This window comes from Nocardioides anomalus (assembly GCF_011046535.1).
Classification (GTDB): Bacteria; Actinomycetota; Actinomycetes; order Propionibacteriales; family Nocardioidaceae; genus Nocardioides; species Nocardioides anomalus.
In genome coordinates this window covers 559,115-614,461 of the sequence record NZ_CP049257.1, presented here as the reverse complement: position 1 = coordinate 614,461, position 55,347 = coordinate 559,115, and the positions used below count along the sequence as shown (strand labels likewise).

At 73.5% G+C, this 55,347-nt stretch carries 60 protein-coding genes, 1 other RNA gene and 1 pseudogene (2 of these 62 only partly in view); 25 read left to right on the top strand and 37 right to left on the bottom strand.

Annotated features, from left to right (window positions below):
- The 3 genes in view from G5V58_RS03210 to G5V58_RS03200 are tightly spaced (at most 45 nt apart) and all read left to right on the top strand, a layout consistent with a single transcriptional unit that may run on beyond the window.
- Positions 1-192, top strand: the end of a protein-coding gene (locus G5V58_RS03210; protein WP_165228711.1) for an enoyl-CoA hydratase-related protein. Its footprint begins 594 nt before the window's first position; 192 of the gene's 786 nt are visible here — the last part of the coding sequence; its start codon lies beyond the left edge, outside the window; it ends in the stop codon at positions 190-192.
- Between the two features lies 1 nt (position 193).
- Positions 194-1,303 carry an aromatic ring-hydroxylating oxygenase subunit alpha gene (locus G5V58_RS03205; RefSeq protein ID WP_165228709.1) on the top strand — a complete coding sequence of 370 codons (1,110 nt, stop codon included), beginning with the start codon at positions 194-196 and terminating at the stop codon, positions 1,301-1,303.
- Positions 1,304-1,348: 45 nt separating this feature from the next.
- A complete protein-coding gene (locus G5V58_RS03200; RefSeq protein ID WP_165228707.1) occupies positions 1,349-1,678 on the top strand; it encodes a hypothetical protein in 330 nt (109 codons plus the stop codon).
- Here G5V58_RS03200 and G5V58_RS03195 read toward each other — a convergent pair.
- Together G5V58_RS03195 and G5V58_RS03190 are read right to left on the bottom strand one after the other, a co-directional pair.
- Positions 1,650-2,393, bottom strand: a complete 744-nt coding sequence (locus tag G5V58_RS03195) for a DUF4184 family protein (RefSeq protein WP_165228705.1) — start codon at positions 2,391-2,393, stop codon at positions 1,650-1,652. The genes G5V58_RS03200 and G5V58_RS03195 overlap by 29 nt on opposite strands.
- A 28-nt stretch (positions 2,394-2,421) precedes the next feature.
- Positions 2,422-3,702, bottom strand: coding sequence for an alpha/beta fold hydrolase (locus G5V58_RS03190; RefSeq protein WP_165228703.1), 1,281 nt, complete (start codon positions 3,700-3,702; stop codon positions 2,422-2,424).
- Between the two features lie 49 nt (positions 3,703-3,751).
- Here G5V58_RS03190 and G5V58_RS03185 point away from each other — a divergent pair, with 49 nt between their 5' ends.
- Positions 3,752-4,369, top strand: coding sequence for an NAD(P)H-dependent oxidoreductase (locus G5V58_RS03185; protein ID WP_165228701.1), 618 nt, complete (start codon positions 3,752-3,754; stop codon positions 4,367-4,369).
- Positions 4,370-4,501: 132 nt separating this feature from the next.
- Here G5V58_RS03185 and ssrA read toward each other — a convergent pair.
- From ssrA to G5V58_RS25760, 11 genes and pseudogenes are all read right to left on the bottom strand, one after another.
- Positions 4,502-4,871: a transfer-messenger RNA gene (gene ssrA, locus G5V58_RS03180) on the bottom strand.
- 82 nt (positions 4,872-4,953) lie between these two features.
- Positions 4,954-5,427, bottom strand: coding sequence for a hypothetical protein (locus G5V58_RS03175; protein WP_165228699.1), 474 nt, complete (start codon positions 5,425-5,427; stop codon positions 4,954-4,956).
- Between the two features lie 48 nt (positions 5,428-5,475).
- On the bottom strand, positions 5,476-5,805 hold the full coding sequence (locus G5V58_RS25565; protein ID WP_196240552.1) for a hypothetical protein: 330 nt from the start codon (positions 5,803-5,805) through the stop codon (positions 5,476-5,478).
- Between the two features lie 42 nt (positions 5,806-5,847).
- A complete protein-coding gene (locus G5V58_RS03165) occupies positions 5,848-6,477 on the bottom strand; it encodes a maleylpyruvate isomerase family mycothiol-dependent enzyme (RefSeq protein WP_165228697.1) in 630 nt (209 codons plus the stop codon).
- Between the two features lie 14 nt (positions 6,478-6,491).
- Positions 6,492-7,307: an amidohydrolase family protein gene (locus G5V58_RS03160; protein ID WP_230487032.1), complete on the bottom strand. Its 816-nt coding sequence runs from the start codon at positions 7,305-7,307 to the stop codon at positions 6,492-6,494.
- A gap of 83 nt (positions 7,308-7,390) precedes the next feature.
- Positions 7,391-7,867 (bottom strand): SsrA-binding protein SmpB, encoded by a 477-nt coding sequence (gene smpB / locus G5V58_RS03155; protein WP_165228695.1) that lies wholly within the window; start codon positions 7,865-7,867, stop codon positions 7,391-7,393.
- A 149-nt stretch (positions 7,868-8,016) separates the two neighbouring features.
- Positions 8,017-9,285 (bottom strand): M23 family metallopeptidase, encoded by a 1,269-nt coding sequence (locus G5V58_RS03150; protein WP_165228693.1) that lies wholly within the window; start codon positions 9,283-9,285, stop codon positions 8,017-8,019.
- Between the two features lie 93 nt (positions 9,286-9,378).
- Positions 9,379-10,290, bottom strand: coding sequence for a permease-like cell division protein FtsX (gene ftsX / locus G5V58_RS03145; protein ID WP_165228691.1), 912 nt, complete (start codon positions 10,288-10,290; stop codon positions 9,379-9,381).
- Positions 10,290-10,979 carry a cell division ATP-binding protein FtsE gene (gene ftsE / locus G5V58_RS03140; protein WP_165228689.1) on the bottom strand — a complete coding sequence of 230 codons (690 nt, stop codon included), beginning with the start codon at positions 10,977-10,979 and terminating at the stop codon, positions 10,290-10,292. The genes ftsX and ftsE overlap by 1 nt, the downstream gene beginning before the upstream one ends.
- Positions 10,980-11,021: 42 nt before the next feature.
- Positions 11,022-11,348, bottom strand: coding sequence for a hypothetical protein (locus G5V58_RS25765; protein WP_230487031.1), 327 nt, complete (start codon positions 11,346-11,348; stop codon positions 11,022-11,024).
- A 709-nt stretch (positions 11,349-12,057) separates the two neighbouring features.
- Positions 12,058-12,678 (bottom strand): annotated as a pseudogene (locus tag G5V58_RS25760) (alpha-amylase family glycosyl hydrolase); the annotation flags it as partial.
- A 337-nt stretch (positions 12,679-13,015) separates the two neighbouring features.
- Between G5V58_RS25760 and G5V58_RS03130 the strand changes: the two are divergent.
- Together G5V58_RS03130 and G5V58_RS03125 are read left to right on the top strand one after the other, a co-directional pair.
- On the top strand, positions 13,016-13,666 hold the full coding sequence (locus G5V58_RS03130; protein ID WP_165228687.1) for a hypothetical protein: 651 nt from the start codon (positions 13,016-13,018) through the stop codon (positions 13,664-13,666).
- A 25-nt stretch (positions 13,667-13,691) separates the two neighbouring features.
- A complete protein-coding gene (locus G5V58_RS03125; protein ID WP_165228685.1) occupies positions 13,692-15,431 on the top strand; it encodes a fibronectin type III domain-containing protein in 1,740 nt (579 codons plus the stop codon).
- Positions 15,432-15,435: 4 nt separating this feature from the next.
- Here the strand turns inward: G5V58_RS03125 and prfB are convergent, their stop codons facing one another.
- From prfB to G5V58_RS03100, 5 genes are all read right to left on the bottom strand, one after another.
- Entirely contained in the window at positions 15,436-16,554 is a 1,119-nt protein-coding gene (gene prfB, locus G5V58_RS03120; protein ID WP_165228683.1) for a peptide chain release factor 2, read from the bottom strand.
- 62 nt (positions 16,555-16,616) lie between these two features.
- On the bottom strand, positions 16,617-17,411 hold the full coding sequence (locus tag G5V58_RS03115) for an NPCBM/NEW2 domain-containing protein (protein WP_165228681.1): 795 nt from the start codon (positions 17,409-17,411) through the stop codon (positions 16,617-16,619).
- Positions 17,412-17,487: 76 nt separating this feature from the next.
- Positions 17,488-17,940, bottom strand: a complete 453-nt coding sequence (locus G5V58_RS03110; RefSeq protein ID WP_165228679.1) for a CAP domain-containing protein — start codon at positions 17,938-17,940, stop codon at positions 17,488-17,490.
- Between the two features lie 20 nt (positions 17,941-17,960).
- Complete coding sequence (locus tag G5V58_RS03105) at positions 17,961-18,398, bottom strand: pilus assembly protein TadG-related protein (protein ID WP_230487030.1); 438 nt, start codon at positions 18,396-18,398, stop codon at positions 17,961-17,963.
- Positions 18,382-18,747, bottom strand: coding sequence for a hypothetical protein (locus tag G5V58_RS03100; RefSeq protein ID WP_230487029.1), 366 nt, complete (start codon positions 18,745-18,747; stop codon positions 18,382-18,384). Before G5V58_RS03100 ends, G5V58_RS03105 begins: the two co-directional genes overlap by 17 nt.
- Positions 18,748-18,859: 112 nt before the next feature.
- Between G5V58_RS03100 and G5V58_RS03095 the strand changes: the two genes are divergently transcribed.
- Together G5V58_RS03095 and G5V58_RS03090 are read left to right on the top strand one after the other, a co-directional pair.
- On the top strand, positions 18,860-19,174 hold the full coding sequence (locus G5V58_RS03095) for an ArsR/SmtB family transcription factor (protein ID WP_165228677.1): 315 nt from the start codon (positions 18,860-18,862) through the stop codon (positions 19,172-19,174).
- The gene (locus G5V58_RS03090; RefSeq protein ID WP_165228675.1) at positions 19,174-19,575 is read left to right on the top strand and encodes an SRPBCC family protein; all 402 of its coding nucleotides are present in this window, start codon (positions 19,174-19,176) and stop codon (positions 19,573-19,575) included. Before G5V58_RS03095 ends, G5V58_RS03090 begins: the two co-directional genes overlap by 1 nt.
- A gap of 5 nt (positions 19,576-19,580) precedes the next feature.
- Here G5V58_RS03090 and G5V58_RS03085 read toward each other — a convergent pair whose 3' ends face one another.
- Genes G5V58_RS03085 through G5V58_RS03065 form a run of 5 tightly spaced genes read right to left on the bottom strand, consistent with a single transcriptional unit; the run spans position 19,581 to position 23,205 of the window.
- On the bottom strand, positions 19,581-19,955 hold the full coding sequence (locus G5V58_RS03085) for a TadE/TadG family type IV pilus assembly protein (protein WP_165228673.1): 375 nt from the start codon (positions 19,953-19,955) through the stop codon (positions 19,581-19,583).
- On the bottom strand, positions 19,952-20,137 hold the full coding sequence (locus G5V58_RS03080; protein WP_165228671.1) for a hypothetical protein: 186 nt from the start codon (positions 20,135-20,137) through the stop codon (positions 19,952-19,954). The genes G5V58_RS03085 and G5V58_RS03080 overlap by 4 nt, the downstream gene beginning before the upstream one ends.
- A 25-nt stretch (positions 20,138-20,162) precedes the next feature.
- On the bottom strand, positions 20,163-21,086 hold the full coding sequence (locus G5V58_RS03075) for a type II secretion system F family protein (RefSeq protein ID WP_165228669.1): 924 nt from the start codon (positions 21,084-21,086) through the stop codon (positions 20,163-20,165).
- Positions 21,083-21,940: a type II secretion system F family protein gene (locus G5V58_RS03070; RefSeq protein WP_165228667.1), complete on the bottom strand. Its 858-nt coding sequence runs from the start codon at positions 21,938-21,940 to the stop codon at positions 21,083-21,085. The genes G5V58_RS03075 and G5V58_RS03070 overlap by 4 nt, the downstream gene beginning before the upstream one ends.
- A complete protein-coding gene (locus G5V58_RS03065; RefSeq protein ID WP_165228665.1) occupies positions 21,940-23,205 on the bottom strand; it encodes a CpaF family protein in 1,266 nt (421 codons plus the stop codon). Before G5V58_RS03065 ends, G5V58_RS03070 begins: the two co-directional genes overlap by 1 nt.
- Before the next feature lie 628 nt (positions 23,206-23,833).
- Between G5V58_RS03065 and G5V58_RS03060 the strand changes: the two genes are divergently transcribed.
- From G5V58_RS03060 to G5V58_RS03040, 5 genes are all read left to right on the top strand, one after another.
- Positions 23,834-24,868 (top strand): LLM class F420-dependent oxidoreductase, encoded by a 1,035-nt coding sequence (locus G5V58_RS03060; RefSeq protein ID WP_165228663.1) that lies wholly within the window; start codon positions 23,834-23,836, stop codon positions 24,866-24,868.
- Between the two features lie 10 nt (positions 24,869-24,878).
- Positions 24,879-25,766, top strand: a complete 888-nt coding sequence (locus G5V58_RS03055) for an oxygenase MpaB family protein (RefSeq protein ID WP_165228661.1) — start codon at positions 24,879-24,881, stop codon at positions 25,764-25,766.
- Positions 25,759-26,907: an acyl-CoA dehydrogenase family protein gene (locus tag G5V58_RS03050; protein WP_165228659.1), complete on the top strand. Its 1,149-nt coding sequence runs from the start codon at positions 25,759-25,761 to the stop codon at positions 26,905-26,907. Before G5V58_RS03055 ends, G5V58_RS03050 begins: the two co-directional genes overlap by 8 nt.
- A gap of 179 nt (positions 26,908-27,086) precedes the next feature.
- On the top strand, positions 27,087-29,231 hold the full coding sequence (locus tag G5V58_RS03045; RefSeq protein WP_165228657.1) for an MMPL family transporter: 2,145 nt from the start codon (positions 27,087-27,089) through the stop codon (positions 29,229-29,231).
- Positions 29,232-29,252: 21 nt separating this feature from the next.
- The gene (locus tag G5V58_RS03040) at positions 29,253-31,760 is read left to right on the top strand and encodes a bifunctional FO biosynthesis protein CofGH (protein ID WP_165228655.1); all 2,508 of its coding nucleotides are present in this window, start codon (positions 29,253-29,255) and stop codon (positions 31,758-31,760) included.
- Here the strand turns inward: G5V58_RS03040 and G5V58_RS03035 are convergent.
- A complete protein-coding gene (locus tag G5V58_RS03035; protein WP_165228653.1) occupies positions 31,745-32,752 on the bottom strand; it encodes an aldose epimerase family protein in 1,008 nt (335 codons plus the stop codon). The genes G5V58_RS03040 and G5V58_RS03035 overlap by 16 nt on opposite strands.
- A gap of 150 nt (positions 32,753-32,902) precedes the next feature.
- Here G5V58_RS03035 and G5V58_RS03030 point away from each other — a divergent pair, with 150 nt between their 5' ends.
- The 4 genes from G5V58_RS03030 to G5V58_RS03015 all read left to right on the top strand — a co-directional run bounded on the left by G5V58_RS03030 (position 32,903) and on the right by G5V58_RS03015 (position 37,477).
- The gene (locus G5V58_RS03030) at positions 32,903-34,006 is read left to right on the top strand and encodes a sugar ABC transporter substrate-binding protein (protein WP_165228651.1); all 1,104 of its coding nucleotides are present in this window, start codon (positions 32,903-32,905) and stop codon (positions 34,004-34,006) included.
- A 123-nt stretch (positions 34,007-34,129) separates the two neighbouring features.
- The gene (locus tag G5V58_RS03025; protein WP_165228649.1) at positions 34,130-34,906 is read left to right on the top strand and encodes an ATP-binding cassette domain-containing protein; all 777 of its coding nucleotides are present in this window, start codon (positions 34,130-34,132) and stop codon (positions 34,904-34,906) included.
- 11 nt (positions 34,907-34,917) lie between these two features.
- Positions 34,918-36,249, top strand: coding sequence for a sugar ABC transporter permease (locus G5V58_RS03020; RefSeq protein WP_165228647.1), 1,332 nt, complete (start codon positions 34,918-34,920; stop codon positions 36,247-36,249).
- Between the two features lie 7 nt (positions 36,250-36,256).
- On the top strand, positions 36,257-37,477 hold the full coding sequence (locus G5V58_RS03015) for an ROK family protein (protein WP_165228645.1): 1,221 nt from the start codon (positions 36,257-36,259) through the stop codon (positions 37,475-37,477).
- A gap of 9 nt (positions 37,478-37,486) precedes the next feature.
- Here the strand turns inward: G5V58_RS03015 and G5V58_RS03010 are convergent, their stop codons facing one another.
- From G5V58_RS03010 to xylB, 3 genes are read right to left on the bottom strand one after another with little or no spacing between them, the layout of a single operon-like run.
- Positions 37,487-38,656, bottom strand: a complete 1,170-nt coding sequence (locus G5V58_RS03010; protein ID WP_165228643.1) for an ROK family protein — start codon at positions 38,654-38,656, stop codon at positions 37,487-37,489.
- A gap of 16 nt (positions 38,657-38,672) precedes the next feature.
- On the bottom strand, positions 38,673-39,833 hold the full coding sequence (gene xylA, locus G5V58_RS03005; RefSeq protein ID WP_165238563.1) for a xylose isomerase: 1,161 nt from the start codon (positions 39,831-39,833) through the stop codon (positions 38,673-38,675).
- Between the two features lie 7 nt (positions 39,834-39,840).
- Entirely contained in the window at positions 39,841-41,226 is a 1,386-nt protein-coding gene (gene xylB / locus G5V58_RS03000) for a xylulokinase (protein WP_165228641.1), read from the bottom strand.
- Positions 41,227-41,303: 77 nt separating this feature from the next.
- On the opposite strand from xylB, the gene G5V58_RS02995 reads away from it, so the two are divergent.
- Together G5V58_RS02995 and G5V58_RS02990 are read left to right on the top strand one after the other, a co-directional pair.
- A complete protein-coding gene (locus G5V58_RS02995) occupies positions 41,304-41,753 on the top strand; it encodes a DUF5709 domain-containing protein (RefSeq protein ID WP_165228639.1) in 450 nt (149 codons plus the stop codon).
- 73 nt (positions 41,754-41,826) lie between these two features.
- Positions 41,827-41,967 (top strand): GPGG-motif small membrane protein, encoded by a 141-nt coding sequence (locus tag G5V58_RS02990; RefSeq protein ID WP_165228637.1) that lies wholly within the window; start codon positions 41,827-41,829, stop codon positions 41,965-41,967.
- A gap of 33 nt (positions 41,968-42,000) precedes the next feature.
- On the opposite strand, the gene G5V58_RS02985 is transcribed toward G5V58_RS02990, so the two are convergent.
- Positions 42,001-42,666 (bottom strand): UdgX family uracil-DNA binding protein, encoded by a 666-nt coding sequence (locus tag G5V58_RS02985; RefSeq protein WP_165228635.1) that lies wholly within the window; start codon positions 42,664-42,666, stop codon positions 42,001-42,003.
- 74 nt (positions 42,667-42,740) lie between these two features.
- Between G5V58_RS02985 and G5V58_RS02980 the strand changes: the two genes are divergently transcribed.
- The gene (locus G5V58_RS02980) at positions 42,741-43,610 is read left to right on the top strand and encodes a TIGR03619 family F420-dependent LLM class oxidoreductase (RefSeq protein ID WP_165228633.1); all 870 of its coding nucleotides are present in this window, start codon (positions 42,741-42,743) and stop codon (positions 43,608-43,610) included.
- 10 nt (positions 43,611-43,620) lie between these two features.
- Here the strand turns inward: G5V58_RS02980 and G5V58_RS02975 are convergent, their stop codons facing one another.
- Positions 43,621-44,568: a calcium-binding protein gene (locus G5V58_RS02975; protein ID WP_165228631.1), complete on the bottom strand. Its 948-nt coding sequence runs from the start codon at positions 44,566-44,568 to the stop codon at positions 43,621-43,623.
- Between the two features lie 60 nt (positions 44,569-44,628).
- Positions 44,629-45,393 (bottom strand): calcium-binding protein, encoded by a 765-nt coding sequence (locus G5V58_RS02970; RefSeq protein WP_230487028.1) that lies wholly within the window; start codon positions 45,391-45,393, stop codon positions 44,629-44,631.
- Positions 45,394-45,427: 34 nt separating this feature from the next.
- Here G5V58_RS02970 and G5V58_RS02965 point away from each other — a divergent pair, with 34 nt between their 5' ends.
- From G5V58_RS02965 to G5V58_RS02955, 3 genes are read left to right on the top strand one after another with little or no spacing between them, the layout of a single operon-like run.
- Positions 45,428-46,015 (top strand): GNAT family N-acetyltransferase, encoded by a 588-nt coding sequence (locus G5V58_RS02965; protein ID WP_165228629.1) that lies wholly within the window; start codon positions 45,428-45,430, stop codon positions 46,013-46,015.
- A 57-nt stretch (positions 46,016-46,072) separates the two neighbouring features.
- Entirely contained in the window at positions 46,073-46,495 is a 423-nt protein-coding gene (locus G5V58_RS02960) for a Rieske (2Fe-2S) protein (RefSeq protein WP_165228627.1), read from the top strand.
- A 59-nt stretch (positions 46,496-46,554) separates the two neighbouring features.
- Positions 46,555-47,502, top strand: a complete 948-nt coding sequence (locus G5V58_RS02955; RefSeq protein ID WP_165228625.1) for an alpha/beta fold hydrolase — start codon at positions 46,555-46,557, stop codon at positions 47,500-47,502.
- Positions 47,503-47,518: 16 nt separating this feature from the next.
- On the opposite strand, the gene G5V58_RS26320 is transcribed toward G5V58_RS02955, so the two are convergent.
- Together G5V58_RS26320 and G5V58_RS02945 are read right to left on the bottom strand one after the other, a co-directional pair.
- Complete coding sequence (locus G5V58_RS26320; RefSeq protein ID WP_268991257.1) at positions 47,519-47,938, bottom strand: tetratricopeptide repeat protein; 420 nt, start codon at positions 47,936-47,938, stop codon at positions 47,519-47,521.
- 6 nt (positions 47,939-47,944) lie between these two features.
- The gene (locus tag G5V58_RS02945) at positions 47,945-48,580 is read right to left on the bottom strand and encodes a helix-turn-helix transcriptional regulator (protein ID WP_165228622.1); all 636 of its coding nucleotides are present in this window, start codon (positions 48,578-48,580) and stop codon (positions 47,945-47,947) included.
- A gap of 171 nt (positions 48,581-48,751) precedes the next feature.
- Between G5V58_RS02945 and G5V58_RS02940 the strand changes: the two genes are divergently transcribed.
- Both G5V58_RS02940 and G5V58_RS02935 read left to right on the top strand, forming a co-directional pair.
- The gene (locus G5V58_RS02940) at positions 48,752-49,582 is read left to right on the top strand and encodes a DICT sensory domain-containing protein (protein ID WP_165228620.1); all 831 of its coding nucleotides are present in this window, start codon (positions 48,752-48,754) and stop codon (positions 49,580-49,582) included.
- 20 nt (positions 49,583-49,602) lie between these two features.
- Complete coding sequence (locus G5V58_RS02935; protein WP_165228618.1) at positions 49,603-49,965, top strand: hypothetical protein; 363 nt, start codon at positions 49,603-49,605, stop codon at positions 49,963-49,965.
- Between the two features lie 19 nt (positions 49,966-49,984).
- On the opposite strand, the gene G5V58_RS02930 is transcribed toward G5V58_RS02935, so the two are convergent.
- From G5V58_RS02930 to G5V58_RS02910, 5 genes are all read right to left on the bottom strand, one after another.
- Complete coding sequence (locus G5V58_RS02930; RefSeq protein ID WP_165228616.1) at positions 49,985-50,647, bottom strand: ATP-binding cassette domain-containing protein; 663 nt, start codon at positions 50,645-50,647, stop codon at positions 49,985-49,987.
- Positions 50,644-51,519: an ABC transporter ATP-binding protein gene (locus tag G5V58_RS02925; RefSeq protein WP_165228614.1), complete on the bottom strand. Its 876-nt coding sequence runs from the start codon at positions 51,517-51,519 to the stop codon at positions 50,644-50,646. The genes G5V58_RS02930 and G5V58_RS02925 overlap by 4 nt, the downstream gene beginning before the upstream one ends.
- Entirely contained in the window at positions 51,519-54,563 is a 3,045-nt protein-coding gene (locus tag G5V58_RS02920; protein ID WP_165228612.1) for an FtsX-like permease family protein, read from the bottom strand. Before G5V58_RS02920 ends, G5V58_RS02925 begins: the two co-directional genes overlap by 1 nt.
- 74 nt (positions 54,564-54,637) lie before the next feature.
- Positions 54,638-55,147 carry a GNAT family N-acetyltransferase gene (locus G5V58_RS02915; protein ID WP_165228610.1) on the bottom strand — a complete coding sequence of 170 codons (510 nt, stop codon included), beginning with the start codon at positions 55,145-55,147 and terminating at the stop codon, positions 54,638-54,640.
- Positions 55,144-55,347: the final stretch of an SRPBCC family protein gene (locus G5V58_RS02910; RefSeq protein ID WP_165228608.1), read on the bottom strand. 258 nt of this gene lie beyond the right edge of the window; 204 of the gene's 462 nt are visible here — the last part of the coding sequence; its start codon lies beyond the right edge, outside the window; it ends in the stop codon at positions 55,144-55,146. Before G5V58_RS02910 ends, G5V58_RS02915 begins: the two co-directional genes overlap by 4 nt.

Here is a 55,347-nt window from a genome sequence, read left to right as displayed (position 1 = left end):
GGTCCCCCGCTCGTGTTCGCCGCCATCAAGGAGGTCGCCCGCGTCGCCGAGGCGCTGACCTTCCAGGACGCCATGGACCTGGTCACCACCAGCCGCCTCGAGACGGTGGAGACGCTCTACGACTCCGAGGACGGCGTCGAGGGGTTCAAGGCGTTCGCCGAGAAGCGCACGCCCGTCTGGAAGGGACGCTGAGATGACCACCACCCGCGAGCCGGTCCGCCGGACGCTGCCCGGGCCGGCGTACCACTCCGAGGAGAGCTACCGGCTCGACCAGGAGAAGGTCTTCTTCCGCACCTGGACCTACGTCGGGCGCGCCGAGCGCATCCCGGAGCCGGGGAGTTGGCTGCGCGTCGAGCTCGGCGGCGAGAGCCTGCTCGTCGTGCGCGGCAAGGACGGCGTCATCCGCGGGTTCTACAACGTGTGCCGGCACCGCGGCTCGCGGCTCTGCGACGACGAGCAGGGCTTCGCCCGGACCCACCTGCGCTGCCCGTACCACGCCTGGGGCTACGCCCTCGACGGCACGCTCGTGACCACGCCGATGATCGACAAGGACGAGATCGACCGGCCCTCCACCTCGCTGTGGCCGGTGCACGTCGACGTGTGGGAGGGCTTCGTCTTCGTCAACCTCTCGCGCGAGGAGCCGCGGCCGCTGCTCGAGCACCTGGCCGACCAGCAGGACGACCCGCTCGCCCTGGCCAAGTACGGCCTGGCCGACCTGCGCATCGGCCACATCAGCACCACCGACGTGCAGGCCAACTGGAAGATCGTCATCGAGAACTACAACGAGTGCCTGCACTGCCCGACCGTCCACCCCGAGCTCGTCGCCGTCATCCCGGCGTACCGCAAGGGCTGGATCATGGAGGACGGTCGCGACGACGGCGGCGTCTCCCTCGCCGACGGCCGCACCGCCATCGTCGACGACCCGCGCCTGCGCCTGCCCCTGCTCCCCGGCTTCCGCGACTCCGGCGAGGAGCCGGCGTACTTCGGCGCGCAGGTCTACCCCTCGATGTTCCTCGACGTCGACGGCGCCAGCTGCCTGGCCACCGCCGTCTTCCCCACGGGTCCGCAGAGCTGCCGGCTGGTCACCGAGTACCTCTTCTCGCCCGAGGCCCTGGCCGACCCCGCCTTCGACCCCTCGCCGGTCGTGCAGTTCAACGAGCGCGTCACCGCCCAGGACAACGAGGCCTGCGAGCGGGTCCAGCGCGGCGTGACCTCGCGGGCCTTCGACCACGGCGTCTTCCCGGCCAAGGACGCGTGGGTCTTCGGCTTCGACGAGCGCTACCGGCGCGACCTCGAGGGCTGAGAAACCCGCTTGCCGGCCGCGCCCGGTCCGACGAGGCTCCTCGTCGTGCGCGACTGGCCCCCGCCCTACGACCAGCTGCTCGTCACCGCCGAGCGCGTCGCCCGCGAGCGCCCGGACGAGGTCGACCCCGACCTGGCGCGCGAGGTCTTCGAGGAGGCGGCCACGCTCCTCCACGACGGGCTCGTGCTGGACCACCTCGACGAGCACGACGCGGCGGCCGTCGTCGCAGGGCTCTGCGAGGACCTGGTCCGACCCGACCCCGGCGCGGTGATCCGCGCCCGCGCGGACGCCCTCAGGGCCGATCCGGCCGGCCTGCACGAGCCGGAGGTCGCGGCGGCGACGTACCTCACCGTCGTGGCGCTCTTCCGGCTCTGAGCTCTCCGGCCTGCCACACCGCGCACAGGACGGCGAGCGCGAGACCCGCCACGAGCACGGCGTTCACCACGCTGTGCAAGGCCAGGGCGTGCAGCCGCGGCCACGGCCGCGACGCGGCGGTCCGCACGCCGGTGTCCAGCACGAGCGCGGACGTCGCGAGCAGCGCCGGGGTCGCCCACCTCGGCCGCGGCCGGCGGGGCGTGCGGCGCGGGAGCGCCCTCAGGTGCCGCACCGCCGCGACGCCGACCACGACGAGGCCGAGCAGGCCCGAGGCGTACTGCGCCCACCGGAAGCCCGGCAGGCCGGCGTGCGCGAGCTGCAGCCACCCGACCCGGTCCACGCCCCACCGCCCGGCGTGGGTGAAGCTGTCCCAGAAGACGTGGGTCGACGCGCCCACGACGGCCGCCGGCACCACCAGCAGCCAGGAGCGGAGCCCCAGGCGCCGGTGCGGCGCCAGCCGCGACCGGACCGCCGCGGGCGCCAGGTCGACCAGCGGGTCCCGCACCAGCGCGAACCAGGCGGCGACCACGAGCACGCTCACCGCGGCGTCGACCGTGAGCACGCCGACCGGCGTGTGGGCCAGCGCGTAGGCACGGTGCCAGCGCGCGAACACCCAGACGTCGGGCACCATCGACCCGACCACCATCGCGGTCATCGGCAGCCCGAGGAACCGCAGCGGCAGCACCGCCGCGGGGTGGCTCATCGTCAGCGGCACCCCCGCAGCGTAGGCCGACGCCCCCCGCTCAGACCCGTCCCGCGCGCAGGTCGAAGAGCCGGCCGAGCACCCGCTCGGGCGCGACGCGCAGCCCGTCGTGCTCGTACTCGTTGGTGACCCATGCGCGCACGTTCGCGACCCGCTCCGCGGTCTCGAGCTGCAGCCCGGCGTCGACGTACATGTCGTCGGCGTAGACCGCGGCCAACACCGGCACCTCGTTGGCCGCGAGCCGCGCCTCGTCGTACAGCGGCTCCCACTCGTCGTACGCCGCGAGCAGCTCGGCCGCGCCGCGGAACGGCCGGAGCGCGGCGATGCCCTCGAACATCCAGGGGAAGAACATCTCGCCGGTGAGCACGAGTGGCGTCGCGTGCTCGCCGAGCTCGGGGCGCTCCGCCATGCTCCGCGCGGCCGCCCACGCGCTGGGCCCGGAGCCGGGCTGGCCGTAGGTGTACTCCTGCAGGGCGTACAGCGGCCCCTCGACGCCGCCGGTGGCCGCGAGCACGCCGTGCCGGAAGACGTCGGACAGCTCGGCGCCCTGGAAGGCCTCCTCGAGCAGCCAGTGCACCTTCTCGTAGCCGTCGGACATCCCGAACGCCTGGCCCAGCAGCCGCAGCCGCCGCACGGTCAGCCGGTCACCGTCCGGCAGCCGCACGTCGTGGGCCTCGAGGTGGTCCGCGATCCGCCGGACGAGCTCGACGTCGCCGGGGTGCCGCGCGTAGTAGGCCGCGTTCTTGGCCACCACCCGCGGCCAGGTCCGCGCGTACACCTCGTCCGCGGTCGCCCGCAGACCCGGCAGGCCGCCGGTCACGTAGCAGGCGGCCAGCCCCTCGGGCGCGATCGAGAGGTACGGCAGCGTCACGAACCCGCCGTAGGACTGCCCGAGCGTCTCCCACCGCGCCCCGCCCGCCACCCGCTCGCGCAGCACCTCGGCGTCGCGCACGATGCTGTCGGCCCGCATCAGGCGGACGTACGCCGCGATCTCGGCGTCCGACCAGCCCGCGACCAGGTGCCGGGTGAGCGGCGTGCTCCGCCCGGTGCCGCGCTGGTCCAGCAGGAGCACCCGGTGCGTGCGCGTCGCCACCCGCAGCCACGCATCGCCGGCGCCGCCGCCCGGCCGCGGCGACTTCCCGCCCGGCCCGCCCTGGAGGAACAGCAGCCACGGCAGCTCCTCCCGCTCGCGCCCGGCCGCCACCACCTCGCGCGCGAACACCTCGATGCGCCGGCCGTCGTCGGGACGGGCGTGGTCGAGCGGGACCTCGACGGTGTGGTCGGTCAGCACGTACCCCGGGATCCGCGTCGTCGTGGCCATGCGCCGAGTCTGCTCCTCTGCGGTCGGCGCGGCTCGGTAGCGTCTGCGGGTGCGCCGTGTCCTCCTCGTCGTCGCCCACCCGCGACGCGACAGCTTCACCTGGTCGGTCGCCGACCTCCTGGTCGCGCGCGCCCGGGACTCCGGCAGCGAGGTCCTCGTGCACGACCTGTACGCCGACGGCTTCGACCCGCTGCTCACGGCCGAGGAGTCGCGCCACGTGCAGCTGGGCGTCGCCGGCCCCGCGGGCGACGCGCTCACCGCGCGCTACCGCGAGGACCTGACCAGCGCCGACGTGCTCGTCGCGCTGCACCCCAACTGGTGGGGCAAGCCGCCGGCCGCGATGAGCGGCTGGCTCGACCGGGTCCTCGCCCCGGGCGTCGCCTACAAGCTGCAGGGCGGCGCGGCGGGCGAGCCCGAGGCGCTGCTGCGCCTCGACGCGCTGGTCGTCACCTTCGGCGACACCCCCGCCGACCGCGAGACCGCGGAGTTCGGCGACCCGCTGCACCTCATCTGGACCCGGTGCGTGCTGCCCTACGTCGGCGCCGGGCACGTGGAGCGCCGCCACGTCACCCCTGTCGGCTCCCTCACCGCCGGTGAGCGTGCCGAGGCCGCCGAGACCTGCTGGGCCGCGCTCGCGGACCTGCTGGGAGTGCGCCCCGAGCAGTGAGCGCAGGCGCAGCGGCCGGCACCCGAGCGACGAGAAGAGCTGGGGCGACGCCGACGGACGCGGGTCCGGTTCCCGCCGGCGGAACGACGAAGCCCCGGGCCGAGCGCGTCAGCGCTCGGCCCGGGGCAGAGGTGGTGGAGCTGGCGGGAATCGAACCCGCGTCCTTCGGCGTCGAACCAGGTCTTCTCCGGGTGCAGTCCGTGGTGTCGCTTTTCTCGGCCCCGGCGCTCGCACAGACACGTCGCCGACAGGCCCAGTCAGGTTTGAGTCCCGATCACCCCTCCTGACGAGAGGTGAGCAGCAAGTCTCCTAGATGACGCCAGGGTCCGGGTCGGAGACGGATACCCGGTCTGACGCTTCGATCACCGCTCAGGCGGCGAGAGCGAAGGAACTGCGCTTAGCGTTGGCAGTTGTGGTTTCCAGCGGTCGTTTACGAGATGTCGCTGGCTCCTCGACCCGCTTCTCCTGGAACGGACGTCCCAAGTCGAAACCGATCAGCCCCTCTTGAGTTGTCGTGCAGTGGAACAGTCTAGCGGTTCAACGCCGGCGGCCCACCTGAGATTCCCGCCGTACGCCGGGGCCGGTCAGGCGTCGCAGGCGTCGCCGGACACGTCCAGCACGGTCCGGTCGAGGTCGTCACGCATCTCCTCGACGCAGACGACGACGTCGGAGCCCTCGGAGGGGCGGAGCTCGTAGAAGTTCGACGGCGGTGCGCTGCCGCCGGTGTCCTCGCCGTCGGGGTCCTCCACGTTGTCCCAGGTGATGTCGCGGCCGAGGTCGGCCTCGACGTCGTCGACCAGGGCCAGGAAGGCGTCGGGGTTGGTGCCGGACTCGCGGTGGCCGGCGCGCTGAGCGGCGTCGTGGAACTCGTCGTAGGACACGTGCCAGCGGTCCACCGAGAGCACCCCGGCCACCACGAGAGCCACGAGTGCCGCGGAGAGGGCCGGGAGGGTGGCCGCGGTGGGCCTGCTGCCGGACGGCTGGAGCAGCAGCACCGTGATCGGCGGCAGGACCAGCGCGGCGAACACCGCCCACGGCAGCCACAGGGGGATGGTCATGGCCTGGGTGCTACCCCGTGCGTCACGGGACCAATCCGCGCGGGGTGCTCACCACGAGCCGCCGCCGCCCGAGGAGTCCCCGCCACCACCGCTGCTGCCGCCGGAGTCGCCGCCGGACCACCCGCCCGACCCGGAGTCGGAGCTGGTGCTCCACAGGCTGCTGGACGACGAGCCGGACCCACTGCCGTCGTACGACGAGCCGCCGCTCGAGCCGGCGCCGGGCAGCAGCCGCAGCAGCGTGAGGACCACCGCCGCCGGGAGGACGACGGGGAACGCGGCGCCGGGGTTGCCGGTCACCAGGCCGTAGCCGACGCCCCCGATGATGACCACGGTCACCACCAGCCGGGCGGCCCGACCGAAGCGGTGGGCGGTGCTCATGGGCGAGGCCTACCCGCGCGGACGCCGCCCCAACCCGACGGATCAGCGCAGCCAGGCCGCCAGCGGCTCGAGCCCGGGCCCCTCGAGCCGGTCGAGCAGTGCCGCCCGCCCGGCGAGGGCGGGGCCGATCGCGTCGGCGGGGCCGGTGACCTCGGGGCCGGAGCCGCTCGACCAGTCCAGGTCCGTGGCCCGCCAGGTGACGTGCGGGCGTCCACCGCGGATCGAGCCCATCATCGGAATGGCCGAGGTGAGGAACTCCAGCACCGGCCGCCAGGCGGCCGGCGGCCGGTCGAGGGTGAGGCCGAGCGGGACGGCGACGTCCGCGCGGTGCACCATCACGTCGGTCAACGAGGCCCGCCAACCGAGCACCGGCGGGCCGAAGGTGCTGTCGGTGTGGCGGCGGTACGCCGCGACCAGGTCGGCCGGTGGGCGGTCGGCGTAGACACGGGTGAGCTGCTCGATGACCGCGGGCGGCCACCCGCGGCCCCGCACGACGGCCCACAGCGATTGGCGCGCACTGGCGTCGAGGACGCTCGCCAGGTGGGCCAGCACGTCCTGGACGCTCCACCCGGGGCACAGGCTGGGCACCGCCCACTGATCGCCCTGGAGCCCACCGAAGAGCTCGACGAGCGCGGCCCGCTCGCGGACCACCAGGTCCCAGTCCGCCGCCATGCGCCCAGTGTCCCTCAGCGACGCGGGGTCGTGCCGAACAGGGAAGCGCCGTTCTCCCAGCACACCGCGCGCAGCCAGTCGTCACCGAGGTCGAGGCGGGCCAGGCCGTCGAGCTGCTCGACGTACGGGTAGGGGATGGTCGGGAAGTCCGAGCCGAGCAGGACCTTGTCCTGGATGGCGGCCAGCCGCGGCAGCAGCGCCGCGGGGTACTCCACGCCGAAGAACTCGGTGAACACCATCGTGGTGTCCAGCCGCACCCGCTCGTGGGTCTCGGCCAGGCGCAGGAACGGCTCCACCTCCGGGGCGCCCATGTGCGCCACCACGACGGCCAGCCGCGGGTGCCGCGCGAGCAGCCGCGCCATGGACTCCGGCCCGGTGTACTCGTTGCCGACCGGCCCGGAGCCCGCGTGCACGACGATCGGCACGGCCGCGTCCTCGAGCGTGCCCCACGCCTCGTCGAGCCGCGGGTCGTCGAGGTGGAACTCCCCCACCTGCAGGTGCAGCTTGAAGACCTCGACCCCCGCCTCGACCAGGTCCGCGACGTACGCCGCGACGCCGTCCTCGGGGTAGAACGTCCCCGACCACAGCACCTCGTCGTGCGCCGCCGCGAACTCGCGCGACCACTCGTTGAGGTACGTCGCGACGCCGGGCTTGTGCGCGTAGGGCAGCGTCGAGAAGCGGCGCACGCCCATCTCGCGCAGCAGCGCCACCCGCTCCTCGTGCGACGCCCGGTAGCGGATCGGCCACTCCCGCCCGATCTTCGGGCCGGCGGCGTCGAAGACCGCCCACACCGCCTTCTGGATCGGCGGCGGCAGGAAGTGCACGTGCACGTCGAAGAGCCCGGGCAGCCCCAGCCCCTCCCAGAACGCGCGGACCGCCGGGACGTCCTCCGAGCGGTCCAGCGGAGCGGCGGTCAGTCCATCCCCTTGAGCCGGCGGCCGACGGCCTGCTCGACCTCGCGGTTGGCCTGGCGCTCGGCCAGGGTGTGCCGCTTGTCCCAGCTCTTCTTGCCGCGCGCCAGCGCGATCTCGACCTTGGCCCGGCCGTCGAGGAAGTACAGGGACAGCGGGACCACGGTCAGCCCCTTCTCGTTGACGCGCCGCTCGATCTTGTCGATCTCCTCGCGGTTGAGCAGCAGCTTGCGCTTGCGCCGGGCCGAGTGGTTGGTCCAGGTGCCCTGGGAGTACTCCGGGATGTGCACGCCGTGCAGCCACGCCTCGCCGCGGTCGATGTCGACGAACCCGTCGACCAGCGACGCCCGCCCCTGCCGCAGCGACTTGACCTCGGTGCCCTGGAGGACGAGGCCCGCCTCGTAGGTGTCCTCGATGGCGTAGTCGTGCCGCGCCTTGCGGTTCTGCGCGATCACCTTGCGCCCCTGCTCCCTGGCCATCCCACCATTCTCCCACGGTGGCTGAGGTGCGAGGCCGTCCACGGCCGAGCCTCGAAGCCAGGCGAGCTGAGGCACCGGGGTCGAGTCGGCGCCTAGGCTGCGGCGGCTTCGAGGCTCGTCGCCGGGGCTCCTCGCACCTCAGCCACCGGTCAGAGGTAGTTCATGGGGTCGACCGCGGTCCCGTCCTGCAGCACCGTGAAGTGCAGGTGGCAGCCGGTGCTCCAGCCCGTGGAGCCGACGTACCCGACCACCTCGCCGCGGGTGACGTGGTCGCCCACGTCCACGCGGTACGACGTGGCGTGGTTGTAGACGACCGTGAGGGCGTGGCCGTTGACCTTGCCGACGTCGACGTAGAGCCGGTTGCCGTAGACCGGGGAGTAGTAGCGCGAGAGGACCTTGCCGTCCGCCGCCGCGCGCATGCCCTCACCGCAGGACACGCCGAAGTCGGTGCCGTCGTGCAGGCCCCAGTAGCCGTAGATGGGGTGGATCCGGTAGCCGAAGGGTGAGGTCACGGCGCCGGTGACCGGCGGGAGCAGGAAGCCGTCGTCGTCGCCGACGTAGCCGGCGGACTGGTCGGCGGCGGCCGCGGCCAGGATCTGGGCCTTGATCCGGGCTTCCTGCTTCTTGAGCTTCTCCAGCTGCTCGAGGTCCTGGCGCTTGGCGCGCTCGGCCTTGCGCTGGGCCTTGGCGCGCGCGGCCACGGTGAGCGTGACCTGGTCCTGGGCGAGCAGCGCGTCGTTGGCGGCCTCGGTGGCCTCCTGCTCCAGCTGCTGGACGTTGACCAGCTGCTGGGCGGCCCGGTCGGCCTGCTCGTCGGCGGCCTGCTCGGCGGTGCGGACCTCGTCGCGCTCGGCGCGCAGCGCGAGCTCGGCGGCGTGCAGCTGGTCGAAGACGGTGTTCTGGTCCTCGATGAGCGTGTCGGCGTACTCCATCTTGCGGATCAGGTCCGACGGGGTCTGCGACTGCAGGTAGCCGGTCCACGCCATCAGCTCGGGCGAGCCCTGCTGGTAGACCGAGACGACGGAGTCCTTCACCGCCTGCTGCTGGGCGTCCAGCGCGGCCTGGCCGGCCCGCACCTCGGCCTTGGCCTGCGCGAGGTCGGCCTGGGCGGCCTGGAGCGCGGCCTGCATCTGCGCGTCCACGGCCTGGGCGTCGGCCAGCTGGGCCTGCACGTCGCTGACGTGCGCCTGCGCGCCGGCGTACGACACCTGAGCGTCGGCCAGCTGCGACTCGGCGGTGGCCAGGTCGCTCTTGGCCCGGTTGACGGCCTTGCTGGCCTCCTCGGCGGACTCCTGGGCCTGCTCGATCTGGGCCTGGACGTCCTGGTGCTTGTGCTTGAGGTCGTCGGTGCCGTCGGCGTGGGCCAGGGGTACGGCGGAACCGAGGGTGCCGAGGGTCGTCAGGAGAGCGAGGGTCACCAGCACGGAGCGACCCGCAGCGCCGGGGAAGGAGCGCACGGTCTACCAATCAGTCGGGGAAGTAACTGACGCCCCGACCGTAGAGGCCCGCGCTCAGACTTTGAGGTATTTGCGGGTCAGCAGGAGTGTCGGCAGCAGGGTCAGCAGCGGGCCGAGGATCGCGATGACGATCAGCGCGGTGGTGAAGTCCTGCAGCCCGATCCACGGCATGAAGGAGATCGAGTCCGCGATCCGCTGGTGCACGCCGAAGTACATGAACGCCCCGAGCGCCCCGGCGGCCAGCGCGACGCCGACCGCGGCGGTGACCAGCGCCTCCAGCAGGAAGGGCAGCGCGATGTAGAGCGTCGAGGCCCCGACCAATCGCATGATGGCGATCTCCCGCCGTCGCGCGAACGCCGCCAGCCGGATGGTGTTGGCCACCAGCAGCAGCGCGGCCAGCAGCAGGAAGGCCGCGATCCCCCACGAGCCGTACTTCAGCGCCCCGAGCCACTCGTAGAGCGGCTTGAGCGTCTCGCGCAGGTCGCGGATCTGCGAGACCCCGTCGAGGCCGACCACCGCGCTGGTGACGCCCTCGAACTTCTGCGGGTCCTTGAGCGTGATCCAGTACGACTGCGGCATGTCCGCCGCGGTCATGGCCGGGTTGGGGCCGTCGAACTGGTCGTTGCCGTAGAGCTCCTTGACCTTGGAGAACGCCTCCTCCTGCGACTCGAAGCGGTACGTCGCGGTCTCGGGGTTGTCCTTGATGGCCGCCTCGACCGCGGACTTCTGCTCGTCGGTCACCTGGCCGGCGCAGGCGGGGTTGGCGTCGCCGTCGCGGCAGAGGTAGACGGTGACCTGGAGCTGGTTGCCGAGGTAGCGGGTGGCGATGTCGGTCTGCTGCTTCATCAGCACCCCGAGGCCGAGCAGCGTCATGGACACGAACAGCGTCAGCACGACCGCGATGTGCATCGAGACGTTGCGGCGCAGCCCCTGGCCGAGCTCGGAGAAGACGTAGCCGATGCGCATCAGGCGGTGGCCCCGTAGCCGCCCTGGGCGTCGTCGCGCACGACCCGGCCGTTGTCCAGCTCGATGACCCGCTTGCGCAGCTGGTCCACGACGTGCTGGTCGTGGGTGGCCATGAGCACGGTGGTGCCGGTGCGGTTGATCCGGTCCAGGAGCTTCATGATCCCGGCCGAGGTGGTCGGGTCGAGGTTGCCGGTCGGCTCGTCGGCGATGAGGATCATCGGCCGGTTGACGAAGGCGCGCGCGATGGCCACGCGCTGCTGCTCACCACCGGACAGCTCGTCGGGCATCCGCTCGCCCTTGCCGTCGAGGCCGACCAGCTCGAGCGTCTGGGGGACGACCTGCTTGATGTCGGTGCGGGACTTGCCGATCACCTGCAGCGCGAAGGCGACGTTCTCCGAGACGGTCTTGTTGGGCAGCAGCCGGAAGTCCTGGAAGACCGTGCCGATCTGGCGCCGCAGCCGCGGCACCTTCCAGCCGGCCAGCCGGTTGAGGTCCTTGCCCGCGACGTGCACGCGGCCACCGGTCGACCGGGTCTCGCGCAGCACCAGCCGCAGCGCGGTCGACTTGCCCGAGCCCGACTGACCCACGAGGAAGACGAACTCGCCCTTCTCGATGTCGATGCTGACCGCGTCGAGCGCGGGGGCACGGGTCCCGGGGTAGGTCTTGGTGACCTTCTCGAAGCGAATCACGGGATTCGACTGTACGGGGTGAGTCTGAGGGCTCCCGGCACCTCACCCGGGCGCGTCCACCACCCACCACGCGCCGTGTGCGGGAAGCCACAGCACGCCGTCGCCGCCGACCTCGAGCACGTGGCCGCCGAGCGCGTCGTACGGCGTGGTCAGGCCGGCCGCGCGCAGCCGGTGCAGCTCGAAGGGCCGGCGCTGGGCGGAGACGTTGTAGAGCCCGACGAACGGACCGCTCGCGTGCCGGCGGACCACGGCCAGCACGCCGTCGTCGGTGTCGGGCAGGACGCTCACCTGGGCCGAGGCGTGCAGCTGGGGCAACGAGGCGCGGACCCGGGCCAGGTGGGCGAGCCCGGAGAAGACCCGGCCGGGCACGGTGCGCTCGTCGGCACGCGCGGCGGCGCGGGCCCAGTCCAGCCGCGGACGGTGCGCCCAGCGGTTGTCGTCCTCGTGTCCCGGCTCCCCCCGCCCAGTCGGGGTCGTCGACCTGGGCCAGCTCGTCGCCGCTCCACACCACCGGTACGCCGCCCCACCCGGCGGCGATCGCGTGGGCCAGGAGGAGCCGGGCCAGCGCGGCGTCCTCCTCCTGCTGCGTCAGGCCGTCGCGCAGCCCGACCAGCGAGGCCGCCGTCCCGCTGATCCTGCGGTCGCCGGTCTCGGGGTTGGCCTGGAAGACGAGCCCGTCGGCCCACGAGCCGGGGAACTCGCCGGCGTACCAGTCGGAGAGGAAGTGCCGGTGCCCCGGGCCGGTGACCCCGGCCGCGAAGGCGTCGGAGTCGTCGATGGCCCACCCGATGTCGTCGTGGCAGCGCACGTAGGTGACCCACGTGCCCGTCGACGGCGTGACCGGCAGCGCGCCCAGGGCCTTGCGCGCCAGCACGGTGTTGCCGGTGGCGAGCATCGACCAGGTCTGCACCATGAGGCTGTTGTGGTAGGCCAGGTCGCTGACCCGGCCGGCGTGCGCGCCCGTGCCGAGGTACTGCACCAGGTCGCGCGGCCCCACGATCGCCTCGGCCTTGAAGGCCACCGCCGGGGCCGCGATCCGGGTCACCGCGTGCAGCGCCTGGGTGAGCGCGTGCACCTCGGGCTGGTTCTGGCTGTCGGTGCCGAGCCGCTTCCACAGGAACGCGATCGCGTCGAGCCGGAACACCTCGACGCCGAGGTTGGCCAGCCACAGGATGAGGTCGGCGAACTCGGCCAGCACCGCCGGGTTGCTCCAGTCGAGGTCCCACTGGAACGCGTTGAACGTCGTCCACACCCACCCGGCCAGCTCGTCGTCCCAGGTGAAGCTGCCGGGCGCGAAGTCGGGGAAGACCTCCGGCAGGGTCCGCTCGTAGGCGTCGGGCAGGGTCCGGTCGGGGAAGACGTGGAAGTAGTGGCGGTAGGTCGCCTCACCGGCCCGCGCCCGCGCCGCCCACGCGTGCTCGCGGGCCACGTGGTTGAGCACCAGGTCCACGACCAGGCTGATCCCGCGCCCGCGCAGGGTCGTCGCGAGCGCGCGCAGGTCCTCGGTGGTGCCGAGGTCGGAGCGCACGGTGCGGTAGTCCTGCACGGCGTACCCACCGTCGTTGTCGCCCTCGCGGGGTTGGAGCAGCGGCATCAGGTGCAGGTAGGTGACGCCGAGGGCCTCGAGGTGGTCCAGGTGCTCGGCCACCCCGGCCAGGTCGCCGGCGAACCGGTCGGCGTAGCAGGCGTAGCCGAACATCCGCGGCTGCTGGAGCCAGTCCGGGGTCAGCAGTCGCTGCTCGTCGAGCACGTGCAGGTCGGCCGGTCGGGCGGCGTACGCCGACGCGGCGGTGCGCACCAGCCGGCCCAGGAGGGCGTCGGCGGCGGCGCCGAAGAGCCCCCGGACCGCCTCCTCCAGGTCCGGCCAGTACCGGTCCAGGCGCAGCGCGAAGGTCCGCCGCCGGTCCGGGCTCAGCCCGCCCGGGCCGACCAGCGCGTCGAGGCCGAGCGCGCCCTCGAGCCGCTCGGCCGCCGCGGCGTGGATCTCCCGAGGTGCGCCCATCCGGCTCATCCAACCACCGCTCTATCGTGTGCGCGTGCGCGTGCCGCTGCGGTTCCTGCTGGTCGCGGGCGTGGTGACGGCGCTGCTGGTCGTCGGCGGCGTGCTCGTGCTGGGCGGCGACGACGAGGCCCCGCGCGACGACGCGGCGCCGCAGGCCCCGTTCACGGCGACCCCGCTGGCCGACCGCGACACGAGCGGCACCGTGGTGACGCGCGGCCCGTTCTGCGAGCGCCTCGACGAGCGCGTGGTCGAGGCGGTGCTGGGCTCGGTGCCGCAGGCGCAGAGCTGGGCCAACGGCGACCAGGTCGACCTGGGCAACGGCTCGCCGGACGTGGTGCACGAGTTCGGCTGCTCCTACGCCGACCCGAGCGGGGGCCAGGCGCGCGCGTGGGTCTTCGCGCCGCCCGTCGACACGACCCGCGCGGCCCGGCTGGCGCGGAGCGCCGGCAAGGCGGGCGGCTGCACGCCGGGCACCGGGCCGGCCTTCGGCTCCCCGACGCTCGCGCTCAGCTGCACCGCGGCGGACGGCACCGTGCGCGCGTCGTACCGGGGGCTGTTCGGCGACGCGTGGGTGGTCTGCGAGGTCACCCGACCGGCCGGCGCGGACTGGGACCCGGTCGACCGCGCGGGCCGGTGGTGCGTGGGCGTCCTCGACGCCTTGTCGGGACAAGCTGCTGCGTCCTGAGAAATCTCCTGGTTGACTCCTGCCGGTGACCCTCCCCAGGACCCTCGTCATCCCGGCCACCGCGGCCGCCCTGGCGCTCAGCGCCCTGCCCCTCGCCGCCGCCTCGGCGGCCGACGACAGACCCGGCTCCGCGCCGGCTCCCACCGCCCAGCGCGGCCACCTGCACGGCGCGGCCGCCGTGGACGCGCTCGGCGCGGACCTCGCCGCGACCGCCGCCCGCAACGGGTGGAGCGCCGGCCAGCTGCGCCGCACGCTCGAGAGCGACCCGACCGCCTGGCTCGACGGCTCCGGGCGCCTCTACTACGCCGACCCGGCACCCACGCCGGGTCCGGCCTCGGGGCCGGTGACCGCGCCCGCGCCGTACCCGCTCGAGAACACCTTCGCGCTGCACAGCAAGCCGACGTCGACCAAGAAGATCTTCATCGACTTCGACGGCCAGCCGGTCTCCGGCACCGCGTGGAACGCCGATTTCGGGCTCTCCGCCCACACCGCGCCCGCGTTCACCATCGACGCCGACGCCACGACGTTCAGCACCGCCGAGCGCGAGGCCATCCAGAGCATCTGGCAGCGGGTCTCGGAGGACTACGCGCCGTTCGACGTCGACGTGACCACCCAGGACCCGGGCCCGGACGCGCTGGCCCGCAGCAGCACCGCCGACACGTCGTACGGCGTGCGCGCGCTGGTCACCCCGGACACCGAGGCCGCGACCAAGCTCTGCCCGAGCGAGTGCGGCGGCGTCGCCTACATCGACGTCTTCGCCGAGCTCAACGCCTACTACCAGCCCGCCTGGGTCTTCCCGCAGAAGGTGCTGAACGACAACGGCGACCAGGACGCCAAGAACATCGCCGAGGCCGTCTCCCACGAGGTCGGCCACACCTTCAGCCTCCAGCACGACGGCACCCCGACCGCGTCGTACTTCGACGGCCAGGGCCTCTGGGCGCCGATCATGGGCAACGGCTACAAGCGGCCGCTGACGCAGTGGAGCCGGGGCGAGTACGCCGGCGCGACGCAGCCCGGTCAGGACGACATCTCGCTCATCGCGGCGCGGGCCGGCTACACGCCCGACGACGCCGGCGGCACCCCGCAGACGGCGGCCGCCTTCTCCGCCGGGCCGCACACCATCAGCAACGCCGGTGACCAGGACGTGTACTTCCTCGGCGGCTGCATCGGGACCGTGAGCGCCGCCGCCAGCCCGGCGGCGGTCAGCCCGGACCTGGACATCCAGCTGGACCTCATCAACTCCGCCGGCACCGTGCTGGCCTCGAACAACCCGGCCTCGACGCTGGTCAACCGCGACCGGGCCAACGGGCTCAACGCCGCGACGTCGGCGACCGTCGGTCTCAGCCTGGTCTACGCCCGCGTCGACGGGGTCGGGAACGGGACCGGCCTGACCGGCTACAGCGACTACGGCAGCATCGGCCAGTACGCCCTCTCCGCCGCGGCGGCGCCCGGGACCGACTGCTCCTACAACGTGCCGAGCGCGCCGAAGAAGGCCAAGGCCAAGTCGGGCAGCAAGAAGAGCAAGAAGAAGACCGCCTCGGTGCACTGGAAGAAGCCCGCGACCGACGGCAAGTCGCCGGTCACCGGCTGGGTCGTGCAGGTCTGGAAGAAGGACAAGCTGCTCAAGACCGTGACGCTCAAGGTCAAGAAGAAGCACCTGACCTTCAAGTACAAGCGCGCCGCCAAGGTCCGCTTCTACGTCTACGCGGTCAACGCCCTCGGCACCAGCGCGCCCAATGTCAGCCGCAAGGTCAGGCTGAAGTAGGGCTCTAGTTCTCGGCGGCGCGGTCCTGGCCGCGCCGCCAGCGGATCCCGGCCTCGAGGAAGCCGTCCAGCTCGCCGTCGAAGACCGCCGTCGGGTTGCCGACCTCGAAGCCGGTCCGCAGGTCCTTGACGATCTGGTAGGGGTTCAGCACGTAGTTGCGCATCTGGTCGCCCCAGCTGGCCTGGACGTCGCCCTTGAGCTCCTTGAGCTGGGCGGCCTCCTCGGCCTTCTTCAGCGCCAGCAGCTTGGCCTTGAGGATGACCATCGCGCTGGCCTTGTTCTGCAGCTGGCTCTTCTCGTTCTGACAGCTCACCACCACCCCGGTCGGGATGTGGGTGAGCCGGACCGCGGAGTCGGTGGTGTTGACCGACTGACCGCCGGGACCCGAGGAGCGGTAGACGTCGACGCGGATGTCCTCGTCGGGGATGTCGATCTCGTCGGTCTGCTCCAGCACCGGGACCACCTCGACCGCGGCGAACGACGTCTGCCGGCGGCCCTGGTTGTCGAACGGGCTGATCCGCACGAGCCGGTGGGTGCCGGCCTCGACGCTGAGCGTGCCGTAGGCGTACGGCGCGTGGATGGCGAACGTGGCCGACTTCAGCCCCGCCTCCTCGGCGTAGGAGGTGTCGTAGACGTCGACCGGGTAGCCGTGCTGCTCGGCCCAGCGGGTGTACATCCGCATGAGCATCTCGGCGAAGTCGGCGGCGTCCACGCCACCGGCGCCCGAGCGGATGGTCACGAGCGCCTCGCGGACGTCGTACTCCCCCGACAGCAGGGTGCGGACCTCGAGCGCCTCGACCGTCTTGTGGATGCGGGCCAGCTCGGTCTCGGCCTCGGCCAGGGTGGAGGCGTCGCCCTCCTCCTGACCGAGCTGGACCATGATCTCGAGGTCGTCGATGCGGCCGGCGAGCGCGGTGACCCGGTCGACCTCGCCTTGCAGGGCGGAGAGCCGGCCGGTGACGCGCGTGGCGTTGTCCTGGTCGTCCCAGAGGTCCGGCGCCGCGACCTGCTCACCGAGGTCGGCGATCTCGCGGCGCATGGCGTCGAGGTCGAGGACCTGCTCGATGGTGCTCATGGTCGCCCGGAGCTGCTTGATCTCGGTGTCGAAGTCGGGTCCTGCCACAAGGATCAAGGTTACTGGTCCCCGCGGCAGGACCCCGCTTCGTCAGGTCCGGGCGGCCCCGGTCAGAAGCTGCACAGCACCTTCGGCGACCCCACCGCGGCGTACGCACCGCCGGTCTGGGTCGCGCTCAGCGAGATCCGGAAGACCCCGGTCACGTCGCTCACCACGTGCTGGGCCTGGGCCAGCCCGAAGGTGCCCTGGAACCGCTGCGTCCCGTCCGCGGCGAGGGTGAGCGTCGCGCTGCTGCCCGACGCCGACGCGTCGTCGATGCCGACGGTCGCGTCGAGCGTCTTGCAGTCGCGGTTGAGGTTGAACTCGATGGCGCTGCTCGCGGTCTGGTTGCCGCCGCGCAGCGAGCTCGGGTAGTGCGAGCCGGCGATGGTCGCTCCCCCGCCCTCGTACAGCGTGCCGCCCGGGACCGCCCCGATCGAGGTGAGGTCACGCCAGCCGAACACGGTGACCTTCGCGGTCCGCGCCGTCCCCTGCGCCCGGCGGGCGTCGGCCGGCTTGACCACGCGGTAGCGGCGCTCGCGCACCGACGTGACCTGGTCCTTGAACCGGTAGCTCCCGGACCTGCTCAGGCGGGCCTGGCCCAGGGTCTTCCAGGTCTTCTGGCCGGCGTAGCGGACCTGGACGCGGACCTGCGCCCCCGGTGCGGCCGGCTTGACCGTCCCGGTGATGGTGACCTTCTGGCCCGACTCGGGCTCGGTCTTGTTGACGTCGGCGGTGACGGTGTACGAACCGGCCCGGGCCTGGCTCGCCGGCGCCGCGTCGGCGGCGTCGGCGGACGTGGCGGTCAGGGTGAGGGCAGCGGACAGGGCGAGCACGGTGCTCGCGACGAGGTTCCTGCGGTGCATGGTGGTGCCTTCCGTTCGAGGGGAGTTGCACCTCGTCCGATGCACCGGCGACGCGGTTGGTTCGCGGCGGCGCGTCTCAGCCCTTCGCGCCGAAGACCTGCGCGACGTACCAGCGGCCGTCGTGGCCCTTGCGCGCCGCGAGGCCGATGAGCCGGAAGGCGCCGTTGAGGATGTTGGCGCGGTGACCCTCGGACTCCATCCAGCCGTCGCGCACGACCGAGCGGCCGGAGGGGTAGCCGTAGGCGACGTTCTCGCCCACCGTGCTCAGGCCGCAGTCGGCCAGGACGGCACCGATGTCCTGGTGGAACATCTCCTCGCGCTGGGCCATCAGCCGTGCCTGGCGGACCGCGGCGCGCTGCAGGCAGTCGGTCGTGCGGAGCGGCTTCAGGCCCTGGGCCGTGCGGGCGGCGTTGGTGGCCTTGACCGCCTGGCGCTGGTACGTCGACTCGGCGCGGCCGGCCTCGGCGGGGGCGGTCGCGCCGCCCACGAGGACGGCGGCGGTGAGGGTCAGGGCGGCGAGGCGGCGCATGGCGTCGAGGGTAGGTGGCCTCAGCCGTCGACGCCGACGATCGCGCTGCCCTCGGCGCCGACGGTGGCACGCTCGGGCGAGCCGGGAACGCTGAGCGGCAGGTCGAGGGGCGCGTGCAGGCTGACCTCGACGCGGTCGCCGACGATGCGCACGGCGTACGTCAGCCCGGGGTAGCTCGCGTAGGCGCCGGCCTGCTGCAGGTAGGCACCGACCGCGGCCCGGGCCTGCGCCGGGGTGAGCGCGAGGCTGTCGGCCGGGACGCCGCCGTGGTAGACGTCCTCGCCGGTCGCGCCGAGGTCCGCACCGCGCAGCGCGGCCCCGTCGGCCAGGGTGTCGAGGCCCTGGCGCTGGAGGTAGGCAGCCGAGGCGTCCACGACGGCCGCGATGAGCATGGCCAACGCGACCGCGAAGCCGACGATGAGGACCGTCGCCTGCCCGTCCTCACCCCTGCGGCGCACGGTCCACCTCCTGGTACTGCCCCACCGGCACGGAGTGCTCGGCGTCCAGCGCGAGGCTGGGCGCGCGACCGCCGAGTGCGTCGGGCAGCAGTGGCAGGTCGACGCGCGTGGCGACGCGGACGGTGACGACGCTGGTGCCCTGGTGGCACTGGTGGGGGTACGGCGTGCAGCTGACGCTGACCCGCACCGGTGCGTCGACGCCCTGGTCGGCCAGGGCCGCGCGCGCGGCGGCCTCGGCGCGCTGCTGGCCCTCGGCGTCGCTGGGCGCGAGCACGTAGGCACGGCCCGCGGCGCGGGCGGCGCTGCTCACCGCGAACGCGCCCTGCTGGGCCTGGAAGAGCGTGACCACGATCCACAGCATCGGGATGAGCAGCAGGACCCCGAGCCAGGTCAGCTCGACGAGGGCACTACCCCGCTCACCCCTCTTGCGCCAACACTGAACCGGATGGTTGAGTATCTCCGTGACCGTCGCGACCCTGTGTGCCGCCCTGGGCGACCCCACGCGCGCCGGACTGGTCGAGCGGCTCGCCCGGGGGCCGGCGTCGCTGTCGGAGCTGGCCGCGCCGTACGCCATGTCGCTGACCGCGGTCAGCAAGCACGTCGGCGTCCTGGTCGACGCCGGCTGGGTCGAGCGCCGCAAGCAGGGCCGCGTCGTCACCTGCCGGCTGCGCCCCGAGCCGCTCGACGAGCTCGCCGGCTGGCTCACCGACCGCAGGACGTTCTGGACCGCCGCGCTGGACCGGCTCGACGGCGTACTCACCTCCGAGGAGCACTGATGCACGACTTCACGCTCGAGCGCCACTACGCCGCCGCCCCCGAGAAGGTCTGGGCGCGCTTCACCGAACCGGCGCTCATGGCGCAGTGGTTCTGCCCCAACCCCGCGCTCGACGTGGCCTGCGAGCTCGACGTCCGGCCCGGCGGGGCGTGGCGTTGCGCGATGGGTTCGTACGTCGTGAGCGGGACCTACGTCGAGGTCGACCCGACCGAACGCCTGGTCTTCACGTGGGCGTGGGCGCACGACGACGACCCCGAGACCACGGTCAGCGTCACGCTCACCCCGGACGGCGACGGCACCCACCTGCTCCTCGAGCACGCCGAGACCGCGCCCGACGCCGGCGACGACGGGCACCGCGGCGGCTGGGTGCTCAACCTGGACCGGCTGGCCGCCGTGCTCTGAGCGGCTCACGGCGGCTCCTCGGTCGCGTGGCCGTGCACCGTGAGCTCGACCGCGGGGCCACCGAGGCCGAGCGCCGGCACCGATGCGTGCACGGTGACCTCGACGGTGTCGCCCTGCTGCTGCGCGCTGACCTCCTGGGCGAACCGCCCGGACACCGCTCCGTCGATCTGGCTGCGGGTCAGCGCGACGCCGTCCGCCGGCCCGCGGTCGCGGGTGGCCGCCAGCCGCGCCCCCTCCGAGGCCGCCGCGGCCAGCGTGTTGCGCACGTGCATGACCAGCGCGACCTGCGCGATCCCGAGCACCACCGGCACCAGGACCGCCAGCACGAGGACGAAGTCGACGACCGCCGCACCCCGCTCGGAGCGACGGCGCCCGCTCACTTCACCGAGCCGAGCGCGCTGCTCAGCATCGACGTCAGCTGCCCCTGCGCCACGCCCCAGATCGCCATCACCAGGCCCGCGGTCATGACGGTCACGAGCACCCAGCCCGGCACGTCACCCCGCTCGTCGCGCACCCGCGGCGCGGTGAGCGCGCGGTAGACCCTGCTCCTGAGGTGGTTCATCGGTGGTTCCTTTCCCGAGAGGTGCTCACGGGGTCGTGAGCGAGAGCCCGACGACGCCGGGCCAGAAGGCGAACAGGACCGTGACGGGCAACACCAGGAACACCACCGGGACCATCATCGCGACCTCGCGGCGCGCGGCGGTCTCGATGAGCTCGCGGCGCCCGGCCTCGCGGACGTCGGCGGCCTGGGCGTGCAGGACGTCGGCCAGCGGGGTGCCGCGCTCGACGGCGACCGCGACGCCCTGGGCGAAGCGGGAGACGAGCGGCAGGCCGGTGCTGGCGGCCATCCGGTCGAAGGCGGCGCCGACGGGCTCGCCGGTGCGGACCTCGGCCAGGACGGTGGCGAGGTCGCGGCTGAGCTCGCCGCCGGAGCGGCGTACGACCCGGTCCAGGGCGGACACCGGGCTCTCGCCCGCGGCCACCGAGAGCGCGAGGAGCTCGGCCACGGTGGGGAACTCCTCCAGGATCCGGCGCTCGCGCTGCTTGACCTGGGAGGTGAGGTGCTGGTCGCGCAGCAGGACGCCGGCGGCGAAGGCGGTGAGGCAGAGCAGGACCGGCGCGACCACGCCGCCGGGGTGGGTGAGCGCCTTGAGGAGGGAGTACGCCGCGGCGACCGCGAAGCCGACCAGCCCCCAGACGACCTGCTGCACGCGGAACTCGGCGACGCTCGCGGTGAGGCCGGCGCGCTGCAGGCGGCGGCGTACGGACGTCGCGCCGCCGAGGACCCGCTCGACCGCGTCGGCCGCGGTGCCCAGCAGGGGTCCGAAGACGCCCCTGGCCGCGCTGGTCGTCGGCACCGGCCGGCTGGTCAGGCGCGGCACGTCGCGGACGTACGGCGCCACGCGGGTCGCCAGCCGCGGCCGGCGGGCCGCGACCAGCCCGGTGGCGACGAGCAGCAGACCGGCCGCCAGCGTGGCCCCGAGCGCGGCGCCCCAGGTCGCGGGGGTCACCGCAGGATCCGGCGCTCGACGGGGAGCCGGCCGATGTGCACCATGAGCCGGTAGGCGACCAGACAGAGGCCGGCGCCGACGGCCAGGACCAGCGCGCCGCCCGGGCTGGCGTAGCGGCGGATGACCTCGGTCTGGAAGGACATGAAGAGCAGCACGAGCCACGGCGCCGCGACGGCCAGCCGGGCGCCGTTGACCGTCCAGGCCTGCCGCGACTCGAGCTCGCCGCGCGTGCGGGCGTCCTCGCGGAGGTAGCCGGACAGGTTGCGCAGCAGCCGGCCCAAGTCGCCGCCGCCGACCTCGCGCGCGACCCGCAGGCCCTCGACCACCCGGTCGCCGACCGGGTCGGCCAGCCGCTCCTTCAGCCGGTCCAGGCTCTCCCCGAAGCGACCCGTCACCTGGTAGTCCAGCCCGAACGCGTCGAAGCTCGGCCGCAGCGGCTCCGGTCCGCGCACCCCGAGCGCGGCCAGCGCCTCCGGCAGGCTCAGCCCGGCCCGCACCGCGCTGGCCAGGTTGTCCACCGCCTCCGGCCACACCTCGGCGAACTCGCGCTGGCGCCGCCGCGCCCGTCCGGCCACCACCGCCACCGGCAGGTAGCCACCGATCACCCCGAAGGCGACCGCCACGGGCGGCGTACGGCTGATGACCTGGACCACGAACCCCGCGACCACTCCGCACACCACACACAGCACGAGGAACCCGGTCGGCGACACCTCACCCAGCCCGGCCCGCTGGAGGAGGCGGGCCGCCCGGCCCCCCTCGGCGCTCGCGGCCGGCCGCGGTCGCACCGGCACGAAGAACGCCGACCACACCAGCAGCAGGCCCACGCCGACCCCGAGCCCGACCAGCGCGCCCATCAGCGCTCCAGCGGACCGCTGAGGATCCCGTGCACGTCGATGCCGCGGCATTCGTACTGCTCGAGCTTGGGCGGCAGCCCGCCCGTGCGCCGCAGCTCGGTCCCGTGCCGCACGAACACCGGCTCGGTCTCGATGACGTCGTTCTCCACGCGGCCGGGTACGCCGACGATCTCGTTGACCCGGCGTACGCCGTGCTCGTCGATCCCGAGGTGCACGACCAGGTCCACGCTCGAGGCGACCGTCGGCACCACGAAGCGCGCCGAGATGTTCTCGCCGGCCAGCAGCGGCAGCGTGCACGCCTTGACCAACGCCTCGCGCGCCGAGTTGGCGTGGATCGTGCACATCCCCGGCAGCCCGGCGTTGAGCGCCAGCAGCAGGTCGAGGCACTCCTCCGCCCGCACCTCGCCCACGATGACCCGGGACGGCCGCATGCGCAGCGACTCCTTGACCAGGTCGCGCAGCCGCACCTCACCTGTGCCTTCGAGCCCCTGCTGCCGGGTCTGCAGCGCGACCCAGTCCGGATGGTTGAAGCGGAGCTCGTAGACCTCCTCCGCGCTCACGATGCGCTCGCCGCCCGGCACCGCAGCGGCCAGGCAGTTGAGCATCGTCGTCTTGCCCGCCTGGGTCCCTCCCGCGATCAGGATGTTGAGTCCCGCGCGGACGCTGGCGTCGAGGAACGTCGCCGCGCGCGGGCTGAGGCTCCCCAGCTCGACCAGGTCGTGGAGCCGGTGGGCGCGGACGGTGAACTTGCGGATGTTCACGGCACTGAAGCCGCGGCTGATGCCCTCGAGGACGACGTGCAGCCGGTGGCCCTCGGGCAGCATCGCGTCCACGAACGGCTGGCTCAGGTCGATGCGGCGACCCGAGCTCTTGAGCATCCGCTCGACCAGCTCCTGCACCTGGCCGCGGGTGAGGACCAGGTTGGTCAGCTCGTGGCGGCCCCCGCGCGCCACGAACACCCGGCTCGGGTCGTTGATCCAGACCTCCTCGACCGCCGGGTCGTCGAGGTAGGGCTGCAGCGGCCCGAACCCGCTCACCCGCGCCACCAGCTCGCCCACCACCGCCTGGGCGTCGGCCACCGGCGAGACCACGCCGGTCAGGCTGCGCTCGTCGTGGTCGCGGACCACTCCCTCGGCGATGCGGCGCACCACGGCAGCCTCGGCCTGCGGGTCGACGCCCTCGCGGCGCACGGCCTCGCGGACCGTGGCGTCGAGCCGTTCGAGCAGCTCGTCGCGGGCTGGTGCCGCGGCGTGCGTCATCGTCATGGGAGCCCCCGAGATTCCCGAGAAGGAGCCTGAACAGTTCCGGACCGTAAACCGGAACTTGTCGGCAGGGGAAGAGGGAACTTCCGGATTGTGGAGAACTCGGGACGGGTGTGACGCGAGGGCACGGATGAGGCGGGCACCCCGGCCGCGTCGCGCGCGGCGGCCGCAGCGGTCTCGGCGCCGGCGGTCCCCTTGAGCCAAGCGACGGCGGGCGGCCGCAGCTGCCGGGCGGCGGCGGGCGGCGGCGGGCGGCGGCGATCGGCGGCGGGCGCGGCGGGCGGCGGCGGTTGGGTGCAGGCGGCGGCGCGTGATCGGCGGCGGTTGGGTGCGGGCGGCGGCGGGCGGCGGCGGTCAGCGGCGGCTGGGTGCGGGCGGCGACAGGTGGCGGGCGGCGGCGCACGGTCGGCGGCGGCGGGCGGCGGCGGGCGGCGGCGGGCGGCGGCGGGCGGCGGGCGGCGGCGGAGCGCGATCGGCGGCGGGCGGCGGCGGGCGGCGGCGGCGCGCGATCGGCGGCGGTTGGGGGCGGGCGGCGGCGCGTGATCCGCGGCGGGCGGCGCGGACGGCGGCGGTCGGCGGCGGGACCTCCCCCTCCGTTGCACCGTGACAGTGGAACTGTCACGATGGGGCCGTGCAGCTCACGACGCCTCTGCAGTACGACGGGAACCCGCGCGAGACCGCTGACCAGGTGGTGGAGCTGGAGAAGGCGGGCCTGGACATGGTGTGGGTGGCGGAGGCCTACGGGTTCGACTCGCCGACGCTCATGGGCTACCTGGCGGCCAAGACCGAGAGGCTCCAGATCGCGGCGGGGATCCTCAACGTGTTCAGCCGGACGCCGGGCGCGATCCTGCAGACGGCGGCGGGCCTGGACAACGTGAGCGCGGGGCGCGCGGTGCTGGGTCTGGGCGCGAGCGGGCCGCAGGTCATCGAGGGCTTCCACGGGATGCCCTACGAGAAGCCGCTGGGCCGCACCCGCGAGATCATCCGGCTGGTGCGCAGCGGGCTCCAGCGCGAGCCGCTCGAGAGCCACGGGATCTTCGACATCCCGCTGTCCGAGGGGCAGGGGCTGGGGTTGGGCAAGCCGCTCAAGATCCTCACCCGCCCGGAGCGCGACAGCATCCCGATCTGGGTGGCGTCGCTGGGCGACAAGAACGTCGAGATGACCGCGGAGCTGGCCGACGGGTGGCTGCCGATCATGTTCGTGCCGGACAAGGCGCGCGAGGTGTGGGGCGACTCGCTGGACCGCGGCGCGGCCAAGCGCGACGCGAGCCTCGGCACCCTGCAGATCAACGCCGGCGGCATGGTGGCGATCGGCGAGGGCGAGGAAACCAAGGCGCTGCTGGACTTCCTGCGGCCGATGTACGCGCTGTACGTCGGGGGCATGGGCGCGCGCGGCAAGAACTTCTACAACGAGCTCGCCCAGCAGTACGGCTACGAGGCCGAGGCCAAGGAGATCCAGGACCTCTACCTCGACGGCAAGAAGGACGAGGCCGCGGCGAAGGTCCCCTTCGAGTGGCTGGAGGCCAGCAACCTGGTCGGCCCGGCGTCCTACGTCCGGGAGCGGATCGCGGCCTTCCAGGAGGCCGGCGTCACCCACCTGGCCGTGTCGCCGGTCAGCGACAACCCGGCGGCGACGGTGTCGCAGCTCAAGGACTGGGTGTCGTGAGGCCGGGCGCATGAGGTGGGGGTCGCGCGGCCGGTACGACCACCTGGACGAGATCCGGACCCTCGACCCGTACGACGACGCGGACCGCGACCGCATCGTCACCCTCACCGCGCGCCACGACTTCCCCTGGGACTTCGACCAGGGCACGGCGATCGCGTTCCTGCGCGACTACGGCGTGCCGTCGATCAGCCGGCTGCTCGACCGCACCAGGCAGTTCGAGGAGCACGGCGTCAAGCGGTACGACGACACGCTGGTCTTCCAGGAGGAGGCGGTCGCCGAGGGCGTGGACTCCGCCCGCTCGCACGCGGCGGTCGCGAGGCTGAACCGGATCCACGGCCACTACGCGATCCCGAACGACGAGTTCCAGTACGTCCTGGCCACCACGATCGTGGGACCGGTCCGGTGGATCACGCGGTACGGCTGGCGCCCGCTCGACCCCAAGGAGCTCGTCGCGATCGCGCGCTTCACCACCCGCTTCGGCGAGCTCATGCAGATCACCGGGCTGCCGCAGACCTACGAGGGCTACGAGCGGCTGCTGGAGGACTACGAGCGCGAGCGGTTCGCCCCCGACCCCGCGAACACCAGGGTCACCGAGGCCACCATCCGGATCGGTCGGCAGACCGCGCCGTGGTACCTCAAGGTCGGCTTCCGCCGGGTGACCATCGCGCTCATGGACGAGCCCCTGCGCGAGGCCCTCGGCATGGAGGACCAGCCGCGCTGGCTGGTCCGCGCCGTCGACCTCGGCCTGAGGGCGAGGGCGAGGCTCCTGCGGTTCGCCCCACCCCGGCGCGCGCCGCGCGACCGCACGCACCCGACGTACCCGAACGGCTACCGGCTGAGCCAGATCGGCCCCACCAAGATGCTCGACGAGCTGAACAAGGAGCGAGACGTTGCCTGAGCGCCCTTCGATCTACGACCAGGAGCACGAGGACTTCCGCAGGACCGCGCGCGCCTTCATGGAGAAGGAGGTCGTCCCGCACGTCGAGGAGTGGGAGAAGGCCGGCCAGGTCAGCCGCGAGGTGTGGCTCAAGGCGGGCGAGACCGGGCTGCTCGGCTTCGACGTCGACGAGGAGTACGGCGGCGCGGGGATCAAGGACTTCCGCTACAACTGCGTGCTCACCGAGGAGATCACCAAGGTCGGGGGCGGCGGGCTCGGCTTCCCGGTGCACAACGACGTGATCCTCCCCTACTTCACCTCCCTGTCGAACGACGAGCAGAAGCAGCGCTGGCTGCCCGGGCTGACCAGCGGCGAGCTGATCTCGGCCATCGCGATGACCGAGCCGGGCGCGGGCTCGGACCTCCAGGGCATCCGGACCAGCGCGGTCGACAAGGGCGACCACTACGTCCTCAACGGCTCCAAGACCTTCATCAGCAACGGGATCATGTCCGACGTCGTCGTGGTCGTCGCGCGCACCGACCCCGATGCGGGCCACCAGGGCATCTCCCTGCTGGTCGTGGAGCGCGGCATGGACGGCTTCGAGCGGGGCCGCAACCTGGAGAAGGTCGGGCTCAAGGCCCAGGACACCGCCGAGCTGTTCTTCGACAACGTCGAGGTGCCCAAGGCCAACCTGCTGGGCGAGGAGGGCCAGGGCTTCATCCACCTCATGCAGAACCTGCCCCAGGAGCGCGTGTCCATCGCCGCGATCGCGGTCGCGGCGGTCGAGCACGTCCTCGACCTGTGCCTGGACTACGCCCGGACCCGCGAGGCCTTCGGCAAGCCGATCGGGAGGTTCCAGCACAACCGGTTCCTGCTGGCCGAGATGGCCACCGAGGCGCACATCGCGCGGGTCTTCCTCAACGACTGCGTGGCGAAGCTGAACGCCGGGCAGGTCGACACCGCGCTCGCCTCGATGGCCAAGTGGTGGACCACCGAGCTGCAGACCAAGCTGGTGGACCGCGGCGTGCAGCTGTTCGGCGGCTACGGCTACATGACGGAGTACCCCATCGCGAAGGCCTTCATGGACTCGCGCATCCAGACCATCTACGGCGGGACGACGGAGATCCAGAAGGAGATCATCGGCCGCTCGCTGGGTCTCTGAGGCCGGTCCAGCGGCCACGTCCCACCTGTCCAGCGGCCACCGGTCCAGACCACCGGTGGAGGTGTCACACCCGGGGGCTGGAGGGTGTCGATGAGTTCAGGCGTGATCGCCGGTCAGCACGCGCTGACTCGGGGAAAACCCTGATGTCGTCGACCTCACCCTTCTGATGGAGTACCCGCATGCACCGCCAGATCGCCGGCAGGCTCACCGGTCGCGTCACCAAGTGGCTGGTCCTGCTCGCCTGGATCGCCGCCTTCGCCGTCTTCGGGTCGCTCAGCGCGAAGCTGGTCGACGTCCAGAACAACGAGGCCTCGTCGTGGCTCCCGGGCTCGGCGGAGTCGACCAAGGTGGTCGACGAGCTGTCAGAGACAGTCGACCCCAACGACATCCCGACCCTGATCGTCTACTACCGCTCCGGCGGGCTCAGCGACGCCGACCTGTCGGCGATCGAGGACCAGGCCACCGAGCTCTCCGACGTCGACGGCGTGGTGCAGAAGACCGTCTTCACGCCGCAGGCGGTGGCCCAGCTCCCGGGGGCGCCGTTCCAGGCGCAGTCGGAGGACGGCGAGGTCGCGGTCACCTCGCTGACCTTCAACTTCGGCTCCGACGGCTGGAACGCCATCCCCGACGCCGTCGACGAGGTCCGCGACATCACCCAGGTCGACGGCGTCACCGTGCACCTCGCCGGGTACGGCGGTCAGGCGGCCGACTCGGCCGAGGCGTTCGAGGGCATCGACACCACCCTCATCCTCATCACCCTGCTCGTGGTGATCGTGCTGCTGCTGTTCACCTACCGCAGCCCCGTGCTCTGGATCCTGCCGATCCTCAGCGTGGTCTTCGCCTACTCCGTCTCCGGCGGCGTGGTCTACCTGCTGGCCAAGTACGCCGGGCTGACGGTCAACGGGCAGAGCCAGGCCATCCTCGGCATCCTCGTCATCGGCGCCGGCACGGACTACGCGCTGCTGCTCGTGGCCCGCTACCGAGAAGAGCTCCGCCGCCACGACGACCGCCACGAGGCCATGGCCTTCGCCCTGCACCGGGCCGCGCCGGCGCTGCTGGCCAGCGCGTCCACGGTCGCGGTGGGCATGCTCTGCCTGGTCTTCGCCGAGCTCAACTCCACCGCCGGCCTCGGACCGGTCAACGCGATCGGCATCGGCGTGACCTTCCTGGTCATGGTCACGCTGCTGCCGGCCCTGCTCGTCATCTGCGGTCGCTGGGTGTTCTGGCCCAAGCGCCCGGCGTACGGCTCGGACGAGCCGAACGCCAGCGGCTTCTGGGCGCGCGTCGGGGCCCGGATCGCCAAGGCACCGCGCAAGGTCTGGATCATCACCACGGTCCTGCTGCTGGCCTGCTCGCTCGGCTTGTTCACGCTCAAGGCCGACGGGCTGTCGACCGAGGACACCTACACGAAGGAGTTCGACTCCATCAAGGGCCAGAAGCTGCTCGTCGAGCACGGCCTGCAGGACAACTCCAACACCGTGCAGGTGGTGGCGAACACCGACGAGCTGGACGACGTGCTCGCCGCGGTGGAGGACATCCGCGGCCTCGGCACGCCGACCGAGCCGCAGCAGGTCTCGGACACGCGGAGCTTCTTCGAGGCCACCGTGGGCGAGGACATCTCCTCGACCAAGGCCTTCGACATCGTCCAGGCCACCCGCGACGCGGTGCACGGCGTGGACGGCGCCGACGCCCGGGTCGGCGGCGGGTCGGCGTTCTACCTGGACACGAAGGTCGCCTCGAACCGCGACAACAAGGTCATCATCCCGATCGTGCTCATCGTGGTGCTGCTCATCCTCATCGGGCTGCTCCGTGCGGTCGCGGCGCCCCTCATCCTGATGGGGACGGTGATCCTGTCCTTCGGGGCCGCGCTCGGGTTGTCGTCACTGCTGTTCAAGTACGTCTTCGGCTTCGCCGGCTCCGATCCAGGGTTCCCGCTGTTCGCGTTCGTGTTCCTGGTCGCCCTGGGCATCGACTACAACATCTTCCTGATGACGCGGGTCCGGGAGGAGACGGCCACCCACGGGACGCGCAAGGGCTCGCTCATCGCCCTCGGCTCCACCGGCGGCGTCATCACCTCGGCCGGGATCGTGCTCGCCGCGACGTTCCTGGTCCTCGGCTCGATCCCGTTCGTCTTCCTGGCCGAGCTCGGGGTCGCGGTCGCCCTGGGCGTCCTGCTGGACACCATGATCGTGCGCTCGGTGCTCGTCACCGCGATCAACCTCGACGTCGGCGGCAAGATCTGGTGGCCCAGCCGGCTCGACCGCGGCGAGCGCCCGCCCGGGTCGGAGGGTTCGGAGTCCGAGCGGGCGCCGGCGACCGTGTAGGCGGCCGCTAGCCTCGACCGGGTGACCGAGCCGACCCCGCAGCAGGTACGCCGAGCGCTGGCTCGGGTCGAGCGGGGCGCGGCCCTGGACCTGGGCGAGGCCACGGTCCTGCTCGCGGCCACCGGGGCGGACCTGGACCGGCTCTGCGCCGCGGCGGCCCGCGTCCGCGACGCCGGGCTCGCGGCGGCGGGCCGCGCGGGAGTGGTGACGTACTCGCCCAAGGTCTTCATCCCGGTCACCCGGCTGTGCCGGGACCGCTGCCACTACTGCACGTTCGTGGAGACGCCGGGCCAGGCGCGGCGCGACGGGCGCGCGCCGTACCTCTCCCCCGACGAGATCCTCGACATCGCCCGCCAGGGCGCCGAGATGGGCTGCCTCGAGGCGCTGTTCACCCTCGGCGACCGGCCCGAGGACCGCTGGCCCGAGGCGCAGGAGTGGCTCGACGAGCAGGGCTACGACTCCACGCTGGCCTACGTCCGCGCCATGGCGGTGCGGGTGCTCGAGGAGACCGGGCTGCTGCCGCACCTCAACCCCGGCGTCATGAGCTGGGAGGAGCTGAACCGGCTCAAGCCGGTGTCCCCGTCGATGGGCATGATGCTCGAGACCACCTCGCGGCGGCTGTTCGAGACCAGGGGCGAGGCCCACTACGGCTCCCCCGACAAGGACCCGGCCGTGCGGCTGCGGGTGCTCGAGGACGCCGGGCGGCTCTCGATCCCCTTCACCACCGGGCTGCTGGTGGGCATCGGCGAGACGCTCACCGAGCGGGCCGAGACGATCCTGGCGCTGCGCCAGGTCTCGCGCGCGTACGGCGCGGTGCAGGAGGTCATCGTCCAGAACTTCCGGGCCAAGCCGGACACCGCGATGCGGCACACCGACGACCTGGGCCTGGACGAGTACCGTGCCGCCCTCGCCGTCACCCGCCTCCTGCTCGGCCCCCGGGCGCGCGTCCAGGCGCCGCCCAACCTGGTGGACCTCGAGGAGTGCCGCGCGCTGCTGGCCGCGGGCGTGGACGACTGGGGCGGCGTCTCGCCGCTGACCCCGGACCACGTGAACCCCGAGCGACCCTGGCCCTCGCTGGAGCGGCTGCGCCAGATCACGGCGGAGTGCGGCTTCGAGCTCACGCCCAGGCTGACCGTCCACCCGGAGTACGTCGTGCGCGGCGAGCCGTGGCTGGACCCACGCGTCTCCGCGCACGTGGCCGCGCTGGCCCAGGACGACGGGCTGGCCCGGCCCGGCGCACGACCCGTCGGGCTGCCGTGGCAGGAGCCGGACGGCGGCTTCGCCAGCGTCGGCCGCACCGACCTGTTCGAGGCCGTCGACACCGAGGGCCGGACCTCTGACCGCCGCTCGGACTTCGCGGGCGTCTACGGCGACTGGGACTCGGTCAAGGCGGCCGCCGCCGCGACCGGCACCGGGACGGGCACCGCCGCGGTGCTGCACAGCGAGGGCAGGGAGGCGCTGGCCGCCGCCGAGCGCGACCCGGGGAACCTGTCCGACGAGCACGCGCTGACCCTGATGACCGCCGAGGGGCCGCTGCTGGAGCAGGTGTGCCGGCTGGCCGACCACCTGCGCCGCGAGAGCGTGGGCGACGACGTGACCTACGTGGTCAACCGGAACATCAACTTCACCAACGTCTGCTACGTCGGGTGCCGGTTCTGCGCCTTCGCCCAGCGCCGCACCGACGCCGACGCCTACTCCCTGTCTCTCGACGAGGTCGCCGACCGGGCCGAGGAGGCGTGGGGCCTCGGGGCGAGCGAGGTCTGCATGCAGGGCGGCATCGACCCCGAGCTCCCTGCGTCGGCGTACTTCGACCTGGTCAGCGCGGTCAAGCAGCGGGTGCCCGAGATGCACGTGCACGCCTTCAGCCCCATGGAGGTCGTCAACGGCACCGCCCGCACCGGGTTGTCCATCGAGGACTTCCTCATCAAGGCGCGCGAGGCCGGACTGGGGTCGCTCCCGGGCACCGCCGCGGAGATCCTCGACGACGAGGTCCGCTGGGTGCTGACCAAGGGCAAGCTGCCGACGCGCACGTGGATCGAGGTGGTCTCCACCGCCCACCGCCTCGGCATCCCGACGACCAGCACGATGATGTACGGCCACGTCGACAACCCGCGGCACTGGGTCAACCACCTGCGGGTGCTGAGCCGGATCCAGGACGAGACGGCCGGGTTCACCGAGTTCGTGCCGCTGCCGTTCGTGCACACCAGCGCCCCGATCTACCTCGCGGGCGTGGCGCGCCCCGGGCCGACCCTGCGCGACAACCTGGCCGTGCACGCCATGGCCCGGATCCTGCTGCACGGGCGGATCCGCAACATCCAGACCAGCTGGGTCAAGCTCGGCGTGGACGGCACCCGCGCGATGCTCGACGCCGGCGCCAACGACCTCGGCGGGACCCTGATGGAGGAGACCATCTCGCGGATGGCCGGCTCCGAGCACGGCTCGGCCAAGACCGTCGCGGAGCTGGTCGAGATCGGCGCCGGCATCGGCCGGCCGGTGGTGGAGCGGACGACGACCTACGCCGGTCGCTGAGGCGGGTCGATCCGCCACACCGTCCGCGACCGCCAGGTCTCGCCCGGCCGCAGCACGGTCGAGGGCCAGCCGGGCTCACCCTCGTGGTGCGGCGCGTCGGGGAACCACTGGGTCTCCAGGCACATGCCGTCGTGCGCGGCGAAGGCGCCCCTGAGGTGCGCTCCGGTGTAGACCTGCACACCCGGCGCGTCGGTCTCCACACTCACCGACCAGCCGCTCGCGGGGTCGCTCAGCACCGCCTGCGCCACGCCGGGCGGCGGGTCGTCCAGCACCAGGCAGTGGTCGACGTCGCCGTCGAGGTGGGCGCGCAGCGGGCCGCCGTCGCGCAGGTCGTAGCCGGTGCCGGCCACGTCGACCGGACCGCTGACCGGGATGCCGGTGCCGTCCACAGGCAGGTAGCGCGAGGCGGCGACCCGCAGGTGGTGGTCACGCACGTCGGCGCCGGCGGCGAGGTTCCAGTAGGCGTGCGACGTCAGGTTCACCACGGTGGTCGCGGTGGTCCGAGCCTCCAGGTCCAGCGAGACCGACCAGCCGCGCACGGCGTACGTCGCGGCGACGGCGAGCTCGCCGGGGAAGCCCTGGTCGCCGTCGGGGCTGACCAGCGCGAGGCGGAGCCACGGCTCCGGCCCGTCGTCGAGGTCGGTCACGGTCCAGACCCGGCGCCCGAAGCCGTCTGGACCGCCGTGCAGCGTGTTCGGGCCGTCGTTGACCGGCAGCGTCCAGGTGTGGCCGTCCAGGGGCAGCTCACCGCCGGCGATCCGGTTGGCGAAGCGCCCGGCCACCACCCCGATGAAGGACTCGTCGGCCAGCGCCGCGGCCGCGTCCCGGAGCCCGAGCAGCAGGTCGCGGGAGCCGTCGGGGCCGTGCGCGAGGAGCCGCTGGGCGGCGGCGCCCAGGGTGCTCACCGACAGCTCCAGGGTCTCGCCGCCCAGGGTCACCAGGTCGACCGGACCGCCCGGCGCCTCGCCGTGCGCCTGGGTGCTCGACGACATGCGGCTCCGTCCGTCAGGTCACTTTCCGGTCACGATGCAGAAATGCTGCCGACACCTCTGGACGTGACGACGACCACTCTATAAGTTGTGGCGCGCAACATATAGCGTCCGTCCGTCGAGGGGACGGAGGCGCATCTCATAGGAGGCGTAGTGAGGCGTAAGACCAGCCTGATGATCGTCGGGGCACTGGGGTTCGCGATGACCCTGGCGGCTTGCGGCGACGACTCGGACAGCGGTGACTCGGGTTCCGGTTCCGGCAACAGCGGCGGCGGGGACGCCGCCGGCAAGATCGGCGTGATCCTTCCTGACACCGAGTCCTCGGTGCGCTGGGAGTCCGCTGACCGTCCCGCACTCGAGGCGGCGTTCAAGGACGCGGGTGTCGACTACGACATCCAGAACGCCGAGGGTGACGCGGAGAAGATGACGCAGATCGCCGACACCATGATCGGCAACGGCGTGACCGTGCTCGCGATCGTCAACCTGGACTCCGAGTCCGGTGCGGCCATCGAGGAGAAGGCGGCCTCGCAGGGCGTCAAGACCATCGACTACGACCGGCTCACCCTGGGTGGCTCGGCCGACTACTACGTCTCGTTCGACAACACCAAGGTCGGCGAGCTCCAGGGCCAGGGTCTGGCCGACTGCCTGGGCGACAAGGACGCGAACATCGTCTACCTGAACGGTTCGCCCACGGACAACAACGCGACGCTCTTCGCCGACGGTGCCCACTCGGTGCTCGACAGCATGAGCAACTACAAGGTCGTCGGCGAGCAGGCCGTCCCGGACTGGGACAACGAGCAGGCCGCCACGATCTTCCAGCAGCTCTACACCGCCGCTGACGGCAAGGTGGACGGCGTGCTGGCCGCCAACGACGGCCTCGGTGGCGCTGCCATCGGCGTCCTCGAGGGCAACGGCCAGGCCGGCAAGGTCCCGGTCACCGGTCAGGACGCCACCGTCGAGGGTCTGCAGAACGTCCTCGCCGGCACCCAGTGCATGACGGTCTACAAGTCCGCCAAGCTCGAGGCCGGTGCGCTCGCCGACGCGGCGATCGCCCTGGTCAACGGCGACGACGCCGACACCACCGGCACCACCGAGGACTCCGAGGGCGGCCGCGACGTGCCGTCGATCCTCCTCGACCCGGTGTCGATCACCAAGGACAACGTGGGCGACGTCATCTCCGACGGCGGCCAGAAGTTCGAGGACGTCTGCACCGGCGACTACGCGTCGCTCTGCTCCGACGCAGGCATCACCGGCTGACGCACGCAATACGCTCAGTCGTGGGCGCCCGGGCCGAACCCGGCCCGGGCGCCTTCTGCGTCGTGGCTGCCGCGCGGCGCGCACGCTAGTGCTATCCGAACAACAAATGGATCGGGGTATCCGATGAGCGAGCCGCTCCTCGAGCTGCGGGGCGTCAACAAGAGCTTCGGCGTGGTCCACGTCCTCCACGACGTCGACTTCGCCGTCTACCCGGGGCAGGTCACTGCCCTCGTGGGCGACAACGGGGCGGGCAAGTCCACCCTGGTCAAGATCATCGCCGGGATCTACGGACGGGACTCGGGCGAGTACCTGTTCGACGGTCAGCCGGTGTCCGTGCACAGCCCGCGCGACGTCGCGGGCCTGGGCGTCGAGGTCGTCTACCAGGACCTCGCCCTCTGCGACAACCTGGACATCGTCCAGAACATGTTCCTCGGCCGCGAGGAGATCAAGGGCATCGGCCTCGACGAGGTCTCGATGGAGTCGCGGGCCCGCGAGACGCTCGCCTCGCTCTCGGTGCGCACCGTGAAGTCGGTGCGCCAGAGCGTGGCCAGCCTGTCCGGCGGCCAGCGGCAGACCGTGGCCATCGCCAAGGCCGTGCTGTGGAACTCCAAGATCGTGCTCCTGGACGAGCCGACCGCCGCCCTGGGCGTGGCCCAGACGCGTCAGGTCCTCGACCTGGTCCGCCGGCTGGCCGACCGCGGCCTCGGCGTGGTGCTGATCTCGCACAACATGACCGACGTCTTCGAGGTCGCCGACCGGATCACCGCCCTCTACCTGGGCCGGGTGGCCGCCGACGTGGCCGCGAAGGACGTCAACACCAGCCAGGTGGTCGAGCTGATCACCTCGGGCCGATCCGGGAGCCTCGGCATCTCCGAGAACCCCGCCACCGCGAGCGTCTGAGGGAGACGGACATGACCATCAGCTCCGAGAACTCCGAGAGCACCGACGCCCAGGGCGCGGCCAAGGACCCGGTCGCGGGCTCCGACCCGGGCACCGCCAGCACCAGCGGCGCCTTCGACATCGACAGCCGCCAGGCGGGCACGCTCGGCGACGCGGCGCGCGACTACCTCAACCGGCTGCGCGGCGGCGACATGGGCTCGCTGCCCGCCATCCTCGGCCTCGTCGTGCTGTTCGTGGTCTTCAGCTCGCTGAACGACCGCTTCCTCACGACGTACAACATGGCGAACCTCGTCGTGCAGGCCGGCTCCATCTGCGTGCTGGCCATGGGCCTGGTCTTCGTCCTGCTGCTGGGCGAGATCGACCTGTCCGCCGGCGTGGCCGGTGGCTTCTGCGCCACCATCACGGCCCTGGCGATCCTCGACCACGGCCAGTCCTGGTGGGTCGCCACCCTGGCCGGCGTGGCCTGCGGCGCGATCATCGGCCTCATCATCGGCGTGCTGGTGACCGTCCTCGGCATCCCGTCGTTCATCGTCACCCTGGCCTTCTTCCTCGGGCTCCAGGCCGGTCCGCTGAAGCTGATCGGCTCCGGCGGCTCGCTGCGCTACGACGACGAGGTGCTGCGCGGGCTGTCGATCAAGAACGTGCCGGTCACCGCCGGCTGGATCGCCGCGGTGGTCATCGTGGTCGGGTTCGCGGCGCTGTCGCTCTACCAGTACCGCTCGCGCTCCTCGCGCGGCCTGGTGCACAAGCCGATCGCGCTGGTCGTGCTGCAGATCGCGGTGCTGGCCGTGATCGTCCTCGGCCTCACCGCGCTGCTGAGCAAGAACCGCGCGCCGAACCCGGCCATCTTCAACATCAGCGGCATCCCGTGGGTCGCCCCGGTGGTCATCGCGCTGCTGCTGTTCTGGACCTTCGTGCTCACCCGCACCCGCTTCGGCCGGCACCTGTACGCCGTCGGCGGCAACGCCGAGGCCGCGCGCCGGGCCGGCATCAACGTGACCCGGATCAAGGTCACCGCCTTCGTGCTGTGCTCGTCCATGGCGGCGGTCAGCGGCCTGCTGCTGGCGTCGTTCGTCGGCAAGGTCTCGCCGGGATCCGGCGGCGGCAACGTCCTGCTGTACGCCGTGGGCGCGGCCGTCATCGGCGGCACCAGCCTCTTCGGCGGCCGGGGCAAGGCGATCCACGCGGTGATCGGCGGTCTGGTGATCGCCACCATCCCCAACGGCCTGGGACTGCTCAACCAGGCCAGCTACATCAACTACCTCGTCACCGGTGGCGTGCTCCTCCTCGCCGCGAGCGTCGACGCGATCTCGCGCCGCCGCCGTTCGGCGGCGGGGGTCTAGTCCGTCGATGGCGCCCCCACGAGCCGGCCTCGGGACGAACCAGGAGGCGGTCAGGCGACACAACCTGGGCACCCTCCTGCGTCACGTCCACCAACGGGGTCAGAGCTCGCGGGCCGAGCTGACCAAGGGGATGGGGCTCAACCGGAGCACCATCGCCGGGCTGGTCGCCGAGCTGGAGTCGCTCGGCGCCGTGGAGCACGCCGACACCGTCGGCGGCACCCGCGGCGCCGGGCGCCCCTCGGTGGGCGTGCGGGTCGCGCGCAACGGCCCGTTCGTGGTCGCGGTCGACCTCGGCGTCGACCGGGCCGTCGTGGCCCGGGTCGGCATGGGCGGCACCGTGCTCGAGCGGGCCGAGACGGTCTTCGAGGGCAGTGAGGCCTGGCAGGTCGGCGCGGTCGTGGCCGGGCTGGTGCGCAAGGTGGTCGCGGACGCCCCGGACCTCTCCCCGCTCGTCGGGATCGGGATCAGCGTCCCGGGTCTGGTGCGCCGCAGCGACGGGCTGATCCGGCTCGCGCCCAACCTGGACTGGCACGACGTCTCCTTCGGCAGCATCGTGCTGGCCGCGCTGGGCGTCGACGTGCCGATCTCGCTGGCCAACGACGCGGACCTAGGCGCGATGGCCGAGCACGAGCGCGGCGCCGCGGTGGGCGTCGGCGACCTCATCTACGTCTCCGGCAACGTCGGCGTCGGCGCCGGCGTCATCACCGGCGGCCAGCGGCTCGAGGGCGCCGGGGGGTACGCCGGCGAGATCGGCCACCTGCGCTTCAACCCGGGCGGCAAGCCCTGCCACTGCGGCAACCTGGGCTGCTGGGAGACCGAGGTCGGTGCGCACGCGATCGCCGACGCGATCCGCTGCCCGCCCGAGCGGGTCCCCGAGCTCGGCGCCGTGCTGGCCGGCTACGCCAAGGCGCCGCGCGAGCTGCGCGCGATCGGCCAGGCCATCGGCCAGGGGCTGGCCAGCCTCATCAACGCCTTCAACCCCCAGGTCGTGGTCATGGGTGGCTACTTCGGGGCGCTCTACTCCCTCGTGCGCGACGAGATCGACGGCGGCGTGGCCGACGGCGCGCTGCCGGCCGCGGCCGAGTCGGTGACGCTCGCCCACCCGGCCCTCGGCGACGACTCGGTGCTGCTCGGTGCGGCCGAGATGGCCTTCGAGCCGCTCTTCGTCGACCCGCCCTCCGCGCTGGGCCGCGCCATCCTGGACGCCCGCGCCCGGGTCGCGGGCTAGCGCCGGGCCCTAGGGCGCCAGCTCGACCTCGCCGGCGAAGACGCCGGCGAAGGCGCGCTCGGCCGCGCCGAGCGCCGCGGCCTCGATGCCGAGCGTGCCGACCCGCAGCTCCGGCCCCTGCCGCGGGCCGAGGACGCGCTCGGCCAGGGTCGCGCGGGCCGGGTCGAGGACGAGGTCGCCCAGCGGCACGAAGTAGCCGCCCAGGACGACCACGGCCGGGTCCAGCACCTCGCAGAGCACGGCCAGGCCCCGCCCGAGGTCCCGGCCGAGCCGGGCGAGCCCGGCGCGCACCTCGTCGTCGTCGCGGGCGCGCAGGGCGACGGCCTCGGCCGAGGCCAGCGGGGTGCCGACCTCGGGCTCCTCGACGGCGCGGAGCATGGCGTGCAGGCCGACGGCGGTCTCCCAGCAGCCGCGGCGACCGCAGCCGCAGACCGCGGCGGGATCGCCGATGGGCATGTGGCCGACCTCCCCGGCGAAGCCCGAGCCGCCGCGGACCAGCTCCCCGCCGTCCACGATGCCGGCGCCGACGCCGACGGTGCCGGTCAGGTAGAGCAGCGAGGCGGTGTCGGTGGCCGCGCCGTGGTGGGCCTCGGCGTACGCCGCGCAGTCGGCGTCGTTGGCCACGTGCACCGGGCCCCGGCCGAGCACCGCGGCCACGCGCTCGGCCACGACCTCGCCGTCGATGTCGACGTTGGGCGCCCAGTCCACCGTGCGGTCGTCGCCGCGCACCAGCCCCGGCACCGCCACCACGCTGCCGACCAGCACCCGGTCCTCGATCGGGCGGGCGGTGTCGGCGACCAGCGCCACCAGGGCCTCGAGGGGCGCGGCGTCGCCCACCGGACGCACCTCGTGGGCGACGGTCCCGCCGGCCAGGTCGAGGACCACGGCCGCGACGTAGTCGACGTTGAGCTCGAGCCCGAGCGCGACGTAGCGCTCCCCCGCCAGCGCGACCGGGCGACCGGGCCGGCCCCGCGAGCCCGGCCGGGCCGGCTCCTCGGCGACGGCGTGCAGCGCCTCCAGCTCGCCGACGATGGTGCCGACGGTGGCCTTGGCCAGCCCCGTGCGCTGCGCGAGCTCGCTGCGGCTCCCGGGACCGAGACGGCGCAGGCTGCGCAGCACCAGCGAGGCGTTCTGCCTGCGCAACCGCTCGGTGCTGGCGGGGCTGGCCGGCTCGGTCACCGCGGACCCCTGAGGATCAGCGCACGCCGTAGAGGTGCTCGAGCGCCAGCTGGTCGAGGTGCTCGGTGGCCGCGCCGAGCTGGGCGAGCTGCTCCGGGTCGGGCAGCGACCACTCGAGCAGCTGCTGCCAGCCCTCGCCGTCGCCCAGGGTCGGCTGGGCGAGCTCGGGCAGCCGGGCGGCGGCCAGCGCCTCCTGGACCTCGGGGTCGGCGCGGAACGCCTTCACCTTCTCGCGCAGGATGAGGTAGTTGCGCATGTTGGCGGCGGCGCTGACCCACACGCCGTCCTCGTCCTCGACGCGCGACGGCTTGTAGTCGAAGTGGACCGGGCCGTCGTACCCGCCCGCGAGCAGCACGTCGACGATCCAGAACGCGCCGCGGACGTTGCCCGCACCGAAGCGGAGGTCCTGATCGTACTTCGGGCCGTTCTGGCCGTTGAGGTCGATGTGGAAGAGCTTGCCGGACCACAGCGCCTGGGCGTAGCCCGCGGCGGCGTTCATCCCGGCCATCTCCTCGTGCCCGATCTCCGGGTTCACGCCGACCAGCTCGGGCCGCTCGAGCTCGTTGATGAAGGCCAGCGCGTGGCCGATCGTGGGCAGCAGGATGTCGCCGCGCGGCTCGTTGGGCTTGGGCTCGATGGCGAACTTGAGGTCGTAGCCCTGCTCGGTGACGTAGTCGCCGAGGAGGTCGAAGGCCTCCTTCATCCGGTCCAGCGCGACCGCGGTGTCCTGCGAGGCGCCGTACTCCGCGCCCTCGCGACCGCCCCACGCGACGTACACCTTGGCGCCGAGCTCGGCGGCCAGGTCGACGTTGCGCATCACCTTGCGGATCGCGAAGCGGCGGATGTCGCGGTTGTTGTTGGTGAAGCCGCCAGCCTTGAACACCGGGTGGCTGAAGAGGTTGGTGGTCGCGGTGGTCACGACCAGGCCGGTGTCGGCCAGGCCCTTCTTGAACCGGTCGATGATCTGCTGGCGCGTCGCGTCGTCGCTGCCGAACGGGATCACGTCGTCGTCGTGGAAGTTCACGCCGTAGGCGCCGAGCTCGGCCAGCTTCTCCAGCGCGTGCACGGTGTCCATGGGCGGCCGGGTGGCCGGGCCGAAGGGGTCGACGCCCTGCCAGCCGACGGTCCAGAGGCCGAAGGAGAACTTGTCCTCGGGGGTGGGGGTGGGCACGGTGATGGTCACATCAGCTCCAGTCGGTGGTGCGGTCGCGCAGCTCGGAGTAGCGCGCGCGGACGTCGGGGGTGGGGTCGGCCTCGAGCAGCTCGGTGCCCCGCACCGGCCAGGTGGGCGGGGCCTCGGTGCCGGCCAGGGCCCAGGCGGCCTGCCGGGCCGCGCCGAGGGCGACGTACTCCCCCGCGGGCGGCACGACCACCGGCCGGCCCAGGACCGCCGGCGCGAGGGCGCGCACGGCCGCGCTGCGGGCGGCGCCGCCGACGAGCAGGACGCGCCCCACGGGCTCGGGCACCCGCTCGGCCAGCAGGTCGGCGGCGTCGGCCAGCGAGCAGAGCAGTGCCTCGTACGCCGCGCGCGCGAGGTCGGCGCGGGTGGTCGTCGGCCGCAGTCCGGTCCAGGTGCCGGTGGCGTCCGGTCGGTTCGGCGTGCGCTCGCCGCCGTAGTAGGGCGAGATCGTCACCCCGTGGGCGCCGGCGGGAGCGCTGAGGGCGAGCTCGGCCAGCCCGTCGTGGTCCACCCCGAGCAGGGCGGCCTGGAGGTCGAGGATGCGCGCGGCGTTCATCGTGGCGATCAGCGGCAGGAACCCGCCGGTGGCGTCGGCGAAGCAGGTCACCGTCCCGGTGCCGTCGACGGCGGCCGCGCGGCTGACCGTCGAGGCCACGCCGGACGTCCCGACCGAGAGCAGCACGTCGCCTGGCTCGAGGGCCATCCCCAGCGCCGCCGCCGCGTTGTCGCCGGTCCCCGCGCCGATGGCCTGGCCGCCGGGCGTGCGACCGGCCACGGCGCCGGGCGCCACGACCTCGGGCACGGCGGCGGGGTGGCCGAGCGCGGCCTCGAGCAGGTCCTCGCGCCAGCGGTCCTCCATCGCGGAGTAGTAGCCGGTCCCGGACGCGTCGCCGCGGTCGGTGAAGGCGCGGGTGCCGGGCTCGGCGAGGTGCGCCGAGACGTAGTCGTGCGGCAGCAGCACCTGCTCCACGCGCGCGGCGTTCTCGGGCTCGTGGTCGCGCAGCCAGCGCAGCTTGGTGACGGTGAACGACGCGACCAGCACACTGCCCACCGCCTCGGCGCAGGCCTCGGGGCCGCCGTGCTCGGCGATGAGCTGGCGCGCGGCCTCGGCGGAGCGGGTGTCGTTCCACAGCAGCGCGTCGCGCACCGGCTCGCCGTCGGCGCCCAGGGCGACCATGCCGTGCTGCTGGCCCCCGACCGCCAGGGCCTCCGCCCGCTCCAGCAGCGGACCGGCCGCGTCGTCGACCGCGGCGAGCCACGCCCGCGGGTCGACTTCGGTACCGTCGGGATGCGCCGCGGACCGCTGGTCGACGACCGTGCCGTCGTCGCTGTCGACGAGGACCGCCTTGCAGGACTGGGTCGAGGTGTCGACCCCCAGGACGAGTGCCACCCGCCTATTTAGTACGAGTCTTGAACTAAAGTCAAGGCTCGGGATTGCTGAGTCACCCCTCGGGGTACTCCTGAGCCGTGACGGAGAACAGCCCCGAGGAAGCCGAGACCTACAACGACTACAGCGTCGACGACGAGGACCAGCCCTCGAACGTCGACGACCTGGGCGACCCGGACGTCGACGACGCGCTCGACCGCGGCTACTCGCCGCCGGAGAAGTGGTCGGCCGCGCAGGGCTTCGGCAACACGCCGTACGAGGAGGCCGCCGGCGAGACGCTGGACCAGCGCCTCGAGCAGGAGGTCCCTGAGGCCGACCCGTACGACGAGGCCGCGTCCGCCGACGACGACGAGCAGCTCGACGACGGCGAGGTCGGCGACGAGCGCGCCGGCCGGCTGGTCGCACCCGACGAGGGCGCCCACGAGGACACCGAGGGTGACCTCGTCGGCGACGACGTCGGCATCGACGGCGCCGCCGCCTCCGCCGAGGAGGCGGCCGTGCACGTGGTCCCCGAGGACGGGGACTACTGAGTCGGCTCCTGACCAGGAGCCGTCGAGGGAGGGACGCACCGCCTGACGGCGGGCGTGGGAGAAAGGGAAAGAGATGTTTCTGCTCTGGATTCTGGCGGTGCTCATCGGCATCGCGGGCATCGTGGCGCTGTTCCGCGGGTCGATCCTCTGGGGGCTCATCCTGATCGTCCTGGCGTTCGTGGTGGGCCCGGGCGGCTACAGCATCTTCAAGTAGCCCGGCGGACGGCCCCTGACCCGACTGGGCGGGTCAGGCGCCCCGCAGGGCCTCCGCCGCGATCCGGAGGTCGGCCACCAGCCCGGAGTACGCCGCCTCGCGCTGGTCCTCAGCCCGCAGCACCGCCGACGGGTGCGTGGTGGGGAGCACCCACTGCGGTGCGTTGGCCACCGGGAACCGCTCCGGCCAGTCCGTGAGCGACCCGCGCATCTCCCCCACCCGGAACGCCGAGCCGAAGACCAGCTTGCCGGCCGTGCCCCCGAGCACGACGACGCCCACCGGCTGCAGCTGGGTGAACTCGGCGGCCAGCCACGGCGCGCACGCGGTGACGTGCACCTGGTTGGGCGTCTGGTGGATGCGCTGCTTGCCGCGCCCCCGGAAGCGGAAGTGCTTGACCACGTTGGTGCGGTAGGTGTCGGCGCGGTCGATGCCCGCCTCGTCGAGGGCCTGGACCAGGAGCCGACCGGCCGGGCCGACGAACGGCTTGCCCTGGCGGTCCTCCTGGTCGCCGGGCTGCTCGCCGAGCAGGACCAGGCGCGCCTGCGGCAGCCCGTCCCCCATCACCGCCTGGGTCGTGTCCTGCCACAGCTCGCAGCCGCGGCACTCCTGCACCGCCTCGCGCAGCTGGGGCAGGGTCGCCCCTTCGGGCACCCACCGCTGGGCGCCGGGGCGGTCGGTCGTCTCGGAGTCGTCGGCCATGACGGGTGGGTACCCCGCGCCGACGTGGTCGCTCCCAGCGGGCGCCCCGCACTAGAACCTGTTCTAATCCCTGGGTGCGGTTCTCGATCAGCACGGCGTTCCTGCCGACCGACCAGCTCGTCCCGATCGCCCGGGCGGCCGACGAGCTGGGCTACGACAGCCTGGCCATGCCCGACCACGTGGTCGACCTCGAGACGCTGCGCACGCCGTACCCCTACACGCCCGACGGGTCGCGACGCTGGAGCCCGGACGCGGAGTGGCCGGACCCGTGGGTGATGGCCGGCGCACTGTCGACCGTCACCACGCGGCTGCGCTTCGTGACCACGGTCTACGTGCCGGCGCTGCGCAGCCCGTTCCAGGTGGCCAAGTCGGTGGGCACGGCGGCGGTGGTGTCCGGCAACCGGGTCGGGCTCGGGGTGGGGATCGGGTGGTGCGAGGAGGAGTTCGAGCTGCTCGGCCAGTCCTTCCGGACCCGCGGCCGGCGCACCGACGAGGGCCTCGCGCTGATGCGGGAGCTGTGGCAGCCGGGCTGGCGGGAGTTCCACGGCGAGGTGTACGACGCGCCGCGGCTGACCATGGAGCCGACGCCCACCGCGCCGGTGCCGGTCTACGTCGGCGGGCTGTCGGACGTCGCCTTCGCGCGCGCGGCGCGGCACGACGGCTGGATCGGCGACATGTACCCCACCGAGGAGGCGGTCGCCTGGGCCGCCCGGCTGCGTGACGCGCGGGAGGCGGTCGACGCGGAGGGCGACTTCGCGGTCTTCTGCGCGCTCACCGACGCCTTCTTGCCCGAGCACTTCGCGCGCGCCGAGCGCGGTGGGGTCACCGACGCGATGACGATGCCCTGGATGTACTACTCCGGCCGGGACGCCACCCTGGAGCAGAAGCTCGAGGGCATGGCGCGCTTCGCCGAGGACGTGCTGAGACCCGTCAACGAGGCCTGAGCGCGGCTGGTCAGAAGCCGGCCGGCACCGTTCCCATGTTGGCCAGGATCGCGGCGTACTCCGGCGTGCCCTTCGCGACCACGGTCGGCGTCGGGCAGTAGTTGATGTGGTCCGTGCGGTCCGGGCCGCCGACGAGGATCAGCTGATCGCCCGGGTCGCCGTTGGTGACGCCGCCGTCGGCGCAGTAGACCTCGTCGCGGATGCCGTCGTTGAGGACGTAGATCTTGTCGCCGCCGGGCTCGCCGTAGGTGTCGCCGCCGCCGTAGCCGACGTAGATGGTGTCGTCGCCCTCGTCGGCCGAGAGGTGGTCGGTGCCACCGCCGCTGTAGAGGATGTCGTTGCCGGCGCCGCCGTCGAGGTCGTCGTCGCCGTCGCCGCCGTAGACGAGGTCGTCGCCGTCGCCGCCCTGGACGTAGTCGTTGCCGGCCTCGCCGTAGAGGACGTCGTTGCCGTTGATGCCCTTGATCTGGTCGTCGCCGTCGCCGCCCCAGGCCTGGTCGTTGCCATCGGCCATGCTGAGGATGTCGTTGCCGGCGTCGCCGTGGGCCACGTCGTCGCCGCTGCCCATGCTGAAGGTGTCGTTGCCGTCGCCGCCGGTGGCGGTGTCGTTGCCGGCCTGACCGTCGAACTGGTCGTTGCCGATCCCGCCGTCCATGGTGTCGTTGCCGCCACCACCCTTGAGAGCGTCGTCGCCGTCCTCGCCGTACAGCAGGTCAGCGCCGGGACCGCCCTCGAGGGTGTCGTTGCCGGTGCCGCCCCAGGCCTTGTCGTTGCCGGCCATGCCCTTGAAGCGGTCGTTGCCGTCCTTGCCCTTGAACTTGTCGTTCTTGGGTGTGCCCTTGACGGTGTCGGCCTTCTTGGTCCCGTGGAAGTTCTTCGCGTCGGCCGCGAGCGGCGGGACCAGCGCGAGGACCGCCACGGAGGCGGGGACGACGAGGGCTCGGCGGAGTCGACTCACGGGACGACGCTAACCCGAGCCGCTCGGGCCGCGGACGAGAACCCGAGCTTTCTCACCCTTTCAGCGGAGGGTGCGCGCGAGGAGGCTCCACGGCAGGGTCATCCGCTGGGTGGTGATCGTCGGGCAGTGCGCGATCTCGTCGAGCGGGTCGCGACCGCCGACCAGCACCACCTCGTCGCCGGGGTCGCCGGCCTGCGGGTCGCCGCAGTAGACGACGTCCTTGGCCCCGTCGTTGAGCAGGTAGATCGTGTCGGCCCCCGGCTCGCCGTACACCTCGTCGGCGCCGGGCCCGACGCGCAGCACGTCGTCGCCCTCGTCGGCCGAGAGGTGGTCGTCGCCGTCGCCGTCGTCGAGGGTGTCGTTGCCCGCGCCGCCGTCGAGGTCGTCGCGGCCGCCGCCACCCTCGACCACGTCGTCACCCGCGCCGCCCTGCAGGGTCTGGTCGTCGCCCTCACCGCCGACGAGGTGGTCGTCGCCCGCCTGGCCGGTGAGCCGGTCGTCGCCGTCTCCTCCGTCGACCAGGTCGTTGCCTCCGCCGCCCTGGACGGTGTCGTCGCCGGCCTCGCCGTAGCCCTGGTCGGCGCCGCCGCCCAGCTTGAGCGTGTCGTCGCCGTCGCCGCCCCAGGCCTTGTCGTTGCCCCCGGCCCCGGTGATCGTGTCGTTGCCGCCGTAGCCGTAGAACCTGTCGTTCGAGCTCTTGCCCTTCAGCGTGTTGTCGCGGTCGTTGCCGGTGTACTTCTTGGCCTCGGCCCCCACCTGGGGCGCCAGCACGAGGGCCAGGGCGGCGACGGGCACGACGACGAGCTGCGGCAGGCGGCGGTTCACGCGGCGACCCTAATCGGAGGACTACCGTCTGGGAATGGCCGGTGACCGGGGCTCGATCGAGGTGCGGCCGGCGACGGTCTTCGACGACGTCGCCACCATGCTGGGGCCGAAGCGGAGCCCGGACGCCACCGTCTGCTGGTGCCTGAGCCACCGCGTGGACTCGCGCACCAACCGCTCCCTGGCCGGGCGCGAGCGCGCGGCGTACGTGCGCGACCTGGTGGCCGCTCCCGTGCCGCCGGGCGTCCTGGCCTACGACGGCGACGAGGTGTGCGGGTGGGCGGGAGTGGCCCCGCGCGCCGAGCTGCCGGTGGCGCGCTCGACCAGGATCGCGGCGTACGACGACCAGCCGGTGTGGAACGTCTTCTGCGTCCGGGTGCGACCCGGCTTCCGCGGCCGCGGGGTCAGCGCCGCGCTCATCGAGGGCGCGGTCGAGCTCGCCCGCGCCCACGGCGCCCCGGCCGTCGAGGCCGTCCCCGTCGACAACCGTGGCGCGAAGGTGGACCTGACGATGGCGTTCGTCGGGACCCTGGCGATGTTCGAGCGGGCCGGCTTCACCCAGGTCGCGGAGACCCGGTCGGTCAGCGCCGGCTTCCCGCGCGTGGTGGTGCGCCGAGCGCTCTGAGCCGAGCTCGGGGCGCGCTCACAGGCTCCTCTTGGGGCGGTCGTACAGGATTTCACCATGACCGACGTGATGAGCCGGCGCATCGTCTTCCAGGGCATGGGGGTGCTCGGCATCGCCGTGGCGCTGGCCGGGTGCGGGGGCTCGTCGTCCGACGAGGCCGGCGATCCCGACACCTCGCCGCCGGTCACGGCGGGGAGCGAGCTGACCACCACCGACGAGGTGCCCGTGGGCGGCGGGATCGTCCTGGCCGACGCCGGTGTCGTGGTGACCCAGCCGACCGACGGCGAGTTCAAGGCCTTCGCCGCGGTGTGCACCCACCAGGGTGCGGCGCTCGACGCGGTCGGCTCGGACGGCATCGAGTGCCCCCTGCACGGCAGCCGCTTCTCCATCGACGACGGCTCGGTGACCCAGGGCCCCGCCACGCAGTCGCTGGCCACCGTCCCCATCACCGTCGACGGCACCAAGATCCTCGTGGCCTGATCGACCACAGCCTGGCCGAGGAGCGCATGCCGCGCGGCGGGGTGGGGCACTCTGGGGCGATGAGCCACCGGGTCCGCGGCTACCCCGACGTCCTCGACACCCACCTCGAGGTGGGCGGGCGGCGGGTCCGCGTCCTGCGCGCGGAGTCCCGCGCCTCCGAGGCCTCCGCCGAGCCGCAGCTGCTGGTGCACGGGCTGGGCGGCTCGGCGGCCACCTGGGTCGAGGTGATGAGCGGACTGGCCGCGCACGGCCCGGTCGTGGCGCTGGACCTGCCCGGCTTCGGACGGACCGCACCGCTGCCGGACGACCGGCTCACCGTGCGGGGGTACGTCGACGTGGTGCTCGAGGCGGCCGAGGCGCTCGGCTGGGCGAGCTTCGCGCTGCACGGCAACTCCATGGGCGGCCTCGTCGGCACCGTGCTGGCGGCCCGCCACCCCGACCGGGTCGCGCGGCTCGTGCTCGTCTCCCCCGCACTGCCGCCGCGGCTGCCGGTCGGCCTGGTCCTGCCCTCGCGCGCGACCCTCGAGGGGATGCTGCCGGTCGCGCTGTCGTCGGTGACCGCCGCCGCCCTCGGCGCCGTCGGCCTGGCCGGCCCGAGCCTCAGCCAGCGCCGCGACCGGGCGATGCTGCAGCTGATCTTCCCCGACCCCGACAGCGTCGACCGCCGGGTCCTCGACCTGATGGCCGCCGACCTCACCTCACCGGAGCTGAGCCCGGAGACCCGGCGCAGCGCGCTGCTCGGCGCGCTCGCCTCGATCGCCGCGACCTGGACCGACCCGCGGGGCGTGTGGCGCGCCGTACGCCGCGTGCAGGCGCCCACGCTCCTGCTCGGCGGCACCGCCGACGCCCTCGTCCCCGCCCGCACCCTGCGGGCGGTCCTGGCCGCGCGCCCCGACTGGGAGGGCCACGTCCTCGATGACCGGCGCCACGTGCTCATGCTCGAGGACCCGGAGGTCTACCTCGACCTGGTCGCCACCTGGCGCCGGCGTACCGATGCCGCGGCCTGAGGCCGGTCCGGACGCCTCAGCTGAGCTGTGCCACCCGGGCCTGGACCCGGTTGGCCGCGGCCTGGTGGACCGGGTCGCCGCTCATGGCGGCGGCCAGCCGCAGGTGCGGCAGGGCCTCGGCCGGCCGGCTCTGGCGCTCGAGCGCGCGACCGAGGGCGTGGCGGGCCCACACGTCGCTGGGGTCGTCGTCGACCAGTGCCGCGAGCTCCTGCTCGGCCCGGCCGAGCTGGGCGCGGATGAGGTAGGCCCAGGCCCGCAGGGTGCGGAGCCCGTGGTTGCGGGGCTCCTGCTCCAGGGCGGGCTCGAGCACGTCCAGGGCCTCAGCCGGAGCGCGCCGCTCCAGCAGGTCGTAGGCCACGCGGTAGGCCGACTGCGGCTGGGCCACCTTGCCCGGGAAGACCACGGCCGGTGCCTCGAACTCGAACTCCTCGCTCACGGTCCCTCAACGGTCTGCGGGGGTCTCGGCATTCCCGACGGCGAGCGTCGCGGGACCGCCGCCGACCAGCCGGACCAGGTCGTGCCGGACCGCCCACAACACGGCCTCGCTGCGACTGGTGGCCTTGATCTTGCGGTAGCCGAGCCGGATGTAGCTCTTGACCGAGTTGATGCTCAGGAAGAGCCGCGCGGCGATGTCGTGGTTGCGCAGGCCCTGGGCGATGAGGGCGAGGATCTCGAGCTCGCGGGTGGTCAGCCCGGTCGAGCTCGCCACGGCCGCGAGGGCCGCCGCCCGCCGCGCCGCGGGGTCCTGGCGGTAGCCGGCGGCGGTGCGCTCGACGGCCTGCAGCAGGCCGGGACCGCTGATCGAGGCCGGCACCACGATGGCCACGCCCATCGCCTGGGCGCCCTCGCCGAGGTCGGGTCGGCCCAGCGGCTCCAGGCCCAGCACGGGCGCGCGACCGGCGACCAGGTGGTCCAGGTCCTCCGAGCCACCCGCGGCCAACCCGGCCAGGTCGTAGATCACCACGTCGTGGCCGCTCAGGTGGCCGTCGGACGAGGCCACGTCGAGCACGGCGACCCGGGCCGGGTGCGCGCCCAGGAGCGCGGTGATGCCCGCCCGGGTCAGCGGATGGCGCGACACGACGGCGGCTCGCACCGGCGTGCGCGGTCTGGCGTTGTCCAACGGTGGCCTCTCGCCGTACTTTTCGATCGTGTACAAGTATCCATGTCCTACCTAGACACTCTGTCGAGGATCTAGCATGGCGGGTGTGCAGACCACGTGCCTCACCTCCAGGGCTGAACCAGGAGCCCGGTGAGCGCCGGGCCGGACGAGCTCATCGGCATCGGTGAGCTCGAGGCGCGCACGGGGGTGGCCAGCACGACGCTGCGGGCGTGGGAGCGGCGCGTGGGCTTCCCGGCGCCGGTCCGGACGGCCGGAGGACAGCGCCGCTACCTCGCCAGCGACGTCGAGCGGGTCGGGCGGGTGCTGGCCGAGAGGCAGCGCGGCCTGTCCCTGAGCGCCGCGGTCGCCGCGGTCAACCGGGTCGTCGGCGCAGGGGACACGCAGTCGCTGTACGCCGCGCTGCGCGCCGCGCACCCGCACCTGGAGCCGATCCGGGTCGGCGAGCGCGTGATGAAGGCGCTGTCCTGGTCCATCGAGGACGAGTGCCTGGCCTACGCGTCGCGGCCGCTGCTCTTCGGCTGCTTCCAGCACCAGCGCCACCTGGAGCGGGCCGGCCGGCGCTGGCGCGAGCTCGCCCGCTCCGCCACTTCCGCGGTGACGTTCTCCGACTTCGCCGCCAGCGACCCCGACGCGTCGCCCGCGCGCGTCGCGCTGCCCGAGGACTCCCCCATGCGCAACGAGTGGGCCGTGGTCTGCGTCGACCCGCGCTTCAGCGTCGTGCTCGTGGCCTGGGAGCCACCGCGCGACGGCACCACCGGCGGCGCCCGTCGCTTCGAGGGGCTGGTCAGCCTGGAGCCCGAAGTGGTCCGCGACGCCGCCGCCCACTGCGCGACCACCGCGGCCGGCCTCGGCCTCCCGGACCTGCCCGCCACCACCGCGGCCCACACCGCCGCCCTCGCCGAGGACCCGGGCCGCTCGATCTCGCTGCTGCGCCGCTTCGCGACGTACGCCGACGCCTGAGCATCGGGTACCGCCCGACCATGGCCTCTCCGCTCAGCCGCACCCTCTCCTCCGCCACGGCGGCCTACGGCGTCTTCGCGCTCGCCCGCCCCGCCCACCTGTGGCAGGCGCTGCAGGCCGAGCAGCACAGCGCCGGCCTCGAGCTGCTCGCCCGGACCTTCGGCGTGCGCGACCTGGCCATCAGCAGCCTCGCGGTGTTCGGCCGCTCCGACCGCACGGTCCGCACCGCCATGGCGCTGCGCATCGCCATGGACCTCGGTGACTGCGCCCTGTTGGCCACCTGGACCGACGACGAGGACGTGCGCAAGAAGGTGCTCGCGGTCACCCTCGGGTGGGCCGGCCTGAACGCGCTCGCGCTGACCGTGGACCGCGCCCGGGGCTGAGCCTGGGACGGTCCCCACGTCAGGTGAAGGGACGCACCCAGGTGGCGTGCCCCTCGTCGAGGGCGAGCTCGGCGTCGGCCGCGGCGGCGGCCTCGGGGTCGTGGGTGGCCAGCACCACCGCAGCCCCCCGCTCGACCGCGGCACGCAGCGCTCCGAGCACGACCCCACGGTTGCCGCTGTCCAGCTCGCTCGTGGCCTCGTCGGCCAGCAGGAGGGTGGGCCGGGCCGCCAGGGCCCGGGCGACGGCGACCCGCTGGGCCTGGCCACCGGACAGCTCCTCGACCAGGTGGTCCCTCCACTCGGCCAGCCCGACCAGGCGCAGCGCCTCCTCGCCGCGGGCCGTGGCGTCCCGGGCGTCGTGCCCTTGGGCCAGCAGCGGCACGACGACGTTCTCCGCGGCCGTGAGCACGGTGGCCAGCCCGTTGCCCTGCGGCACGAGCACCGCACCGCGGGCCGCCGCCTGGTGCCGGGCGCCGACCGGGATCCCGTCGAGGAGGACGCGACCGCGGTCGGGCCTCAGTGCCCCCGCCATCGCCCACAGCAGGGAGGTCTTTCCGGCTCCCGACGGGCCGGTCACCGCCAGCACCCGACCCGCCGGCACGACCAGGCTCACACCGGCCACGGCGACCACCTCGCCGTGGCGGACCTCGACGTCCTCCAGCGCCAGCCGCGAGCCGCTCACGAGCCCTCCTCGACGCGCAGCCGGTAGACCCCGTGGTCGAGCTCGAAGCGCACCAGCGTGCCCGGTGCCAGCAGCTCCAGCGCGTGGGCCGGCAGCGGGAGGAACCCGTCGGCGGTCACCACGGCGTACTCCTCACCCGAACGGCCCTCGCCCCCGATCCGGCCGTCCCGGATCGTCACGGTGCGCGGGACCCACCGCGCCACCTCGGCGTCGTGGGTGACCAGCACGACCGTCGTCCCCCACCGCCGGTTCACGGCGCTCAGCGCCGCCAGGACCCGCTCTCTGGCCGCGTGGTCGAGCCGGCTCGTCGGCTCGTCCGCGAGCAGCAGTCCCGGCGCGGTGGCCAGCACCACGGCCAGGGTGACCAGCTGCAGCTGCCCGGGGGTGAACGACGACAGCGGCGCGCCACCGTCGCCGGCGAGCCCGACGGTGCGCAGCAGCTCGGACGCGTCCGGGAGCCGCGCCTCGCCGCGGGCCCGCCGCGCGGCGTGCTGGGCGAAAGCGATGTTCTCCTCGGCGGTCAGGAACGGCACGAGGTTGCGGGCGGCCCCCTGCAGCATCAGCGACGCCCCGTGGGCGTGCAGCCGGTCCAGCTCGGGCTGCGCGGCCCGGGTCAGGTCGAGCTCCCCCACGTGGACGCTGCCGGCGGTCGGTCGGAACAGCCCGGCCAGCAACGACAGCAGCGTCGACTTCCCCGCGCCCGACGGGCCGAGCAGCGCCACCACCTCCCCGGCCCGCACGCTCAGGTCGACCCCGGCGAGGGCGGCCACGTCGCGACCCTCGCCGCGATAGACGTGCACCAGCCCCCGGGTCCGCACGCTCAGGCCACGAGGGCCCGGCGCGCCCGGCTCGGCGGTCGGCTCGACGACCATCAGACCGACTCCTCGACCAGCTCGAGGACGGCCCGGCGCGCGACCCACCGGGCCGCGGCCGACGCCACCGCGACGAGCACCAGCAGCGCCACGGAGGCTCCGGTCAGCACCGCCGACCACGGCGTCGAGAAGTCGGTGGTGTCGACGGCCGGCGGGTCGGTGAACTGGCGTACGCCGGGCAGAGCGAGCACGCCGGCGCCGAGCCCGCAGGCGGTCCCGGCGACCGCGCCGACCACGACGACGGGGAGCTGACCGAACAGCTCCACCCGCCGCAGCAGTCTCGGTCGCAGACCCGCCATCCGCAGCGCGGCGAGGTCGCCGGCCCGGGCCCGCCAGGTGGTCGCGGTCGTGACGAGGAGCACCAGCGTGGCCACCAGGACGGCGAGCAGACCGACCAGCACCGAGAGCGCGAGGCTCCACGCCGCCGGTGAGGCGTCGAGCTCGGCGCGGACCTGGCCGACCGTGGTGACGTCGGCGGCGGCCACTCCGCGGTCGCGCAGCGCGGTGCGCACCCGCCGCAGCGCGTCGGCGTCGTCGGACCACACCTCGACCAGGTCGGTCCCGCCCCGAGCCTCCGGGCGGCGCTGGATGCTCTCGAGGTCCACCACGCGCGTGCCCGGAGGCGAGCCCGGCACCTGGGCCACCCGGCCGGTGGCCGTCAGCGCGATCTGGCCGTTCGGCCCCGGCGCGAGGAACTCGCCGGTCTCGTCCCCGCTGACCAGGGCGTGGACCGGCTGGGGCACCCAGGCGTGGGTGAGCACGGGCGGGGACGCGGTCTCGGCGGAGATCGTGACGGCGAGGCCGCCGTCCGCGGCCGCAGCGGCTGTGAGCGTGCCGCCGATGTCGCTGACCCGGGGCCAGTCGTCCGGCGTCCCGAGCGCGAACGGCAGCCCGTCCACCGTCAGCCCGTGCAGGACCACCGTCCCCTCGGTCCGGCCGCCCACCGGGGCGGTGACCTGGAGACCGGTGAGCGTGCACCCGTCGGCGCAGGGCAGGGACACCGCGAAGGACGCCGAGCCGTCGCCGGTCGCGATCACCGACAGCGGCTCGACCAGCGAACGGTGGTCGGGTCCGACGTAGCGCAGGGCGATCCGCAGCTCGTCGACGCGCTCGTGCGCCGGGCCGCGGAGCCGGACGCTCTGCGAGGTGACGGTGCCGCTCAGGGTCGCGCCGGTGAGGTCGAGGGGCTCGACGTCCGGTGCTGCGATCCCCGCCCACTGCGCGGGGTCCGGTGCCGAGCCGGGGAAGAAGGCCACCCGGGGCAGGGCGACCGGGTCCACCGCCACCGTCGGCGGGGTCGCGGAGCCGTTGTTGGTGGTGGTGACGACCGGCGTGAGGTGCTCGCGCTCGGGGTCGGCGGCGCGGACGGCCTCCAGCAGGTCGTCCAGGTCGGTCTCGGGGGCCAGCCGGAGCGAGTAGCGGGCCCCGTTGAGCTGCTCCGCCGCGCCCTGGCGGTTGTGCTGGCCGGTGACCAGAGCGTCGAGGCAGAAGGTGACGAGCGCGGTGGCGACCACGACCATCACCAGGACCGACCGGGCCGCGGGCCGTCGTACCGAGCTGAGGAGCCCGGCCCCCACGACCGCCCGACCGTGCCGGAGGAGCCGGCGGGCCGCCCAGCGGGTGGCGGGGACGACGGCACGGCCCAGCAGCAGCCCCACCGCGACCGCCAGGAGGGTGGGCGCCAGCGTGGCCAGCGGTCCCTCCAGGTTGCCGGTGACGAGGGCGACGACGGCGCTCAGGCAGAAGACCGTCACCGCGAGCTCGACCGCCCCGCCCCGACGACCGCCGTGCGAGGGGGGCACGGCGCGCAGCAGGGACTCGACGGGCTCCCGCGCGGCCCGCCGCGCGGCGACCAGCACGACCCCGAGCACCGCGAGGGCCGCGCCGGCGACGGCGAGCAGGAAGCCGTCGGTCAGTTCGTGGTCGACCGGGACGGGGAAGACCACCCGGGCCACCAGCCCCGTGCCGAACGGCGCCGCGAGGGCCCCGAGAGCCACGCCGGCGAGCGCGAGGGGGGCCAGCTCGGACAGCAGGTACGCCGCGGCGCCCCGCCGTCCCCGCCCACGCAGGCGGACCAGGGCCAGCTCGGCCCGCCGGTCCCCCGTCGCCGCGGCGAGGACCATCCACAGCACCACCGCGACCAGGACCAGCAGCTGGGAGGCCAGGACCACGATCGTCGTCCGTCCCTGGTCGCTGCCGGCGGCCACCCGCTCGGCCATCCCGGGCAGGTCGGTGACCGGGAGGACGTCGACGCTGCCGGAGCTGTCCAGGGCATCGACGCGGATCCGGTCGACGGCGGCCCCGACGCGCAGCAGGCTGTCGTGGTCGACCGTGTCGACGTCGAGGGCCCAGACCACCGAGGTGGCGACGGCGTCCCAGGCCGGCGCCGGGTCGCCGGTGATCGTCTCCGGGGCGGTGACCCAGTCGTCGGTGGCCGGGCCGATGTCGGGGATCTCCGTCCCGGCGCGGCCGGTGGAGGGCGCGCCCAGCCACTCGGCGTCGCGGACCCGGTAGGTGCCCACTACGGTGAGCTCCCCCGTCACGGGCTGGGCCTCGTCCGCGTCGACGGCCTCGGCGAACGACGCCCGGCCGCCGACCGTCCAGCCGTTCAGCTCGATGTCCGCGGTGCTCACCAGGACCTCGCCCGGAGCCGCGGGACACCGGCCGCTCACCACCTCGAGGCGGGCGCACGCCTCGTCCACGGCGTAGAGCCGGGTCAGGACGGAGTCGTCGCTCCCCGGCAGGTCGACGTCGACCGGGACGCCGCGGGCCACGATCGGCGACGCGAAGGACCGCGCGGTCCGCGCGGGCAGCAGTCGTTCCAGGTCGGCGGCCGAGCGCTCGCTGGAGGTGAGCCGCAGCGCACGGTCCGCCGGCGGGGCGTGGGTCAGCACCGAGGTGGCCAGGGCCTGCTCCGCGGCCCGCTGGTAGAGCGGTCCCAGGCAGGCGCTGGTGGTGAGCAGCGCGGCCAGCGCGACCAGGGCCAGTGCTTGGCGCAGGCGGTGGCGGACCCGGCGGGAGCCGGTACGGCGCGTGGTCGGCACAGGGTGTCCTCGTGGGGAGTGGCGCCGCCGCCCCGGCCCTGGGGGTGGCCGGAGCGGCGGCGCGGCCAGGGGGGTCAGGGGGTCTCGGAGGCCTCGATCTCCGGCAGGGCCAGCCACTCCTGCCACGAGAGGTCGCGCCCGACGTACCTCGGGGCGCGCAGCGGCCACACCTCGGCCACCCACTGCGGCACGAACGCGTCGAGCGCAGCCTCGACCGGGCCGCCCACGTGCTCCTCGCGCACCCACCATGAGATCTCGGCGTCGGCGCCGACGCGCTCGGGCGGGTCGACGTAGACGCAGCCGACGAGCTCGGTCTCCTCGGCGTCGAGGAGCGCGTAGTTGAACGAGCTCTGCCGCTGGGCCTCGTCCCAGTGGTACTGCAGGTCCTCGCGGTCCTGCTCCTCGGTGAGGTCGGCCGGCGGCCAGCCCCACGCGGCCCCGTAGATCGACCACAGCCGCTCCCGCGAGCCGCGGACCGCGGGCAGGTCGAGCGGGGTGTCGTCGGGGTGGATCGGCCGGAGGTGGTGCCCGGTGGGCAGCTCGACGCGGCTCGGGTGCTGCCAGCCCTCCGGGAGCCAGGTCACGCCGCACCGACCCGGTTCGCAGCCTCGACCGCGATCTCGGCCAGGTGGGCCGCGTCGGCGGCGTCGGTCCGGCGGTACGACGGCGCCAGCAGCGGCTGCAGCAGCCTGAGCGCGCCGAGCAGCTCGATCTCGGTGTGCAGCCGGACCCGCGAGGTCGTCGAGGAGACCGGCGTGACCACGCGGTGGCCGCGCACCCGCAC

What these genes read in the sequence shown, in the direction of transcription:
- smpB (WP_165228695.1), bottom strand. Translation starts at nt 7,867, where the DNA reads ATGGCCAGGGAGCAGGGGCGCAAGGTGATCGCGCAGAACCGCAAGGCG.
- G5V58_RS03070 (WP_165228667.1), bottom strand. Translation starts at nt 21,940, where the DNA reads ATGGGCGCGCTGGTCGGGCTCGGGGTCGGCGTGGGCCTGCTGCTGGTG.
- G5V58_RS03080 (WP_165228671.1), bottom strand. Translation starts at nt 20,137, where the DNA reads ATGAACCACCTCAGGAGCAGGGTCTACCGCGCGCTCACCGCGCCGCGG.
- ftsX (WP_165228691.1), bottom strand. Translation starts at nt 10,290, where the DNA reads ATGCGCATCGGCTACGTCTTCTCCGAGCTCGGCCAGGGGCTGCGCCGC.
- G5V58_RS02955 (WP_165228625.1), top strand. Translation starts at nt 46,555, where the DNA reads ATGAGCCACCGGGTCCGCGGCTACCCCGACGTCCTCGACACCCACCTC.
- G5V58_RS02965 (WP_165228629.1), top strand. Translation starts at nt 45,428, where the DNA reads ATGGCCGGTGACCGGGGCTCGATCGAGGTGCGGCCGGCGACGGTCTTC.
- G5V58_RS02985 (WP_165228635.1), bottom strand. Translation starts at nt 42,666, where the DNA reads ATGGCCGACGACTCCGAGACGACCGACCGCCCCGGCGCCCAGCGGTGG.
- G5V58_RS03115 (WP_165228681.1), bottom strand. Translation starts at nt 17,411, where the DNA reads ATGCACCGCAGGAACCTCGTCGCGAGCACCGTGCTCGCCCTGTCCGCT.
- G5V58_RS03165 (WP_165228697.1), bottom strand. Translation starts at nt 6,477, where the DNA reads ATGGCGGCGGACTGGGACCTGGTGGTCCGCGAGCGGGCCGCGCTCGTC.
- G5V58_RS02935 (WP_165228618.1), top strand. Translation starts at nt 49,603, where the DNA reads ATGGCCTCTCCGCTCAGCCGCACCCTCTCCTCCGCCACGGCGGCCTAC.
- G5V58_RS25565 (WP_196240552.1), bottom strand. Translation starts at nt 5,805, where the DNA reads ATGAGCACCGCCCACCGCTTCGGTCGGGCCGCCCGGCTGGTGGTGACC.
- G5V58_RS03045 (WP_165228657.1), top strand. Translation starts at nt 27,087, where the DNA reads ATGCACCGCCAGATCGCCGGCAGGCTCACCGGTCGCGTCACCAAGTGG.
- G5V58_RS03025 (WP_165228649.1), top strand. Translation starts at nt 34,130, where the DNA reads ATGAGCGAGCCGCTCCTCGAGCTGCGGGGCGTCAACAAGAGCTTCGGC.
- G5V58_RS02990 (WP_165228637.1), top strand. Translation starts at nt 41,827, where the DNA reads ATGTTTCTGCTCTGGATTCTGGCGGTGCTCATCGGCATCGCGGGCATC.
- G5V58_RS03015 (WP_165228645.1), top strand. Translation starts at nt 36,257, where the DNA reads ATGGCGCCCCCACGAGCCGGCCTCGGGACGAACCAGGAGGCGGTCAGG.
- G5V58_RS03175 (WP_165228699.1), bottom strand. Translation starts at nt 5,427, where the DNA reads ATGACCATCCCCCTGTGGCTGCCGTGGGCGGTGTTCGCCGCGCTGGTC.
- G5V58_RS03035 (WP_165228653.1), bottom strand. Translation starts at nt 32,752, where the DNA reads ATGTCGTCGAGCACCCAGGCGCACGGCGAGGCGCCGGGCGGTCCGGTC.
- G5V58_RS03020 (WP_165228647.1), top strand. Translation starts at nt 34,918, where the DNA reads ATGACCATCAGCTCCGAGAACTCCGAGAGCACCGACGCCCAGGGCGCG.
- G5V58_RS02925 (WP_165228614.1), bottom strand. Translation starts at nt 51,519, where the DNA reads ATGGTCGTCGAGCCGACCGCCGAGCCGGGCGCGCCGGGCCCTCGTGGC.
- G5V58_RS03055 (WP_165228661.1), top strand. Translation starts at nt 24,879, where the DNA reads ATGAGGTGGGGGTCGCGCGGCCGGTACGACCACCTGGACGAGATCCGG.
- G5V58_RS02960 (WP_165228627.1), top strand. Translation starts at nt 46,073, where the DNA reads ATGACCGACGTGATGAGCCGGCGCATCGTCTTCCAGGGCATGGGGGTG.
- G5V58_RS03065 (WP_165228665.1), bottom strand. Translation starts at nt 23,205, where the DNA reads ATGACGATGACGCACGCCGCGGCACCAGCCCGCGACGAGCTGCTCGAA.
- G5V58_RS03205 (WP_165228709.1), top strand. Translation starts at nt 194, where the DNA reads ATGACCACCACCCGCGAGCCGGTCCGCCGGACGCTGCCCGGGCCGGCG.
- G5V58_RS03190 (WP_165228703.1), bottom strand. Translation starts at nt 3,702, where the DNA reads ATGGCCACGACGACGCGGATCCCGGGGTACGTGCTGACCGACCACACC.
- G5V58_RS03090 (WP_165228675.1), top strand. Translation starts at nt 19,174, where the DNA reads ATGCACGACTTCACGCTCGAGCGCCACTACGCCGCCGCCCCCGAGAAG.
- G5V58_RS03110 (WP_165228679.1), bottom strand. Translation starts at nt 17,940, where the DNA reads ATGCGCCGCCTCGCCGCCCTGACCCTCACCGCCGCCGTCCTCGTGGGC.